The organism is Mesorhizobium sp. YC-39 (assembly GCF_025753795.1).
GTDB lineage: Bacteria > Pseudomonadota > Alphaproteobacteria > Rhizobiales > Rhizobiaceae > Mesorhizobium.
In genome coordinates this window covers 1,887,041-1,944,711 of sequence record NZ_JAOWPS010000001.1, presented here as the reverse complement: position 1 = coordinate 1,944,711, position 57,671 = coordinate 1,887,041, and the positions used below count along the sequence as shown (strand labels likewise).

Sequence of the window (57,671 nt, the reverse complement as noted above, 5' to 3'; positions counted from 1 at the left end):
GCAGGACCTCAACTACAACACGATGGTCAGCCAGCGCGGCGTCATCAACCTTTATCATTCCGACGCGCAGCGCGATGCCTATGCGCGGCGCGGCAACACCATGCGCATCAACGGCATCGACGCCGAACTGCTCGATCTTGCCGCGGTCAAGAAGATGATGCCGTTCCTGAATTTCGACAATGCGCGTTTTCCGGTGCAAGGCGGGCTCTTACAGCGGCGCGGTGGCACGGCGCGACATGATGCCGTCGTCTGGGGCTATGCCCATGCGGCGAGCGCACTCGGCGTCGACATCATCCAAAACTGCGAGGTCACCGGTTTTGTCAGAGATGCCAACGGCAAGGTGACCGGTGTCGAGACCTCGCGCGGCAGGATCGGCGCCGGCAAGGTCGGCATGGCGGTCGCCGGCAGTTCCTCGCGCGTCGCCTCGATGGCGGGGCTGCGCCTGCCGATCGAAAGCCATGTGCTGCAGGCCTTCGTCTCCGAGGCGATCAAGCCGCTACTGCCCAATGTGATGACCTTCGGCGCGGGCCATTTCTATGTCAGCCAGTCCGACAAGGGCGGGCTGGTCTTCGGCGGCGACATAGATGGCTACAATTCCTATGCCCAGCGCGGCAACATGCCTGTGATGGAAGATGTCTGCGAGGGCGGCATGGCGCTGATCCCGATGATCGGCCGCGTTCGGCTGCTGCGCCAATGGGGCGGTATCATGGACATGTCGATGGACGGCACGCCGATCATCGACAAGACGCCTGTCGACGGGCTCTATCTCAACGCCGGCTGGTGCTATGGCGGCTTCAAGGCAACCCCAGGATCAGGCTTTGTCTTTGCCCATCTTCTGGCGCGCGATGAATCGCACGAGGAAGCGGCAAGGTTCCGCCTCGACAGGTTCCGGCGCGGCGCGATGATCGATGAAAAGGGCGTCGGCGCCCAACCGAACCTGCACTGAGGACGGGCCAGGAAATCATGCGTATTGTCTGTCCTTTCTGCGGCGAACGCGAACTCGGCGAGTTCACCTATCTCGGCGATGCCAAGCCGCAACGACCGGCGGCGGATGCCGGCGAAGACGCCGTCTATGATTATGTCTATCTGCGCGACAACATCGCCGGGGTGATGAGCGAGCACTGGTATCATGGCGGCGGCTGCCGAAGCTGGCTGAAGATCACCCGCAACACGCTGACACATGAGATTTCGGCGGTAGAGCCGGCGGCGGGCGCCGGTGCCGCGAAGGTGGGCGCGTGATGGCCGGCGTGCAGGCAAACCGGCTGGCCAATGGCGGTCTCATCGACCGCTCGGATCCGCTGAATTTCCGTTTCGACGGCAAAAGCTTTGCCGGCTTCCAGGGTGACACGCTCGCCTCGGCGCTGATCGCCAATGGCGTCAAGCTGGTCGGCCGCTCGTTCAAATACCATCGGCCGCGCGGTATCCTCAGCGCAGGTTCGGAAGAGCCCAACGCGCTGGTCGAATTGCGCAGCGGCGCGCGGCGCGAACCGAACACCAAGGCGACCACGGCGGAGCTCTATGAGGGGCTCGAAGCCGCCAGCCAGAACCGCTGGCCGTCGCTGCGCCACGATCTGATGGCGGTGAACCAGCTGTTCGCGCCGATCTTCGTCGCCGGCTTCTACTACAAGACCTTCATGTGGCCGGCGAAATTCTGGGAAGCGATCTATGAGCCGACGATCCGCCGCGCCGCCGGCCTCGGTCGCGCCGCCGGCATTCCTGACCCCGATCACTACGACAAGGCCTGGGCACATTGCGACGTGCTCATCGCCGGCTCCGGCCCGGCAGGACTGGCGGCGGCGCTCGCAGCCGGCCGAAGCGGCGCACGCGTCATCCTGTGCGAGGAGGATTTTGCGCTTGGCGGACGGCTGCTGTCGGATGGCGGCACCATCGACAGCATGCCGGCGGCCGAATGGCTTTCGCGCGCGCTGGCGGAACTCGCGGCACTCCCCGATGTCCGCATCATGACCCGCACGACGCTGTTCGGTGTCTATGATGGCGGCACCTATGGCGCGATCGAACGGGTCAACGACCATCTGCCCTCGCCGCCCGAGCACCAGGTGCGGCAGCGGCTGTGGCGGATCGTGGCCAAGCGCTGCGTGGTCGCGGCCGGCGCCATCGAACGGCCGATCGTCTTTGCCGGCAACGATACGCCCGGCGTGATGATGGCGTCGGCAATGCGGACCTATGTCGCGCGCTATGCGGCGACACCGGCAAAACGCGTCGCGCTGTTCACCAACAATGAGGATGGCTGGCGCACGGTCGAGACCGCGCTCGGCGCGGGATTGCAGATCGCGGCAGTCGTCGACGCACGGCCTGATGTATCGGCTGCTCATCGCTCGCTTGCCTCGAAAGGCGGCTTTCCGGTGCTGAACGGTTCGGTCGCCGCAGTCGATGGCGGCAGGGACGGTGTCAGGAAGATCTCGGTGTCGTTGACGGGCGGCGCCCGCGCCGAAGTTGAGGCCGACGGGCTCGCCGTCTCCGGCGGCTGGAACCCGGCGGTCGCTCTGACCTCCTACCATCGCGGCCGGCCGAAATGGCAGGACGATATCGCAGCCTTCGTGCCGGATGGCGCTCCGCCGGGCATGGTGGCAGTGGGTGCTGCCAACGGCGTTTTCGGTCTCGGCGCCTGCCTGAGCCAGGGCTTTGCGGCAGGCGCGCAAGCCGCACGGGATGCCGGGCGCAGCGGCAAGGCTGGTCTGACACCGGTCGCCGAGGATGAGGCGTTCTCGCTGAACCCGCTCTGGCACGTCGCCGGCAAGGGCAAGGCCTTTGTCGACCAACAGCACGACGTCACTGCTTCAGACATCGAGCTGGCGCAGCGCGAGGGCTTTGAATCGGTCGAGCATCTGAAGCGCTACACGACGCTCGGCATGGCCACCGACCAGGGCAAGACCTCGAATGTCGCCGGCCTCGCCATCATGGCTGCCGTGTCAGGCAAGTCCATTCCCGAGACCGGCACGACGATCTATCGGCCTCCTTACGTGCCGGTCGCCATCGGCGCCTTCGCCGGCCATCATCGCGACGAAAATTTCCATGCGACCCGGCTGACGCCGTCGCACCACTGGGCGGCTGAACAGGGTGCGATCTTTGTCGATACGGGCCTGTGGAAGCGCGCGCAATGGTATCCGCGCGCCGGCGAGAAGGACTGGCTGGACTCCGTCACCCGCGAAGTCAAGGCGGTGCGTGGCGGCGTCGGCTTCTGCGATGTCTCGACGCTCGGCAAGATCGATGTGCATGGCCCCGATGCCGGCGCCTTCCTCGACCGCGTCTACATCAACACGTTCTCAAATCTTGCCGTCGGCAAGGCGCGCTACGGGCTGATGCTGCGCGAGGACGGCATGGTCTATGACGACGGCACCACATCGCGGCTGGCCGAGGACCATTATTTCCTGACCACCACCACCGCCAAGGCCGGGCCGGTGATGCAGCATCTCGAATTCTGCCGGCAGGTGCTCTTTCCCGAGTTCGACGTGCAGTTGACATCGGTCTCCGACCAATGGGCGCAGTTCTCGATCGCCGGACCCAAGACGCGCGACCTGCTCCGAGAGATCGTCGATCCGGGCGAGGATCTGTCGAACGAAGGCTTTCCCTTCATGGGCGCGCGCGAAGTGGCGCTACGCGGCGGCATCAAGGCGCGGCTGTTCCGCATCTCGTTTTCCGGCGAGATGGCGTTCGAGATTTCCGTGCCGGCGCGCTATGGCGACGCGCTGGTGCGCAATCTGATGCAGGCCGGCGCGCCATTCGGGGTGACGCCTTACGGCACCGAAGCGCTTGGCGTCATGCGCATCGAAAAGGGCCATGTCGCCGGGCCGGAACTGAGCGGCACGACGACCGCCGCCGATCTGGGCTTGGGCAAGATGATGTCGACCAAGAAGGATTTCGTCGGCCGCATCATGGCTGGGCGCGAAGCCCTCGTCGCGCCGAACCGGCAGGTCGTCGTCGGCATCAAGCCGACGGACAAGGCAAGCCGCCTGCGTTCGGGCGCGCATATCATTCCGAAGGGCGAGATCCCTGGCCCGGGCAACGACCAGGGTTACGTCACCTCGGTCTGTTTCTCGCCGACGCTCGATCAGTGGATCGGGCTCGGCCTGGTCGAACGCGGCCGCGAACGCATCGGCGAGATCGTCCATGCTCATGATCCGCTGCGCGGCGAAGGCTACGATGTCGAGCTCTGCAATCCCGTCTTCTACGATCCGGAAGGAGGGCGCCAGCGTGGTTGAGTTTTCCTGGGTTGTCCGCAGTCCGCTGGAGCACGCTCTTGTCGCCGGGCCTTATGGCGCGTCTGGTGAAGCCGGCGTGTCGCTGACAGAGATCCGCAATTTCGACCTCATCCAAGTGATGGCACGGCGCGGCAAGGCGACCGAGGTGGCCACGGCAGCGAAGGCACGCCTTGGTGTCGCGGCTCCGGAAACGCCAAAGGCGGTGCAGACTTCCGATGCCGCGTTGATCTGGTCCGGACCGGACCAGTTCCTCGTGCTGTCGAAAGGCGGCAAGCATGCGATCAACCAGCTCAGCCAAGCCTTTGCATCTTCCGCCTCACTGTCCGACCAGTCGCACGCGCGGGCGCTGATCAGCATTTCCGGTGCCAAGGCGCGCGCGGTGCTCGCCAAGTTGTCGTCGATCGATCTTCACCCTGATGCGTTCCCGGTTGGCGCCGCCGCCGCAACCTCGATGGACCATACCAGCGTCACGCTCTGGCGTGGTGATGACGGCCTGAACGGACAGGCTGTGTTCAACGTTCTGGTGTTCGCGACTTTCGCCGAGAGCCTCTGGCATACGATGCTGGACTCGGCCGCTGAATATGGCGTTGCTATCAGCCATTCGGAGGAATTTTAGCTCGCCAGTTGTCGATCTTGGCGCCGCCCCTCATTGCCCTGCCGGGCATTTCTCCCGTAAACGGGGAGAAAGAAGCTGGCCGTTACGCCGCGCCATCTCCGCAGCGCTGATGATTGGCGAAAGCGGCGATGGGAGCGTCCTTCGCCCCGTTTACGGGGCGAAGATGGCGGCAGCCAGATGAGGGGCAGCGCCGACGTCGGAAGACAAGACCGAGCGGCGAATTCAAACCCAAGTGCTTGCGCGAAGACAGTTGCTCCACCTTGCCAAATCCAACCTCGCTGCTATTCTTGCTGCTAAAATAATTTTACACACAGGCAAACTTGTTTCTCGAAACATAGGGTCGCAATGAGCCAGTCGCCCTACCCCGCTGTTGCAGCCGGACCACCCCGGCCAAGCATCATCCTGCGGCCCGGCCAGATCGCATTGCCGCCCGGCATGGAGCGCTACACGATCCAGGGCAATGGCGCGGTGCTCATCGAGGTCGAGGCCGGCGACACGGTCACGGTGCGCAATGTCGAGGGCGGGCAGGCCTGCGAGCTGTTGGCCTGGGACAAGACCGGCGTGACCGATCCCGGCATCTTCGGTGAAAAATCGAACAGCAATGCCGCCGGCATCAAGGCGCTGCTGGCGGAGGGCGACGACAGTCTCGCTTCCCTGCGCCGCGGGCTCGATCGGCGGCACGTGCAGCTCGATCAGGCCAAGGCGGTGCGCGTGTTCGGCGGCACGACGCCGGCCGGAACCGAACAGGGTTTTACCGTCGCGCGAGATGGGTCGCTGATCATTGCTGCCCCGGGCGGTCCGATGCTGGTCGACGGCCACGACACGGCGACACCGCTCAGCGTCATCGTGCGGCGCGCTGTTATCCGCCCGGCGACGAAGTCGCAGCTTGGCGACCCACTCGCCGATCCGGTGCTCGACCTTCGCGTCCATTCAGCGACGGCGGAATCCTATTTCGTCAAGGCGGGCGACTATTTGCAGATCATCGATGTCGACGGGCGCCAGTGCACCGACTTCCAGTGCTTTTCGGCGCGCAAGCTGGACAAGGGCCGCGACCATCCGCTCGATGTGACAACGACCCGCACGCTGATGGGCGCGAGCTATCCGATGCCCGGGCTGCATTCGAAATACTATGACCAGGACATGGAACCGCTGGTCGAGGTGGTGCAGGACACGTGCGGCCGGCACGATGCCTTCGCGCTCGCCTGCGCCGCCAAGTACTACGACGACATCGGCTATCCCGGACACACCAACTGCTCGGAGAATTTCAACCGCGCGCTGGCCGACAAGGGCGTCACGCCCCGCGCCGGCTGGATGGCGATCAACTTCTTCTTCAACACGGCAATCGACGCGCATGGCGTGATGGTGTCCGATGAGCCGTGGTCGCGGCCGGGCGACTATGTGCTGCTGCGCGCGCTCACCGACATCGTCTGCGTTTCCTCCGCCTGCCCCGACGACACGACGCCGGCCAATGGCTGGAACCTGACCGACATCCATGTGCGCACCTATTCCGGCCAGCACAAATTCTCGCGAGCGATCGCCAGACGCATGACGCCCGATTCGGAACCGAAAATGACCCGCGAGACCGCCTTTCATTCGAGCTTTGCCAAGCACACCCGCAATTTCGTCGAGTACAGGGGCTACTGGCTGGCCAACTCCTTCGCCAAGCAAGGTCCCATCGACGAATACTGGGCCTGCCGGCAGGATGCCGTGATCATGGACCTGTCGCCGCTGCGCAAATTCGAGGTCACCGGGCCGGATTCGGAAGCATTGCTGCAATACACGTTGACCCGTGATGTCAAGAAGCTCGGCGTCGGCCAGGTCGTCTATTCGGCCATGTGCTACGAGCATGGCGGCATGATCGACGACGGCACGCTGCTCAGACTCGGCAAGGACAATTTCCGCTGGGTCGGCGGCGACGATCTGTCCGGCGAATGGCTGCGCGAGACAGCGACAAAACTTGGCCTCAACGTGCTGGTGCGTTCATCGACCGACCAGATGCACAATGTCGCCGTGCAAGGGCCGAAGAGCCGCGACATATTGAGGGACGTTATCTGGACCTCGCCACTGCAGCCCTCGATCGACGAGCTCGAATGGTTCCGCTTCGCGGTTGCCCGCATCGGCGGCGGCAACGGCATTCCGGTCGTCGTCTCGCGCACCGGCTATACCGGTGAGCTCGGCTACGAGATCTGGTGCCATCCGCGCGACGCCGAAAAAGTGTTCGACGCCATCTGGGAGGCCGGCCAGCCGCATGGGTTGAAGCCGATGGGGCTGCAGGCGCTCGACATGGTGCGTATCGAGGCCGGGCTGATCTTCGCCGGATACGAATTCTCCGACCAGACCGACCCGTTCGAGGCCGGCATCGGCTTCACCGTGCCGCTGAAGACCAAGACCGACGATTTCATCGGCCGCGAGGCGCTGATAAGGCGCAAGGAGCACCCCCAGACAAAGCTGGTGGGCCTCGATATCGATGCCAATGCGGCCGTCGGCCATGGCGATTGCGTGCATGTCGGCCGCGCCCAGATCGGCGTCGTCACCTCGGGCATGCGCTCGCCGGTGCTGAACAAGAACATCGCGCTGGCAAGGCTCGACGTGACCCATGCGGCCATCGGCACGCAAGTCGAGATCGGCAAACTCGACGGGCATGCCAAGCGGCTGCCGGCGCGAGTCGTGGCCTTTGCGCATTACGATCCGCAGAAGACCAGGCCACGCTCCTGACGGCAGCACCCCAAGCGTGCAATTGGCTTGTCGGCGGTGCCCGCTGGCCGGTTCGCAAGCGTGATGTGTACAAGCTCACAAAACGCTTGACGTGAAAGCGCGGCGGATCAATCTTTACTGTTAAGAAAAAAATACGACTGAGCGGAAACACACGCGGTCGTTGAAATGACGATTGAGCTCCGTGCAGCCGGGGCCGTCGCCACGGGAATAACCAATGGGGAAGCCAAACACATGAGCACGATAACGACTGCCCTGGAGCAGCCTGTCGAAGGCAAGCTGCTCAGGCACATTGACTGGCGTGGCGCCTTCTGGGTGGCAAGCGGCGTTCCCGCCCTTGTCCTGTTTTCGATCGGCGGCATTGCCGGCACCACCGGCACGCTGGCCTTCCTGATCTGGACCGTGTCCATGATCATGGGCTTCCTGCAGTCCTTCACCTATGCGGAGATCGCCGGGCTGTTTCCGAACAAGTCCGGCGGCGCCTCGATCTACGGCGCCACCGCCTGGCTGCGCTATTCCAAGTTCATCGCGCCGCTTTCGGTGTGGTGCAACTGGTTCGCCTGGTCGCCGGTGCTGTCGCTCGGCTGTTCGATCGCCGCCGCCTATATCCTCAACGCGCTGGCGCCGCTGCCAATCTTCACCGACACCTCGCCGGAAGTGGTGGCCTATATCGCGGCGCATGCCGGAACGAGCGCTGCCGACGCGATTGCGGCGGTGACCGCCGCCGCCACGCCGGCGATCCGCAGCTGGACACTCTACGGTCACACGCTAGGGCCGGTCTCCTTCACCTTCAACGCCACCTTCTTCATCGGCGCGCTGCTGATGCTGATCATCTTCTCCATCCAGCATCGCGGCATCCTGGGCACGGCCAATGTGCAGAAATATATCGGCCTGCTGGTTATCATCCCGATGCTGATCGTCGGCCTGGTGCCGATCTTCACCGGCCAGATCAATTGGGCGAATTTCTCGCCACTGGTGCCGCTGGCGGCGGCCTACGCGCCAGAGCCCGGCGCGTGGAACATCGCCGGCTGGACACTCGTGCTTGGCGGCATGTTCATCGCGGCGTGGTCGACCTACGGTTTCGAGACCGCCGTCTGCTACACGTCCGAGTTCAAGAACCCCGGCACCGACACGTTCAAGGCCATCTTCTACTCCGGCCTGCTCTGCATGCTGCTGTTCATCCTGGTGCCGTTCACCTTCCAGGGCGTGCTCGGCCTCAACGGCATGCTGGCGACGCCGATCGTCGACGGCTCGGGCGTTGCCGATGCCTTGGCCGGCATGGTGGGTGGCGGAAATCTGATCCACAGCCTGCTGGTGATGCTGATGATCCTGGCGCTGGTGCTGTGCATCATGACGGCGATGGCCGGCTCCTCGCGCACGCTCTACCAGGGCTCGGTCGATGGCTGGCTGCCGCGCTACCTCAGCCATGTCAACGAGCATGGCGCGCCGACGCGGGCGATGTGGACCGACCTGATCTTCAACCTGATCGTGCTGGCCATCGCCTCCGCCGACGCGACCAGCTTCTTCTTTATCCTCGCCGTGTCGAATTGCGGCTACATCATCTTCAACTTCCTCAACCTCAATGCCGGCTGGATCCACCGCATCGACAATGGTCATATCGAGCGGCCATGGCGCGCGCCGAGTTGGCTGCTCGGCGTCGGTGCGATCTTCGCCTATGTCAATGCGATCTTCATGGGCGCCGGCGCCAAGGTCTGGAACCCGATGGCGCTGTGGGCCGGTCTGATCACCGCCGCCCTGATCATCCCGGTGTTCTGCTTCCGGCACTACGTCCAGGACAAGGGTAAATTCCCTGACCATATGCTGGCCGACCTTGGCATGAAGTCGTCGGACCTCAGGGTCAAGAAGGCGGGCATCCTGCCCTATCTGACGCTGGTTGCCGGCGTGGTGGTGATGCTGCTGGCCAACTGGTTTTTCGTCATCTGACGGCAGGCTGAATGGATCGGGCGCATAGCGACGCGCTCGATCCTCTCGCTTCCGAACCATCCCGACAGAGCCTGAACCATCCCGGATGGTTCAGGCTCTGCCTCTTTGTTCGACGATGCGCTTTTCCGCACCGACGGTCAGCTCAGGCTATGCGACACAGATGCCCGGCACCGCGACCTTCTGGAACAAATGCGGGGAAGCGACTGCCGAGGACGGATAGGCGGAGATTTTGGCCCTGAATTCCGGATGCGTGAACGCGGCCCGGAAGGCGGCAGTCGATTCCCACACGGCAGAATTCAGGTAAGTGGGGCTTTCGCCGATCGCTCGGTGAAGCTGGGTCGAGATGAAGCCCGGCTGCTGCTTCATGAATGCAGCATCGTCCTGCCACACCCGGAGGAAGGTCTGCTCGTCTGCCTCATCGAGCGTGAAAAGGTTGACCAGCACGACGGCGGTTGCATCGATCGCGACCTGACGGTCAATGGGAAAGGCAGGGTCCATTGGGCGCATCTGCGTCATGATAAGGCTCCATCTAATTGGTGTTATGATGTCACTCTGTTATGATGCATACATACCAACTTGACATCACGATGTCAATATCGATATAGGATGACAAATGAACGATACCGATCGAACCCCGGCCGCCAATGCCTTGAACGACCTCATTCTCGACCTATTCAGACTCAACAGCCGGATGCAAACCGCAGGAGACAGGCTGGTCGCCGGCCTTGGCCTGACGAGCGCCCGTTGGCAGGTTCTCGGCGCCATCGTCATCGCCGAACGGCCGCAGCCGGTCGCCTGGCTGGCACGTGATCTTGGCGCCAACCGCCAGAACGTGCAGCGGATCGTCAACGACCTGCATAGAGAAGGGCTCGTCGCATTCGAGGCCAATCCGCATCACCAGCGAGCGCAACTGGTTGTTCTGACCGGCAAGGGAAGACAGGCCTTCGACGCCGCGATGCGCTTGCAGGCGCCCTGGATCAACAACCTCGCGGACGGGCTCTCGGTCAGGGACATCAACACGATGCACAGGGTCATGATGACGCTGCGCCGGAAACTTGAGAGAGACGTGGATGCAGATGAGCAGGCCTGACCGCTACGGCACCGTAGCGGTCTCCATTCACTGGCTGAGCGCCATCCTGATCCTGGCCCTGCTCGGCTCTGGCTTCCGCGCCGCCAACGCCATGGATGCGGCCACCAAAGCTGGTGTCCTGCGTTTCCACATTCCAATCGCGATCATGATTCTGTTTCTTACGGCATTCCGCATTGTCTGGTGGTGGCGCTTCGATCTGAGGCCGCGCCCCGTGGCGGGACTGCCCGCCTGGCAGGAACGGATCGCACGCAGCGTCCATGTGGCCTTCTATGTCGTCATTTTCGGCATGATCGCCAGCGGTGCCGGGATGGTGATCCTGAGTGGCGCGGCCTCCGCAATCTTCGGCCTGCCTGACGCCAGATTGCCGAACTTCACTGATTATGCGCCGCGCGCACCTCATGGCCTGGGTGGATTCTTGCTTGTCGCGCTGCTGGTGTTTCATGCCGGAGCGGCTCTCTACCACCAGTTCGTTCGCCGCGATCGCCTGCTGCGGCGGATGTGGTTCGGCGGCTGATCAAACAAGTCGAAAAAGCTCAATCTTCCAAGATTGCGAGCCGGCGCCGCTAGGCCATTGCGTTATTCCACGCGCGAGAATATGCTTGTTGTACGATCGTTCAACAACCATATTCTCGAAGCCCAGATGCAGTGCAATCCCCGCTACGAGATCCTGTTCGAACCGGTGCGCATCGGGCCTGTCACGGCGCCGAACCGCTTCTACCAGGTGCCGCACGCCAGCGGCATGACCAATGCGCTGCCGCGGGTTCGCGCGGCCTTTCGTGAGGCCAAGGCCGAGGGTGGATGGGGCGTGATCTGCACCGGCGCCTGTTCGATCGACCCCAGCTCCGACGATGCACCGCTGCCTTTCGCGACCCTGTGGGACGGCAACGATATCCGCGCGCATGCGCTGATGACGGAGGCGGCGCACCGCCACGGCGCGCTTGCCGGCGTGGAGCTATGGCATGGCGGCGCATCGGTGATGAACAAGACAAGCCGCCTGCCGCCGCTGTCACCGTCCGGAATTCCATGGATGGCCACGCATGTCGGCTTCATGGGCAATCTCAGGCCGAAGACGATGGACAAGGCCGATATACGCGAGGTGCTGAGATGCCAGGCGGAAGCGGCGCGCAAGGCGCGCACGGCCGGCTTTGACATCGTCTATGTCTATGCCGGCATGGGCTATCTCGGCTACGAGTTCCTGCTGCCGGAATACAATCATCGCTCCGACTGTTATGGCGGCTCTATCGAGAACCGGGTGCGCTTCGTGCGCGAGATGATCGAAGTCACAAAGGATGCCGTCGGCAAGGACTGCGGCGTCGCCTTGCGGGTAAGTCTTGAGGAATTGCGCGGCAGGCCCGGCCGCAACCAGCCCTCCGAGGCGCACGAACTGGTCGAACTGCTGGCGGATGTGCCGGACCTGTTCGACGTCAAGATGGATTCCAGTCCGACGGACTGCTCGGCGTCGCGCTTCACCGGCGAAGGCAGCCACGAGCCGGTGATCGATTTCGTCAAATCGCTGACCAGGAAGCCGGTGGTCGGAGTCGGGCGCTTCACCTCGCCCGACACCATGGTCTCGCAGATCAGGCGTGGCGTTTTGGACTTCATCGGCGGCGCGCGGCCATCGATCGCCGACCCCTTCCTGCCCAACAAGATCCGCGAGGGCCGCGAGGCCGAGATCCGCGAGTGCATCGGCTGCAACATCTGTATTTCGAGCTGGCACGACGGCGTGCCGGTACGCTGCACCCAGAACCCGACCGCGGGCGAAGAGTGGCGGCGCGGCTGGCACCCCGAACGCGCCGATCGCGCTGACAGGCCTGAACGCATTCTCATTGTCGGCGGCGGTCCGGCCGGGCTCGAATGCGCGCTGACGCTCGGCCGTCGCGGCCATGAGGTCACGCTCGCCGACAGCAGCCGGACTTTCGGTGGGCGTCTGACCTTCGAGAAGACGCTGCCCGGCCTCTCGGCCTGGAACCGCGTGGTCGACTACCGGCTGGGGCGTCTCAACGAGATGAGCAATGTATCGCTCTATGCCGAGAGTGTTCTCGGCGCGGACGAGATTGTCGACCTGGCCCCGGATCGGGTGGTGCTGGCCACCGGCGCGCGCTGGACTGACATGCTCTATTCCTCGCTGGAGATTCCGGTCGGCCGGCTCGACCATCCCGATGTTTTCACCCCGGACGACATCGCCAGCGGCCGGCTTCCAAAGGGGCCAACCCTCGTCTTCGATTTCGATAATTATTACATGGGCGGCGTTCTCACCGAGCATCTGGCCGCACAGGGCATACCGGTCAGCTACGTGACGCCGGCAGGCCAGGCCTCGGCATGGACGATCATGACCAACGAATTGCCCCTGGTGCATCGGGCGCTGGCGCGACGCAAGGTGGCGGTGACCACACTGCATCTGCTGAAGTCCTTCGATGGCGAGACAGCGACGCTGGCGCATCTGTTCACCGCCGAGGAGACAAGCGTGGCCTGCCGCTCGGTGGTGATCGTCGGGCTGAGATTGCCGCGCGGCGAACTCTTCGAGACGCTGACGGAACGCGCGGGCGCGCTTGTGGCCGCCGGCATCCGCAGCGTCGATCGCATCGGCGACGCACTGGCCCCGGGCGCCATCGTCCATGCAGTCCACAGCGGTCACAAGCTCGCTCGCGAGATCGGCGCTAACGTCCGCTGGCAGCCCTACCGCCGCGACACGCCCATCGTCGATGCGGTGGCGGATTTCGACATGCGAACGGCAGCCGAATAGAGCAATTTCAGGAAAAGCGCGTTGCGCTTTCCCTAGGGAATTGCGTCAAACAAGGAGTTCTAGGACGCCATGGAACGCATCACGGCACGTCGCAGACCCGGCCGCCCGCAACGCGAAGTCGGCGGCATCGCACAGCGGCCGTGGAAGCAACTGACGCGGCCCTACGCACCGATCGAGATCCTGTCAGCCGACCAGGTGCAGACGATCCACGAGATGGGTCTCACCATCCTAGAGGAAATCGGCATGCGAGTGCTGCAGCCGCAGGCGCGCCAACTCTATCGCTCGGCCGGCTGCGATGTCGACGAAGGCGAGATGCGGGTGCGCTTCGACCGCGCCATGGTCATGGAGCGCATTGCCATGGTGCCGTCATCCTTCGAATTGCGCGCCCGCAATCCGGCGAAGAACGTCAAGGTGGGCGGACGGCACTGCATCCTGTCGTCGGTCGGCGGACCGGCCTATGTCATGGACAATGATCGCGGCCGCCGTCCCGGCACCTATGCCGAGATGTGCGACTACCTGAAGCTGATCCAGTCGTTCAACGTGCTGCACCAGGAAGGCGGCGGGCCGTTCGAGCCGCTCGACCTGCACCAGAATACGCGCCACCTCGATCTTTACTATGCCGAGATCACGCTGCTCGACAAGAACTGGCAGCCGCAGGCGCTCGGCCGCGGACGGGCTATCGATGCGCTGGAGATGGTGGCGATATCGCTCGGCACGACGCGCGAAAATCTTGCCCAAGAGATGCCTGTCTTCACCGGCATCATCAACACCAACTCGCCGTTGCAGCTCGACGAGCCGATGGCCGAAGGGCTGATCGCGCTGGCCGAGCATGGCCAGGTCAATGTCATCACGCCGTTCACGCTGGCCGGCGCGATGAGCCCGGTGACGCTGGCAGGCGCGCTGTCGCAGCAGCATGCCGAAGCGCTGGCCGGCATCGTGCTGACCCAGATCGTGCGCCCCGGCGTGCCGGTGATGTATGGCGGCTTCACCTCCAATGTCGACATGAAGACCGGCGCGCCGGCCTTCGGTACGCCCGAATACACGCAGGCCGCACAGATCACCGGCCAGCTCTGCCGGCTGATCGGCGTGCCGTTCCGCTCAAGCAACGTCACCGCCGCCAACTCGGTCGACGCGCAAGCCGCCTATGAGAGCGCGATGTCGCTATGGGGCTGCCTGATGGGCGGCGCCAATCTGGTGCTGCATGCGGCCGGCTGGCTCGGCGGCGGCTTGACGGCATCGTTCGAGAAACTGGTGATCGACGCCGAGATGCTGCAGATGATGTGCGCCTATTTCGACCCGCCGGTGGTCGATATCGACACGCTGGCGCTGGAAGCGGTGCGCGAGGTCGGCCCTGCCGGGCATTTCTTCGGCGCCGCGCACACGATGCAGCGCTATGAGCGGGCGTTCTATTCGCCGCTGGTGTCGAACTGGGACAATTACGACACCTGGATGGAGCGTGGCCAGGTGACGGCGCGCGAGCGGGCCAACGTCGTCTGGAAACGCATGGTCGCCGAATACGAGCAGCCGCCGATCGATCCCGGCATCGACGAGGCGCTGCGCGACTATATGGAGCGCCGCAAGCGCGAGGGCGGTTCGCCGCTGAATTGAACCTCAGATGCCGCGCAGCGGGCCGACCTGCGCTTCGAGCATCTCGAAGCCGGCGGCTTCGGCAGCTTGCGGCGTCACTACGCTTTCGTCGAGGCACCATTCCAGCCAGAGCCCGTCTACCAGAGCGATGAAATTGCGGGCCAGCGCAGGCGCGTCGACATCCCTGCCGCGTGGCACGGCGACCGCCGCGATGTCCTCGGCGAGTTCGGCGCGATAGGCGTCGTAGAGTTCGCGATGCGCCGCCTTGAGCCGCGGATTGACGGCGATCTCACCCCATAGAGACAGCCAGATCAGCAGATTGTCGCGGCTGAAATAGTCGGGCGAGAAATTGGACTGCACCAAAGCGGCGAGCGACGCCTCGGGTGGCCAGTCGGATTTCTCGGCGCGACGCCGTTTTGCCTCGGCGATCTGGTTGTTGACGCTGGCGTAGAGCGAGGATTTGTAGACCTCGACCAGAAGTCCGTCGCGGCCTTCGAAATGGTGGTTGATCAGGCCGCGCGAGACGCCCGCCTCCTTGCAGATGCGGTCGACGGTGAAGGCGCCGATGCCACCGACCGACAGGCATCTTGTCGCCGCCTCGATCAGCATGGCGCGGCGCACATCCGGCTGCTCGCGGCTGAAGCGCGGTGGCGATTTCTTCGCGCCGCCGCGCTTGCGTTTGGCAGTTGCTGGTTCTGCTTCCGTCATGGACCTCAGCTAATCGATTGCCGTGAACCTGTCCACGTCCTGCCGTCAAAGCGCTGCCTTGCCACCACGAAGCGTCAGTCCTGCGGCAGATAGTCGTTGGAGATGTAGCTCGCAAAATCCGGCTTGGCGGTCAGCGCAGCACCGTTGCCGTCCTTGAGAATACCGTTGGCGAAAAGGTATTCGCCGATGCTGGCGTTCTTGGCGGGATCGATCGTGCCGATCGCGCCATCCTCCCCACGAAGATAGTGTCCGTCGACAAGTGCCTTCAGTGAGGCATGGACAAGATCCTTGTCGGTTAGCGCGTCCGGGTTGGCGGCAATCAGAAGATCGGCGGCCTCGTCGGCATGGTCTACGGCATAGGCATAGCCTTTTTGCGTCGCGGCGAGGAACGCCCTGGCGGCATCAGGCGATTGCTTGAGATAGGCGTCGCTGGAAACCAGAAGCGTCGTGTGCTGGTCGGGCACGCCGTAGTCGGCGTATTTGAACGCCTTCTGCTTCTCGCCGATCAGCTGAGCCTTGACGCCTTCCCATGTCACGACCTCGAGCGTGAAGTCCACCGAGCCGTTGGCCAGCGCCTCATAGGCGGAGGTGCCCAGCGTGACGGTCTTGATGTCGCCTTTGCCACCATCGTGCCTGATGATGCTGCCGATCAGCGCGGTCTCCCAGGCGCTGCCGAACCCGCCATAGGTCTTGCCGTCGAGATCCCTCGGCGATTTGATGTCGGCGCGATCGGCATTGAAGACGACACGCCCGGTCTCGTGCTGGACGACCGCGTAGACCGCCTTGAGGTCGGCGCCAGCCGCGTGCTGGGTATAGAAGCCGACGCCGGCGACGCCGAAGTCGGCAAGGTGATTGCTGACCAGCGTGCCGGCGGCGGTGTCGGAATAGGGCAGGATTTCCACATCGAGGCCCGCCTCTTTGTAGAAGCCTTTCTCGCGCGCGACGTAGAGACCGATATGGTTGGTGTTCGGCGTCCAGTCGAGGGCGACAGTGACCTTCTTCGCCTCCTGCGCATAGGCGGGGGCTGTCAGGACCATCGCCCCGGCCAATGCGGTGGCGACAAGTTTGATTGCGTTGCGGCGATCGATCAATTCAGTCTCCTTTGTTTGAATTCAGGCAAGTTCGGGCGAAGCGCTGCCAAGCAGCGCGTCGAGAAGTTCGGCTTCGATCCGCGTCGCTTCTGGAGCGGAAAGGTCGCGTACCGTGCGCGGACGGCCGAGCGGCACGGCGATCTCGCGGATCACCCGGGCCGGGCGCGCCGAGAGCACATAGATCCGGTCGGACAGAAAGACGGCCTCCCGCACATCATGGGTGATGAGCAACGCGGTCCAGCGATGACGCTCCCACATCCGTTCGAGCCATTGCTGCATGGATGTGCGCGTCAGCGCGTCGAGCGCGCCGAACGGCTCGTCGAGCAGCAGCATCTGCCGGTCCTGGACGACGGTCCGCAACAGCGCGACGCGCTGGCGCATGCCGCCCGACAATTGGCTGGGATAGTGCTGCTCGAAGCCCGCGAGCCCGAACTGCTCCAGCAGCGGGGCGACACGCCGGTGTGCTTCGCGGCGCGGCACGCCCTGCACTTCAAGGCCGAGCACGGCATTGTCGATGACGCGCCGCCACGGCATCAGCGCGTCGCGTTGCGGCATGAAGGCGAATTTGCCGGCAGGGTCGGTCAGCTCCGCCCCGTCGAAGGCGATGGTTCCCGCGCCGGGCGTGGTGGCGCCGGTCAGGATCTGGAACAGGGTCGACTTGCCGGATCCCGACGGGCCGAGAATGGAGACGAACTCGCCGGGCGCGACATCGAGGTTGATGCCGCCCAGCACGTCGAGCGCGCCGAAGCGTTTGGCGACATGACGCAAAGAAAGCCTGGAGGCGCTCATTTGCGGTCGTCCTTGCGCACTTGTTCCCAGGGCATGGAGAGGCGCTCGATCAGCACCGTGCAGCCGAAAAGGACAAGCGTGATGAGCGCGCTGCAGAACACCGCCGCCAGCACCAGGTCGGGGCGAAAGTTGTTCTTGGCGCTGAGCATGTAGATGCCGAGCCCCTTCGCCGCGCCCGAATATTCGGCAAAGATCGCGCCCACCACCGCATATGTGATCGAAATGCGCAGTCCGGTGAAGAAGAAGGGGATGGCCGATGGCAGCCGCGCCTTGAGGAACACTTGCGCGCGCGTTGCGCCCATGGAGCGCAGCAGCCACTCCATGTCCTTGTCGGTCGAATCATAGCCCTGGACCAGCGCCACCATCATGGGAAAGAAGGTGACCAGCGCGACCAGCAATATCTTGGGCAGCAGGCCGAAGCCGAACCAGAGAACCACGAGCGGCGCGATCGCCACCAGCGGCAGCGTCTGGCTGATGATGAACACCGGGAACAGCGCGCGGCGCAGCGGCCGCACGAAATCGACTAGAATCGAGGAGATGAAGGCGGACGCCACCGAAAGCGCAAAGCCGCTCAACGTCGCGGCGATCGTGGGAAGCGCATTGTCGATCAGCGCCTGACGGTTCTCGATAATCTGCTGAAGGACGCGCGACGGCGCCGGCAGCGTGGTCGGTTTGATACCGGAATGCCGCGTATAGAACTCCCAGACGAGGATTATCGCTACAACGAGAACCGTCGCTGGCCATGCCGCGCCGATAGCGACGCCAAGGCGCTTTCCAGGGCCGGTCAGCCGCCCCACGATCCTCGAAACAGGCGAATAGTCGACAAGCATGACGATCTCACTTGCATCATGCCCCCCGGCCGATCGCTCTACCGGGAGTTCATATGCTTCGTTGGATCGTCGCGCCAGCTCTGCCGTAGTCACTTGAAGGCGTCCTTGGAGGGGCTGTTGGCGACCAGTGTTGCCTGCAGCACAACGTGCCCGGCCGGGTGGCCAAAATGCGTCAGTATGGTCGAAAAGGCTGCCAGCACATGCGCGGCATCGCCGTCGATGCGGGTGCCGAAATCCTTGGAGGTGGTGCGCAGGCCGACGGCCTGGAGAAAGACCAGCGTCTTGGCAATCGTCTCGATGTAGTCCGATGCGGCGAGAGGCAGGAGTGCAAACTGCGCGGCAACCTGTATCCCCGATGCGGCTGGGTTTCCGAACCGGGCCACGGCCGCAGGTACCGGGTCGGCACCCGCCTCATGGCTGGAAATCGGTACGAACGTTCCTTCCGAGCCTGGGCAGCCGCGCGAAGTAAGCACGGTCTGGACGATATGCGCGCCGCTTGCGGCCGCGCGCACGAAGGTCGTCGTCAGCGCGCCGAACACAATTTCGGCCCGGCCGGCGAGATGGCTCGATATGATGTCGGTGGAGACCTTCAATCCCTCGATTTCGTCCAGTCCGGCGTCCAATATGATCGGGACAAAGCGGTCGGACGCGGGAACCAGCGAGAAATGCGCGCCGAGGTCACCTTTGAATATGGTGGCGCCAGACAGGCGATCGGCTTGGACGATGTCGTTCATGCCGTTTTCCTGACGTCATTGGAGGACGGATCGACAAGATTCCGGTAGGCGCTGGCGGGATGGTCGTCCGGCGCCCGTTGCTGTCCGGCGCCGTAGAAGCTCTCGCGATAGGTTGCGCCTTCATAGCGCTCGCGCACGCGGCCGCGCCGGTGCAGCTCGGGCAGAACATGGCGATTGAAATCAGGGTAGGTCTTGAGCGGCATCGGATCGGTGATGTTGAAGCCGTCGATGCCAGCCTCGTCGAACCAGCTTTCGAGCTGGTCGGCTGCCCGCACCGGGCCACCGACAATCTCCGCGCCGCCGCCCGAGAACCCCAGGAACTCGCCGATGGCGCGCGGCGTCCAGCGGCGGGTCGGATCAAGCCTGGTGTAGATCTCCAGCACGCTGCGGATGCCCTCCGTCTCGACATGCTCGAGCGGCTTATCGGGATCGAGCCGCGACAAGTCGATCTGCAGGATTGCACTCAGCCGCGCCAGATGTCCTTCGGTGCTGATGACGCCGCGGTAGGCATCGAATGTCGCCTGCGCCTCGGCGTCGTCGGCGCCGGTCACCACCGTTGCCATGGCGAAGAACTTCAGGCTTTGCGGATCACGTCCACACCGCGCGGCACGAGCGCGAATGTCGTCGACGATCTTGCGGGCGAGATCGGGCCGGTGCACCGCCAGGAACACGCCCTCGGCATGGTGGGCGGCAAACTCGCGTCCCGCTTCCGAGATGCCGGCCTGGAAGAGCACGGGCGTGCGCTGCGGCGACGGCTCGGCCAAAAAGGCGTCGGGCACGCTAAAATAGCGCCCCTTATGGCCGAACGCATGGACCTTGGTCGGATCGGCGAAGACGCCGGCCGCGCGGTCCATGATGACGGCGTCGTCCTGCCAGCTGCCTTCCCAGAGCTTGTAGACGACTTCGAGGAATTCCTCGGCGATCGCATAGCGTTCGTCATGCGGGATCTGCGTGTCGTGGCCGAGATTGCGGGCAGCGCTTTCCAGCGCCGAGGTGACGATGTTCCAGCCGATACGGCCGCCGGTGAGATGGTCGAGCGTCGTCATCTTGCGGGCGAAGGCATAGGGCTGCTCGTAGGTGGTCGAGACGGTGACGGCGAAGCCGAGATGCTTCGTCACCGCCGCCATGGCAGACACGACCAGCAGCGGATCGGTGGATGGCGTCTGCACGCCCTGTTTCAGCGTGCCGGCGATGCTGCCGCCATGGGTGTCCAGAACGCCGAGCACGTCGGCGATGAACAGACCGTCGAACAGCCCCTCCTCCAGCGTTCGCGCCGTCTCGGTCCAGTAGTCGAGCTCGCGGTAGCGGTGCGACTGGTTTTCGGGATGCCGCCAGGCGCCGACGGCCGCATGGCTCACGGTCGACTGTTTGAAGCCGTTCAGGCGGATCAGCTTTTGCATGGCTGTCAGCCCGCGACCGCGAGCGGTCGGGACGGGTTGGCGTTCCACTCCTCGAGCGAACCGTCATAGACGTTCACATCCTCGCGGTCGATCAGGCCGAGCGCGAAGGCGACGACCGTGGCGGAAATGCCGCCGCCGCAATAGAGCGTGGTCGAGGATGCGCCGTCGAGGCGCGCAAGGTGGGCGCGCAACGCATCCGCCGCCAGGAACCTGCCTTCGGCGTCCAGCAGCGAGGCGGCCGGAATGTTGATGCTGCCGGGGATATGCCCGCCGCGGCCGCCGACCTTGTCCTGACCGGTGAAATAGCTTTCCGGCAGCGCGCAGACCAATGCCTCGTCCTGACGCTGTCCTGCGACATGCGCCTGCACAGCTTCGATATCGACAAAAGACGGAACCGGATGCACCGACAAGGGCTGGCGCGTGGGCGCCGGCGTCCCCTCCCCGGCCTCGGCCGGTTCACCCGCCGCAACCCAGGCTTTCCAGCCACCATCGAGCACCGCGGCATTGGTGAAGCCGATGGCGCGCAGCATCCACCACAGGCGCGTCGCCCACATGTTCAGGAAATCGTCGTAGATGACGACGGCCGCGCCGTCGTGGACGCCGAGGGCCTGCAAGGCAGGCACAAGTTTTTCGGCTGCCGGAAAGGCGAAGGAGAAAGGCGCGTCGGCATCCGAAAGCGAGCCCTGCAGATCCGCGTAGCGGGAGGCCGGGATATGCGCGTCCCGCCAGCGGGCGCGGCCCAGGGCCCCATCGGCGCCAGCGGGGCCGTAAGGCACGGTGGCGTCGAGCACCACGAGATCGCGCGCATGAAGATGGTTTTTCAACCAGTCGACATCGACCAGACGACCGGGAACATCAAGGGATGTTCCGGGAACAGCAAGGGACGACTGAGAATGGGACACGACCCTACCTTACAAAGCTTGGGCGGAGACATCGGCCCCGCCTATTCGGCGGCAACCCTTGCACGCGTGCGGCCGCCAAGCGCTGTCCCGACATCATCCACAGCCAACCCGACCCGCACCTTGATGGCCTCGGAGACCAGAATGCCGTCGACGAAATCCTTGTCCGAGGCGTAGACGGCGGTCGGCAGCGCAAAGGCCTCGAAGAAGCCGAATAGCGGCCGCAGCTGATGCTCGACGATCAGCGCATGCCGCTCGCCGCCGCCGGTTGCCGCCAGCACCACCGGCTTGCCCTTGAGGGCCGCGGGATCGACGAGATCGAAGAAGTGCTTGAACAGGCCGGTATAGCTGCCCTTGTAGGTGGGCGAGCCGACGACGAGCACGTCCGCCGCGACAATGCGTTTGAGGATCAAGCTAGCCTGCGCGTCGAGGTCGCGCGCCCATTTCGCATTGCCGAGGCTGGGACCAAGGTCGACGACGTCGTGGGTGCTGGCCGCCAGCCCATATCTGCCCGCTATCTCCGTCACGATGTGATCGACGAAGCCACGGGTCTTGGACGGCCGCGTGAAATTACCGGAGAAACCGACGACGGCCGGATTGGTCATGGCGCAAAAGCCTCACAATGATTTTGGGCTGCCAGCCCGACTGCAATGTCCATAATTTTTATAGACATTGCGATTGAGTGAAAGGAATGGATGCTCGCCACGATGGAAAATCGTGGATAATTTTTCTGTTTGCGGCGGCGTCGAAAAAAGAGAGCCGCCGCCTGCTTGCGCAGGAGTGACCGGTATCTCCATGCAGTCGACGCCATCCGGGGTGTTCGAGCAGAGCATTTCCTCCGGTCTCATCCCGCCTTGCGGATCGCGCCCTCCCCGCCCTCGAAGAAGCGGTTCGGTGGCCGCTTGAGGCCGAGATTCTCGCGCAGCGTCGATCCCTCATACTGCCGCCTGAAAATGCCACGACGCTGCAATTCAGGCACCACTTTCTCGGCAAAGTCGTCGAGGCCGGCGGGAAGAAAGGGAAACATGACGTTGAAGCCGTCGGAGCCTTCCGTGGCGAGCCATTCCTCCATCCCGTCGGCGATTGTCTTTGGCGTGCCGACGAAGGCAAGGCCGGAATAGCCGCCCAGCCGCTGCGCAAGCTGCCTGACGGTCAGATTTTCCTGGCGCGCCAGTTCGATGACGCGTTCGCGGCCGCTCTTGCTGGCGTTGGTTTCGGGAATGTCGGGCAAGGCCGCGTCCGGGTCAAAGCGAGATGCGTCATGGCCGAGCGCGATCGACAGCGAGGCGACGCCGCTTTCGTAATAGACGAGACTGTCGAGCCTGGCCCGCTTGGCCTGTGCTTCCTCGACGCTGTCGCCGACAATAACGAAGGCGCCGGGCAGGATCTTGATGTCGTCGCGCGAGCGGCCGAGCCTTTGCGCACGGCCTTTCACATCGGCGAAGAAACGCTGCCCGGCGGCGAGATCGGCATGGGCGGCGAAGATGACCTCCGCCGTTTCGGCTGCGAGTTGCCGTCCCGCCTCCGAGGCTCCGGCCTGCACGATGACCGGCCAGCCCTGCACCGGCCGCGCGATGTTGAGTGGCCCCTTGACCGACAGATGCTCACCCTTGTGAGCCAGCACATGCAGCCTGGCCGGATCGAAATACAGCCCGCTTTCGGCGTCGCGGATGAAGGCATCGTCGGCAAAGCTGTCCCACAGGCCGGTGACGACATCGTAGAATTCGCGTGCGCGCCGGTAGCGCTCGTCGTGCTCGACATGCTCGTCGAGACCGAAATTCAGCGCCGCATCGGGATTGGACGTCGTCACGATGTTCCAGCCGGCGCGGCCACCGCTGATATGGTCCAGCGAGGCGAAGCGGCGGGCAATGTGGTAGGGCGCGTCGAAGGTCGTCGATGCGGTGGCCACCAGCCCGATGTGATCGGTGACGGCGGCAAGCGCCGACAGCAGCGTGAACGGCTCGAAGGACGTGACCGTGTGACTGCGCCGCAGCGCTTCGATGGGCATGTTGAGCACGGCCAAATGGTCGGCCATGAAGAAGGCGTCGAACTTCGCCGCCTCCAATGTCTGCGCAAAACGTTTGAGATGCGCGAAATTGAAATTGGCGTCGGGATAGGCGCCGGGGTAGCGCCAGGCGCCCGTATGAAGGCTGACGGGCCGCATGAAGGCGCCGAGCCGCAATTGCCTGATATCTGCCATGGGAAGACACACCAAACAGTGACGAGCGTTGCCGCTCCGGTTTCAGCGCAGGATCGGACGGCTTTGCGGCCATGGGAAGGAATTCTGTTTTGCAAAACCGGCGCTGCGGAGCATTTTCGTATGGGTGGCCGTTCAATCTATTTTGATGAACACGCCCTTGATGTTGAGATATTCGTCCAGGTGCTCGGCGCCACCCTCGCGGCCGTAGCCGCTCATCTTGTAGCCGCCGAAGGGCACGGCCGGGTCGATGGCGTGGTAGGTGTTTACCCAGACCGACCCGGCGCGGATCTTCCGGGAAAGTTGATGGGCCGTAGCGACATTCCGGGTGAAAACGCCAGCAGCAAGGCCGTAGGGCGTATTGTTGGCCCGCTCGACTGCCTCGTCCAGCGTATCGAAGGGTAGCGCTGAAATGACTGGCCCGAAGATTTCCTCGCGCGCGATCCTCATATCGTCCGAAACGCCGGCAAAGACGGTCGGCGCAACGAAATTGCCGGCGGCGAGCGCACCTTCCGTCAGCCGTGTGCCGCCAGTGACGAGGGTCGCCCCCTCCGCCGTACCGGCATCGAGATATGAGGCGACCCGTTGCAGCTGCTTCTCGGAGACGAGCGGACCGATCTCGGTTGCCGGGTCGATGCCGTCGCCGATCCTGAGACCCTTGGCATAGCCGGCCAGCCGCTCGACGAACTCATCATGAATGGAGCGCTCGACGAACAGGCGCGAGCCGGCGATGCAGATCTGGCCGGAATTGGCGAACACCGACATCGCCGCCACCGGCACCGCTCTGTCGAGATCGGCATCGGCGCAGACGATGACCGGCGACTTGCCGCCGAGCTCCAGCGAAACGCGCTTGAGATTGCCGGCCGAGGCGCGGACGATCGACTGTCCGGTCGCCGTCGAACCGGTAAAGACGATCTTGTCGACGCCCATATGCTCGGCCAGCGCGGCGCCTGCCTCGGCGCCGATGCCAGTGACGATGTTGACAACACCCGCTGGCACGCCGGCCTCGTTCATGATGTCGGCGATCAAGAGTGGCGTCAGCGGGGCTTCTTCAGACGGTTTCAGAACGATGGTGCAGCCTGTCGCCAGCGCCGGTCCGATCTTCCAGACCGAGGCGGCGGTCGGCGCATTCCACGGAATGATAGCGCCGACGACGCCAGCCGGTTCCTTGCGGGTGAAGGACACGATTTCGCCCGGCAGCGAGTTGTCGATGGTCTCGCCATGCAGCGCCGTCGCCATGCCGGCATAATAGCGCAGCATACCGATGACGCGGTTGCGGTTGGCGCGGGTGCGCACGATTGGCATGCCCATGTCGGTCGTGTCCGACCGGCTGATCTCTTCCCAGTGCTTTTCGAAAAGGTCGGCGATCCTGAGGAGCAGCACCTGCCGCTCATAGGGCTTGAACCGGCTCCATGGCCCGTCGAAGGCCTTGCGCGCCGCGGTAACAGCAAGGTCGATGTCCTGGCGGTCGCCGCACGGCACCGTGGCGATGATGGCGCCGGTCGCCGGATTGCGGGTCTCCATGGTCCGGCCCGAGCGGGCTTCGACCCACGCGCCATCGATGAACATCTGGCGATGGCGTCCGTCGATCGGTTGCCGCAGCGCGGCCGGCGTCTGAGCTATGGTCATGACCGTCCTCCTCCAGCGCCTTTGCCGGTGGGCGGATTTAACCCCTGGATGTCACATCTGCCAACAGCTCTATTCGGCGGCCAGAGGAAGTCGCGGTCTGTCGTCGTTATCTGCCAGCTCCGGCTCGGCTACCTGCTCCGCCTCCCCGGCCTTCTTGGGCTCCCTGCCGAAGAACAGGGCATAGCCTGCCGGAAGGACGAGAATAGTGAGCACGGTGGCAACCAGGATACCGCCCATCATCGCATAGGCGAGCGGACCCCAGAAGACGGCGCGCGAGATCGGGATCAGCGCCAGCACCGCCGTCATCGCTGTCAGCACGATCGGCCGGAAACGGCGGACGGCCGAGCCGATGATGGCCTCAGAGCGCTCCATGCCTCTCGCGATATCCTGATCGATCTGATCGACCAGGATGATCGAGTTGCGCATGATGATGCCGAGCAGCGCAATCACGCCAAGGATGGCGACGAAGCCGAACGGCGCGCCACTGATCAGCAGTGCGGCGGCGGCACCAATGATGCCGAGCGGGCCGGTCGCCAGTACCAGCATCGCCTTGCCGAAATGCTGCAGCTGGATCATCAACAGCACGACGATGACGGCCAGCATGATCGGCGCCTTGGCGGCGATCGAAGCCTGGCTTTCGGCCGAATCCTCGGCACCGCCCTGGATCTCGATATTGTAGCCGGGCGCCAGGCCGTCACGCAAGCCCTTGATATCATTGTACATCTTGGTGACAACATCGTTCGACTGCACGCCGTCCGGCAGCGTGGCGCGCACGCTGATGGTCGGCAGGCGGTCGCGCCGCCATTCGACGCCCTGCTCCAGCACCGGTACGACCTTGGCCACCTGCGACAGCGGTACGAAGGCGCCGAAATCGGTCGGGATGTAGACCGAATCGACCGACGACAGCAGCTTGCGGCTCGCCTCCGGCTCGCGGGCGACGATGGAGACCGTCTCCTCGCCGTCGCGGAAATCGTCGAGCGGCGCGCCAGACATGGTCGCCTGCAGCATCTGGCGGATACGCTGCGAGGTGACACCGAGCGCACGGGCGCGATCCTGGTCGATGACCAGCTTCATCGCCGGCACCGGCTCCAGCCAGTCGTCGTGGACGGCGCCGAGGAGCGGATTTGCCTGGAACTTCGCCTTCACCTCGTCGGCGATTCGGCGCACCTCCTGGCGGTCCGGGCCCATGACGCGCATCTGCACCGGCCAGCCGGTCGGCGGGCCGAGGAACAAGCGGTCGACCTTGGCGCGGATCGACGGGAAGTCCTGCGCCAGGATGGTGCGCATCTTGATGATCAGCCGTTCGCGGGCCGGCTCGTCCTTGGCCATCACCAGGAGCTGGGCAAAGTTCGGATTGCGGAGCTGCTGGTCGAGCGGCAGGAAGAAGCGCGGTGCACCTTCGCCGATATAGGTGGCGATGAAGCGCTTGTCCGGGTCGTCCATCATCCGTGATTCGAGCGCCTTGGCCTGCGTCTCGACTTCCTTGATGCTGGTGCCTTCCGGCAGCCACAGGTCGACAAGGATTTCCGGGCGCGACGACTGCGGGAAGAAGTTCTGCGGGATGAACTGGAATGCCCAGAGACTGGTGGCGAAAGTCATCAGCGTCATGGCCAGCACGATGATGCGGTGGCGCACGGCCCAGCCAACGGTGGCACGAAGCCGGCGGTAGAAGCTTGTGTCGAAGGCATCGTGATGGCTGCCGGCATGCTTGCGCTGCTTGAGGATCATGTGGCCGAGCCATGGCGTGAAATAGACCGCCACGAACCAGGACACGACCAGCGCGATGCCGACGACGTAGAACAGGGTACGCACATATTCGCCGGCGGTCGAGGCGGCGAAGCCGACCGGGATGAAGCCGGCGGTGGTGATCAGCGTGCCGGTCAGCATCGGGAAGGCTGTCGAGGTGTAGGCAAAGCTCGCCGCCTCGATCTTGACCAATCCTTCCTCGAGCTTTCGTTCCATCATCTCGACGACGATCATGGCGTCGTCGACCAGGAGGCCGAGCGCAATGATCAGCGCGCCGAGCGAGATGCGCTGCAGATCGATGCCGAGTTCGTACATGATGGCGAAGGTGGCGGCCAGAACGAGCGGAATGGTGATCGCGATCACCAGGCCCGAACGCCAGCCGATCGTCAGGAACGAGACGACAAGCACGATCAGCAGCGCCTCGCCAAGCGCCTCCATGAATTCGTTGACGGCGTCCTTGACGACCTCAGGCTGGTCGGAAATCTGGTCGACCGCAACACCATAGGGCAGCCCTTCCTCGAAGCGCTGATAGGTAGCCTCGACATCCTTGCCGACGTCTCTGACGTTGAAGCCCTTGGCCATGACGACGCCGAGCTGAACGCTGTCGTGGCCGTTGTAGCGATACTTGCGCTGATAAGGGTCTTCGAGGCCGGAGGTCACGGTCGCAATGTCGCCCAGTCGCGTCACCTGGTTGCCGGCACGCAGGCGAAGTTCGCGGATGTCGGCAGCCTTGGTTACGTCGCCCTCGACCGAGATGCGCACCGAGTTCGTGCCGGTATCGACCGAGCCCGCTGGATCGACATTGTTCTGCCCCCTGATCGCATTCTGCAGATCGGTGAGCGTCAGGCCGCGTTCGGCAAGCGTCTTCGATGAAACATCGATGTAGAGCTTCTCGGGCTGGTCGCCGATGATGACGGCCTTTTCGACACCGGGCGTCGTCAACAGCATGTCGCGCGCCTGGATGGCGAATTTCTTCAGCTCGGGATAGCTGTAGCCTTCGCCGCTGATTGAATGCAGCGTGATGAATGTGTCGCCGAACTCGTCGTTGAAATACGGGCCGAGCAGACCTTGCGGCAAATCGCCTGATATGTCGCCGACCTTCTTGCGCACCTGGTAGAAGGCGTCCGCCACCTGCGCCGGATTGGTGTCACCCTTGATCTGAACGGTGATGATGGCGCTGCCGGCGCGCGTGTAGGAGCGGACGAAATCGAGATGCGGCGTTTCCTGCAGCTTGCGCTCGATCTTGTTGACGACCTGGTCTTCCATCTCCTTGATCGAGGAGCCCGGCCAGACGGCCTGCACGACCATGACGCGGAAGGTGAAATCCGGATCCTCCTTCTGGCCCATGCGCATCAGGCCGAGCGCGCCGGCAATGATGATCAGCCCGAACAGAAACCGCGCAATGCTCGGGTGGCCGATTGCCCAGCGCGAAAGATTGAAGGGCCGCTTTTCGGTGCTCTCGGTGGTCATGACGCCAGTCCTGTCCAATTGATCGGCAGCGCATGCGCTTGCTGCTCATGAATTTTCGATCTGGCTTCCGGGCGGCGAGGCTTTCCGAGCGGAGAGACACTCGTCGTGGTGGGGCACGAGGATCGATGTGGGGGGTACATCGACCTCGCGTCTCGACAATCGGGCGCTCACCGCCCGGAAACCATGACCCACTCAACCCGTGGCTTGCGCCCGGATGATTACAAGTGGGCCTTTATTTGGCCTGCGCTTCAGCGCAGGCTGCTGGTGGTATCGTCGTCATTCTCGGCCGATGCGGACTGCTGCGCTGCATCGCCGGAAAGCTTTACTTTCAGATTCTCGGTCATGAACTGCGTCCCGGCGGCGACGACGACATCGCCGGGCTTCAGCCCTTCGGCAACACGCACGCCGTCGGGAGCGAATTCGGCGACCTTGACCGGCCGTGCATGGACGGTGTCGCCGTTGCGGTCCACGGTCCAGACGATCTTTTGGCCATCCTTTTGCGCCAGCGCGCTCAACGGAATCGCAACACTTTGCTGGCTGTTGGACACCGAGGCTTCGATGGTCGCGGTCATGCCGAGAAGCACGCGCGGATCGTTCGGCAGGCTGACACGAACGGCAAAGGTACGCGACTGCTGATCGGCGCTGCCGGCGACCTCACGAACTTTGCCGTCGAGCGTCAGCGCATCGTCGGACCAGAAGCCTGCCTTGACATCCTTGCCCGGCTTGAACTGGGCGATATCCATTTCCGGCACGGCGATCAGCACTTCCTTTTCGCCATCGATCGCAACGGTCACAACCGGACTGCCGGAGCCAACCACCTGGCCGACATCGGCGGCAACCGATGTGACGATGCCGTTCCTGTCCGCCTTGAGGTCGGTGTAGAGAACCTGGTTTTTCGCCTGATCCAGCGATGACCGAGCGGAATCCCGGGTGGCGACCGCCTGATCATAGCTAAGGGTTGCCTGCTCAAGCTGCGATTTCGACGAGACGTTCCTGGCGAACAGCTGTTCGGCACGACGGCGGGTAAGGCCGGCGTTCTCGACTGCCCTTTCGGCGGCATCGAGTGCCGCCTTGGCGCTGCTGACTGAAAGCGCGTAGTCGGCGGGATCGATGCGGGCAAGGACATCGCCGGGCTTCACCCTGTCGCCGATATCGACCAGGCGCTCGGTGATCTTGCCGTTGATACGGAAGCCAAGATTCATCTCGGTGCGGGCATGCACCGAGCCGGAGTAGGAGAGCTCGCGGGTGTCGTTCGCCTTGGCGATCTCGACAACCTTGACTGGTCGAATGATCTCCTTGACCTCAGCTTTCTCCTGCGAGCAGCCGGCGAGCCCGAGCGTGGCGAAAACAAGGCCAGCGATTGGCAGCCTGCGGATGATGGAACTGGACAAAGACACTTTCGCACTCCTGTTGGAGATGAATTGTCGACACCGACGCCCGGCGGGCGGCGGCTATTTCTTCAGGGCTTTGATCGCATAGTCGATGAGGTCGTCGGGCATTGCCCGGTTGGTCTTGGCAAGACACTGGGCGACCATCTGCGGGTGGCACAAAATGACGGTGGCGGCGCCGAAGCAGCGCGACGCGATCACTGGATCCTGGTCGGCAAACTCGCCCGCTTCGATGCCCTCGCGGATCACCTCCGCGAACAGATCGTGGATGCTGTCGACATGCTTGTCGATGACGCCCCAGTCACGCTCGAGGGCGACGATGACCATCTCATGGACCTTCTGGTCGTCGAGCATGACCTCCATCGTCATCTTGTACTGCGCGTGCACGTAGCGCCGCAGCCGCTCCTCGGCGCTGATCGGCAGGCGGGAGATCTCGTAGGCCATTTTGTAGCTTGCGCCGAGCATCCGGCCACACACGGCCTGGTGGATTTCGACCTTGGAGGCAAAGAAACGATAGATGTTGGCCGGCGACATGCCGAGTTCGCGGGCGATGTCGGCAACGTTGGTCTTGCCATAACCGTAGTGACGGAACAGGCGTTCGGCGCAATCGAGAATGCGCGTCACATTCTCCTGGCGGGCGGGGTCGGCCACGATGTGGGCGGCTTCAGACATGGCTCTCTGTCAATTTATGAGTGACGAATTTCAACTTTCATCATTCGTAAATCGAAAGCGGCAGGATGTCAACGCAGATTCGACGTACGTGTACGAATGGTGACATATGGTGACAAATGGCAGGATGGTTAGCCGCCACGTGCTTCGTCATCCTAGGGCGAAGCAAGGAGCGTAGCGACGCAGCGCAGACCCCTAGGATCCATGCCGTGAAGCCGGCCAAAGAATGTGACGGATCAAGAACTTACACAGTCAGTGGCAAGCCATTCTCGACCGCCGGAGCACGACCGCTAGGTCACGGCATGGATCCTAGGGTTTCCGCGACGTCGCTTCGCGACTGCTCCACCCTAGGATGACGAAGTTAGGTACCTTTGGCCATCTCTCTTAGCCGGAACTTCTGGATCTTCCCCGTCGAGGTCTTGGGGATTTCGGCGAAGATCACCGCTTTCGGCACCTTGAAGCGGGCAAGAAGTGAGCGGCAGTGCTCGATGATCTCGGCCTCGGTCGCCGTCCTGCCTGGCTTCAGCTCGACATAGGCGACCGGCACCTCGCCCCATTTGTCGTCGGCTTTGGCGACCACGCCGCATGAGGCGACGGCTGGATGCTTGTAGAGCGCCTCCTCGACCTCGATCGAGGAGATGTTCTCGCCGCCGGAAATGATGATGTCCTTGGAGCGGTCCTTGAGCTGGATATAGCCATCGGGATGCATGACGCCGAGGTCGCCGGAATGGAACCAGCCGCCGGCGAAGGCTTCGTCGCTGGCTTTGCGGTTCTTCAGATAGCCCTTCATGACGATGTTGCCGCGGAACATGACCTCGCCGATCGTCTCGCCATCGGCCGGGGTGTTTTCCATCGTCGCGGGATCCATCACGGTCAGGCCTTCGAGCGCGGCATAGCGCACGCCTTGCCTGGCCTTCTTTGCCGCCCTCGGACCCTTATCCAGCCCGTCCCACTCGCCATGCCATTCATTGACGACCGCCGGACCATAAGTCTCGGTCAGGCCGTAGAGATGGGTGACGACAAAGCCCGCATCGGCCATACCCGACAGCACGGCTTCCGGCGGAGGTGCCGCGGCCGTGTTGAAGGTGACGGTTTGCGGGAATTCCCGCTTGTCCTCGTCCCTGGCGTTGATCAACACCGACATGACGATTGGCGCGCCGCAAAGATGGGTGACGCGGTGGTCGGCAATCGCATCGTAGATCGGCTTTGGCCGCACCCAGCGCAAGCAGACATGGATGCCGGCTTGGATGGCCAGCGTCCAGGGAAAGCACCAGCCGTTGCAATGGAACATCGGCAGTGTCCAGAGATAGACTGTGTGCTTGGCCATGCCGGCATGGATGGTGTTGGTGTAGGCCATCAGCGCCGCGCCGCGATGGTGGTAGACGACACCCTTGGGATTGCCTGTGGTGCCGGAGGTGTAGTTGAGCGATATCGCGTCCCATTCGTCGTCGGGCATCGACCAGGCGAAATCCTCATCGCCGCCGGCGACAAACTCCTCGTAGTCGAGCGTGCCGATGCGCTCTCCCTTGGGATAGGGCGCGTCTGCCGCGTATTCGGGGTCGTCATAGTCGATGACCAGCGGCTTGACCTTGGCCATGGCCAGCGCCTGCCTGACGACTCCGGCGAATTCGCGGTCGACGATCAGCACTTTCGTCTCGGCGTGGTCGAACTGGAAGGCGATGACCGCGGCATCGAGGCGGGTGTTGAGCGAGTGCAGCACCGCCTTCGTCATCGGCACGCCAAAATGTGCTTCGAGCATCGGCGGCGTGTTGGAAAGCATGACGGTGACGGTGTCGCCCTTGCTGATGCCGCGTTTTGAGAGCGCCGAGGCGAGCCTGAGGGAGCGCCGCCAGAAATCGCGATAGGTGATTTGCTGGCGGCCATGAATGATGGCGACATGATCGGGAAAGGTCCTTGCCGCCCGCTCCAGATAGGTCAGCGGCGTCAGCGGCTGGTGATTGGCCGCGTTCCTGTCGAGATCCTGTTCATAGGGATTGCCCATCCCGTCCTCCCCAATGTTTATTATCGACTTCTAATCACAGGCTCCGCGTCTCGTCACCACCAACGATGTTACGACAGGGGGCATTTCGAACAATGGTGATCTAGATTCAGTAGGCGAAAGGGAAACGCATATCTCCGCTCAATTTGACTTTTGTCGAGAGCCGTGAATAATGTCAGAGAGGGAGACGGTATGGCGATCCGACCGGCAGAACAGCTTATCCACAAGGCCGCCTGGCTCTACTATGCCCATGGCCTGCGCCAGGACCAGGTGGCCAGCCAGCTCAAGATTTCCCGGGCATCGGTCGCCATGTATCTGCGCAAGGCGCGCGAGACCGGCATCGTCAACATCTCGACCTCGACACAACTTTTCACCGACGACGTGCTGGCGCGCAAGCTGGAAGACGCGCTGAAACTCGATGCGGTCTGGATCGCGCCGGAGAACGGCCATGTCGCCGATCCGTCGACCGATATCGCGGTGCTGGCGGCAAGCGTCTTTCTCGAACTGGTCAAGAAGGGCGACCGCATCGGCGTCGCCTGGGGACGCACCGTCTATATGATCGCCGACATCATGTCCTATGCCGATCTGCAGGATGTCACGGTGGTGCAGCTCTGCGGCAATCTGGGAGCCCCCTATTCGTACCGGCCCGACCAATGCACCATGGAGATCGCGCGCCGGCTCAACGCCAAGGGGCTCAATTTCTATGCGCCGCTGGTGCTGACGACGGAAGAGCTGGCGCGCGGCCTGCGTGCCGAGCCGGTGATCCGCGAGCAACTGTCCGGCATTGGCGACTGCGACCTGGCGCTCTATTCGGTCGGCACCGTGGATGCCGACAGCCATGTCGTCAAATGCGGCGCCCTGACGGCCGAGGAGATGGCGGCATTGCGAAAAGCGGGGGCGGCCGGCGTCATCGCCGGGCAGATCATCGACGCAGAAGGCAAGGCGCTCGACTGCAGCTACAACCGCCGGGTCATTTCAGCCGATCTTTCCTCGCTGCGCGCCATCGCCAGGCGCCTCATGGTCGTGCAGGAGGCCAGCAAGTTCGAACCGCTGATCGCGGCGCTTGCGGGCGGGCTTTGCACGCATCTGGTCGTCGGCGCCGACATGGCGCGACGGCTGCTGGACCATGCCGCGCCTTCGGTGGAAAAGGCCTCATAGCAAACACATCTCTTGCCGCACACGCATTGTCATCAAAGCGTCGCGGCATTCCTGTTCACAACGACAAAAGACAACAATCGGACCAAGCAAAGATGAAGAACCTATGGAATGACGGCGACGCGGAAAAGCTGGTTGCTGACTATGCGAAGAAGGGTGTCAGCCGGGATCTGGCGCTGCGCGTCTATACGACACGGCTTCTGGGCGGTGAGCCGCGGCTGGTCCTGCATGGCGGAGGCAACACCTCCTGCAAGACGAAGGCGACCGACCTCGTCGGCGACGAATGGGACGTGCTTTGCGTCAAAGGCAGCGGCTGGGACATGGGTGTCATCGAGCCGCAAGGCCTGCCGGCGGTCAAGCTCGGTGCGCTGCTGAAGGCGCGGTCGCTGAAAAAACTCTCCGACGAGGACATGGTTGCCCTGCAACGGGCTAACCTCATCGACCCATCCTCGCCGAATCCTTCGGTCGAGACGCTGCTGCATGCCTTCCTGCCGCACAAATTCGTCGATCACACGCATTCGACCGCCATTCTGGCCATCGTCGACCAGGACGACAGCGAGGCGCTGAGCGAGAAGGTTTTCGGCAGCAAGATGGGCTACGTTCCCTACATCATGCCGGGCTTCGACCTGGCGAAGGCGGCGGCCGATGTCTTCGAGGCTGACCCGACCGTTGAAGGCCTGATCCTCGACAAGCATGGCATCTTCACCTTCGGCGACGATGCCAAACAGGCCTATGACCGGATGATCCATTATGTGAACCTCGCCGAGAATTTCATCGCCAGGCATGGCAAGCCGCGCACCGAAAAAGTCACCTTGCCAGCGAGACTGGCGACGGCCGCGGATATCGCGCCGATGCTGCGCGGCGCCGTGGCGGTGGCGCGCGGCGACGGCCGCTTCGACCGCATGATCAGCGATTTCCGCACCTCGGACGCGATTGTCGATTTCATCAATTCGGCAAAAATTGCCGACTACGCCGGACGCGGCGTGTCGACGCCCGACCTGTCAATCCGCATCAAGACTGGGCCGATGGCGCTGCCGGCGCCCGATGCGGCGAAAATCGGCGACTACAAATCCGTCATCCGCAGCCATGTCGAGACATTCGCCAAGGATTATCGCGCGTACTTCGAAAGCAACGACGGGCTCGACGATGTAAAGCGCACGATGCTCGACCCGATGCCGCGCCTGACGCTGGTGCCGGGCCTCGGCATGTTCGGCCATGGCCGCACGCTGAAGGATGCCAAGATCGCATCCGATGTCGGCGAGATGTGGATCGAGGCGGTGCGCGGCGCCGAAGCGGTCGGCGACTTCCGACCGCTGTCGAAAGCCGACCTGTTCCCGCTCGAATATTGGTCGCTGGAACAGGCCAAGCTGGCCTCCAACAAGCCGAAGCCGCTGACCGGCCAGGTGGTGCTGGTCACCGGCGGCGCCGGCGCGATCGGCGCCGCCACCGCAAAGCTGTTCGCCGACAATGGGGCGCACGCCGTCATTGTCGATCTCGACGCGACGAAGGCTGCCGAAGCGGCAAAGAAGGCCGGCAACAATTCGATCGGCATCGGCACCGACATCACCGATCCAGCCCAGATGCGCGCTGCCTTCGACAAGGCCGTCGCCGTCTTCGGCGGCGTCGACATCCTGGTTTCCAATGCCGGTGCGGCATGGGAGGGCCGGATCGGCGAGCTCGACGACGCCACTTTGCGCAAGAGCTTCGAGCTCAATTTCTTTGCCCACCAGTCAGCGGCGCAGAACGCGGTGCGCATCATGCTCGAACAGGGCACGGGCGGCGTGCTCCTGTTCAACACCTCCAAGCAGGCCGTCAATCCAGGCCCGAAGTTCGGCGCCTATGGCATACCGAAGGCGGCGACGCTGTTTTTGTCCCGGCAGTATGCGCTCGACTACGGCGCGCATGGCATCCGTTCCAACGCCGTCAACGCCGACCGCATCCGCTCCGGGCTGTTGACCGACGCCATGATCGCCAGCCGTTCGGGTGCGCGCGGCGTGTCGGAAAAGGAATACATGTCCGGCAATCTGCTCGGCCAGGAAGTGACGGCGGAAGACGTGGCCCAGGCCTTCCTGCATCATGCGCTGGCTGAGCGGACCACCGCCGATGTGACGACGGTGGACGGTGGCAACATAGCGGCGGCGATGCGATAACGGATGCACATCCAACCTGAAAAGAGCGGCCCGAGAGCCGCTCTTTTCATCTGCCTGAGATCGAAAGCTACTTAGCGTTCGGGTTCGGCATCCAGGCCGGCATCGCGACATCGGCATGGGCGAATTGCGGCAGCTTGGCCGACAGGTCTTCCATGTTCTTGATGTCCTTGTCGACCAGGTCCTTCTGGGTGATCAGCGTCGGCGGCACGATGACGCTGCGGCCGGGGTCTTCGCCGGCGAGCAACTGCGCCAGAGCGCGCACGGAAACCTGGCCGACGACGGCCGGGTTGGTGGCGGCGGTCGCTGCCCAGGCGCTGTCGGGCTCGCGCATCGCTGATATGTCGGACGTCGAGATGTCAGCCGAATAGATCTTGATGTCCTTGCTCAGCCCGGCCTCGTCGACGGCGATCTTCACGCCCTTGGCGAATTCGTCATAGGGGGCGAACATCACCTTGATGTCGGGATGGGCCGACAGCACCGAGCGGGCCTGGTTGGCAACCGAATTGGCAATCGGATTGTCGAGCGTTCCGAACATGGCGACTTCGTTGATGCCGGCATACTTCTTCTTGACGTCGACCCAGGTCTCGTTGCGGCGGTCGAGCGGCGCGATGCCGGCGACATAGACATAGCCGGCCTTCCAGCTCTCGCCATTGTCCTTGACCGCCTGTTCAAGTGCGAGGCGCGCAAGGTCGCGATCGGACTGCTCGATCTGCGGGATCTTCGGGTTTTCGACATTGACGTCGAAGGCGACGACCTTGATGCCGGCATCGACGGCGCGCTGGGCGGCTTCCTTCATCGATTCCGTCAGCCCATGCTGGATGATGATGCCCTGAACGCCGAGCGCGATCGCCTGGTCGACCATGTCAGCCTGGAGCGCCGCGTCCTGGCGGCTGTCGAGCACGCGCAAATCGACGCCGAGCGCCTTCGACTGCGCTTCGACGCCGGAGAGATAGGCCTGAAAGAAGTCGCCGGTCGAGAGGTAGCGGACCAGCGCAATCTTGACGCCCGGCTTGTCGAAGGGCGCCGGCTTGTCCGCGGCAAGAGCCGGGAACTGCATCAGCATAGTTGCGCCGGCCAGCCCGAGTGCCGCCTTGCCCAAAAGTCTTCTTGTGATCTTCACGCTGTTTCCTCCATCTGTTGAACTCAAAATCGGATCCGGCCGAAAGCTATCTCCTGCCCCTGCCGGAAAGGGCGAAGGTGAAGACAAGAGCGACCACGAGCACCACGCCCTTGACGAAATCCTGCGTGTAGTAAGGCGCGTTCATCATGGTCAGGCCTTGCAGCAAGATGCCGACGAACAGCGCGCCGACGGCTGTGCCGAAGGCGTTCGGCTTGGCGGCGCCAAGCACCGCGTAGCCGATCAGCGCCGCAGCGACAGCGTCGAGCAAGAGATTATTACCCGAGGCGATGTCGCCGCGTCCAAGCCGGGCGGCGAGCAAAATGCCGCCGATCGAGGCAAAAACTCCTGAAATAATGTAGGCCCAGATTTTGTATGCCTTGACAGGCGCGCCGGCGAGTTCGGCAGCCCGTTCATTGCTGCCGACCGCATACATCATGCGTCCGAAACGGGTGTATTCGAGAAAGAACCAGATCAGCGCCGCCAGCACGAGCAGCACGACGACCGATACCGGAATGAGGTTCGGGATGAAGAAATCGAAGCGGTGGCGGCCGAGCGCCAGGAAGGCGTCAGAGAATTTGCCGTTGGCGACCGAGCCATCGGGCATCGTCATACCGGTGGCGATCGAGCGGCCCTCGGTCGGGATGCGCTGCAAGCCGACCAGCAGGAACATCATGCCAAGGGTGGCCAGCAGGTCGGGCACGCGCATATAGACGATCAGCCAGCCATTGATGAGACCGACGGCGGCGCCGATAAAAAGACAGGCGACAACAGCGACGACGGCATTCTGCTCCAGCACCACCATCACATAGGCGGCCGCCATCATGGCGCTGGTGGCGACGGAGCCGATCGACAGGTCGAAGCCGCCAACAACCAGGGTGGCGGTGACGCCAAGCGCCAGCACGCCGGTGATGGCAACCGACTGGAAGATGAAGACGGCGCTCTGCGGCGAGACAAAACCATCGGCGGCGATGGCGAAATAGGCGATCAGCCCGAACAGCAGAACGATGAAGCCGTAGCGAATGGCATGGTCGCGCAGCGTCATTCAGCGCTCCCGCGCGCTGATGCCATTTCTACCCAAACTGAACTCATGCGGTCTCCGTTCCACATCTCGGCTTGTGATCTCATGCTGCGCTGTGCAGCGGCCCGCCCGCCACTTCCGCGAGCAGGCGGTCCATATCGATGTCGGCATTGCGGTGTTCGCCAACGATCGTCTGCTCCGACATGACCAGGATGCGGTCGGCCGTCTCCAGCGCCTCGTCGAGTTCGGTGACGAACAGCAGCGTTGCCCGACCGTTGGCGCTTGCCCTGAGCTTGGCTGCGATGTCTCGCCTGGCGGAGATGTCGACGCCCTGAAACGGCTCGTCGAGGATGAACAGTTTTGCATCTTGAGCCATCCAGCGGGCGACCATCACCTTCTGCTGGTTGCCACCCGAAAGCGTGGGCATTTCGTCCTTCTCCGAGCGGCAGACGATGCCCAGCTCCTCGATCTGCCGGCGTGCGGTGGCGCGTTCGAGGCGACGCTTGAGAACACCGAAATGCGACATCCGCCTGTGGAACGGCAGGCTGATGTTTTCCTGGATGTTGAAGCCGCCGACGATGCCATTTTCCCCGCGATCCTTGGCGACGAGGAACACGCCGGCGGCGATCGCCTCGCCCGTGGATCCTGGTGTGTACGGCTTGCCGTTCAGCATCATGGTGCCGGCGAGCGGCTTGCGCACGCCAAACAGCGTCTCTGCGAGCGCGGTCTTGCCGACGCCGACGAGACCGGTAACGGCAACGACCTCGCCGTCGCCGAGCGTCAGCGAGAATGGCCTGGCGCCTTCCGCAATGCGCAATCCATCGACCTTCAGGATGGCCTTGGCCGAGTTCCTCGCGACGATACGGTCGAGATGGATCTTGCGGCCGAGCATGGCGTTGATCGCGCCTTCATAGTCGAGTGGCTTCTTGTCGAAGGCGCCCGAGATGACACCGTCGCGCATCGAGACGATACGGTCGGCAAGCCGCCTGATGTCGGACATGCGGTGCGAGATATAGAGGATCGCCACCTGATGCTCGCGCAGCCGGTCGAGCAGCGCGAACAGCCGGTCGGCCTCGGCGCTGGACAGAGAAGAGGTCGGCTCGTCGAGGATCAACACTTTCGGCTGGTGCGCCATGGCACGCGCAATTGCCACCATCTGACGGTCGGCCAGTGAAAGATCGCTGATGCGGGCCTTGAGGTCGATGACCAGCCCCATGCGGTCGGCAACGGCCTTGGCCTCACGGCGCACCCGGCCCGGATTGAACAGGAACGGCGCACTGCTGCCGCTCAGCCGGTCCAGCGTCAAATTGGTGGCAACGTCGAGATCGGCGACGACACCGTCATTGATGTTCTGGTGAACGGTGACGACGCCAGCGCGGATCGCCTCCGCCGGCGTGCTTGGCGCAAAGTCGTGACCGGCGAGATTCATCGTGCCGCCGGCATGGTCGTAGACGCCGCTGATGATCTTGACGAGGGTGGATTTGCCGGCACCATTGGCGCCCATCAACACCGTCACTTCGCCGGCATGCAATTCGAGCGAGACGCCGCCAAGCACCTCGATATGGCCGAAGGATTTCCTCAGGCCGTCCACGCGGAACACGGCATCATTGCCCATTCGTTCCTCCCTGACCGTGACGCTATGGGCTCTACCGGCAATTGTCAACACGATTGACAATTGCCAGAGTGCTACCTAGCTTGGCCCAACCGCCATGCCTCCGTTATGTTCGAAGCGCATATGTGGGAGGATCACGATGACTGGGAAATTGCCGTTCGAAGCACTATCGGTCGAGACGCTTTCAACGCGCCTTGGCACAAACGATGCGCTGCGCGCGCGGATCGGCAAGGACACCAGAAGCTGGAAGGTGCGCGAAGTCGGCGACGGCAATCTGAACCTGGTGTTTATCGTCGAGGGCGCGACGGGTGCCGCCGTCGTCAAGCAGGCCCTGCCCTATGTCCGCTTGGTCGGCGACAGCTGGCCGCTGCCTTTGAAGCGCTCCTTCTTCGAATATCATGCGCTGACACGGCAAGAGGCCCGCGCGCCCGGTTCGGTGCCAGCCATCTATCACTTCGACGAAAGCCAGGCGCTAATCATCATGGAGTATCTGGCACCGCCGCACATCATCCTGCGGCGCGCGCTGATCGAGGGCCGGCAGTTGCCGAACATCGCCAGGGACATCGGCCTGTTCATGGCCCGCACGCTGTTCCGCGGTTCGGATCTCTCGATGCTGACCAAGGACCGCAAGGCCGATCTGGCGCTGTTCGCCGACAATGTCGAGCTCTGCGGCATCACTGAGGACCTGGTGTTTTCCGACCCCTATTTCGACGCCAAGTTGAACCGGCATACATCGCCGCAGCTTGACGGCCTGGTCGCCGAACTGCGCGCCGACCGCGACCTCAAGGTCGAGGCGCAGCGGCTGAAGCATCTGTTTGCCGCCAATGCCGAGACGCTGCTGCACGGCGATTTGCATTCCGGCTCGATCATGGTCACCGACACCGAAACCAGGATGATCGATCCGGAATTCGCCTTTTACGGACCGATGGCTTTCGACGTCGGCATGCTGCTCGCCAATTTCTGGATGTCCTTCTTCTCGCAGCGCGGCCACGAACAAAAGGAAAAGCGCGACGCCATGCGCGCCTATCTGCTGCAAGTCACGAACGAGACATGGTCGGTGTTCCGCAACGAGTTCTCGCAGCTGTGGCGAACAGAGCGCACCGGCATGCTCTACCAGAAGAGCCTGTTCGAGGATCAGGGCGACAGGCTCGGCGCCGAGCAGGCGCTCGACCATGTGTTGCATCAGATCTGGGACGATCTGCTGGGCTTCGCCGGTATCGAGATCCACCGGCGCATCCTGGGTCTCGCGCACAACGCCGATTTCGAGACCATTGCCGACGAGGATTTGCGCGCCACATGCGAGGCCAAGGCGCTGAAATTCGGCCGCCACATCGCCGTCAACCGGCGCCAGATCCATAGCATCGACGAGGTCAACAATCTGGCCGCGCTGATCGAACAGGAGAGCAGGATTTGAACGTCGGCGATCGCCACTATCGCACCATCTGGCTGAGTGACGACAAGCGCTCGGTCGAGATCATCGACCAGCGCTGGCTGCCGCATGATTTCCGCATCGAAAAGATCGGCACCGTTGCCGGCATCGCCACGGCGATCCGCGACATGTGGGTGCGCGGCGCGCCGCTGATCGGCGTCACCGCGGCTTACGGCGTCGCCATGCAGATGACCGACGACCCCTCGGACGTGGCGCTCGACGCGGTCTGGGAGACCTTGCACGAAACCCGGCCGACCGCGATCAATCTGCGCTGGGCGCTGGATGAAATGCGGCGCTTTCTCAAGCCGCTGCCGCCCGAACAGCGCGCCGAAGCCGCCTACCGGCGTGCCGGCGAAATCGCCGACGAGGATGTCGGCCTCAACCGCGCCATCGGCGCCAACGGGCTTGAAATCATCAAGGCGATCGCGGCGCGCAAGCAGAAGGGCGAGCCGGTCAATATCCTGACCCATTGCAATGCCGGCTGGCTGGCCACCGTCGACTATGGCACCGCCACGGCGCCGATCTATCTCGCAACCGAAGCCGGCATTCCGGTCCACGTCTATGTCGACGAGACGCGCCCGCGCAACCAGGGCGCCCAGTTGACCGCGTGGGAAATGGCCGGGCACGGCGTGCCGCACACGCTGATCGTCGACAATGCCGGCGGCCATCTGATGCAGCGCGGCGAGATCGACATGGTCATTGTCGGCACCGACCGCACCACAGCCGACGGCGATGTCTGCAACAAGATCGGCACCTATCTCAAGGCGCTCGCCGCCGCCGACAATGACGTGCCGTTCTATGTCGCGCTGCCCTCGCCGACCATCGACTGGACGGTGGGCGACGGGCTTGCCGAAATCCCGATCGAGCAGCGCTCGCCCGACGAGGTTTCGCTGGTCTGGGGCAAGACCGCTTCCGGCGAGATCGCCCAGGTCCGGGTGTCGCCCGAGGCGACGCCGGCGGCTAACCCGGCCTTCGACGTGACCCCGGCGCGGCTGGTGACCGGCCTGATCACCGAACGCGGTGTCGCCAAGGCATCGCGCGAAGGCCTGAAGGCGATGTTTCCCGAACGCGGCTGATAGAACGCCGTCAAGCCCTTCCCTGGCCCTCGAAGACCTTCGGCCTGTAGGCGCCCAGACCGAGATTGCAGTTGGGCGCGCCAGGCATTCGGTGCCGTCACCCTCCAATGACCTAAGCAACGCCATCAGCAGGGTTTCTGCCGTGTAGTTAAGTCGCTCGCCCACGGACTGAGTCAACGTCCCTACTACGCAATTGCCAAATCTTGGTAATCTGATTATACCAGTTAACAAGATGACGATTGGCGAAAGCCATCGTTCGAGATCAGGAGTAACGGTTAGATGACAACGATTGCGCTGTTTGGTGCCGGCGGCAAAATGGGTTACCGCCTGTCGACCAATTTTCGCGGCTCACCCTACACAGTACGCCATGTCGAGGTCAGCGACGCCGGCCGAGAGCGGCTGAAGAGCGGACTGGGTTTCGACACGGTCAGTGCCGACGAAGCGCTCAAGGGCGCCGATGTGGTGATCCTGGCCGTTCCCGACACGCATATCGGCAAGGTAGCAACCAGCATCGAGAGCAAGCTTGCGCCGGGAACAATGGTGGTGGTGCTCGATGCCGCCGCCCCTTTCGCCGGCCATTTGCCGAAGCGGCCGGACCTGACCTATTTCGTCACCCATCCCTGTCATCCGCCGATCTTCAACGATGAAACCGACATGGCGGCCAAGAAGGACTATTTCGGCGGCGTCAAGGCCAAGCAGCACATGGTCAGTGCGCTGATGCAGGGGCCGGAAGAAGACTACGCCAAGGGCGAAGCGATCGCCAAGATCATCTGGGCCCCGGTCATGCGGTCGCATCGTGTGACGGTCGAACAGATGGCGTTGCTGGAGCCGGGCCTTTCGGAAACCGTTTGCGCCTCGCTGCTCGTCGTCATGAAGGAAGCCGTCGACGAGGTCGTGGCGCGCGGCGTCGAGAAGCAAGCCGCGCTCGACTTCCTGCTCGGCCATATGAACGTGCTCGGCGCCGTCATCTTCGGCGAGACCAAGGGCGTGTTTTCCGACGCCTGCAACAAAGCCATCGAGTTCGGCAAGCCGGTGCTGATGCGCGACGACTGGAAGCGGGTGTTCGAGCCGGAAGAGATCGCGGCGAGCATTCAGCGCATCACCTGAGGCTGCCAATTCCGACGTAGAACGGCTTATCAGGTACATGTCATCTGAAATTGTCATTGACTCATCATACCAGTTGGCTTAGCTATTTGGTGGCTCGGACCAGTCCGGCTTCGCAACAAATTCAGGCCTGAAGGGTGGAGGACGGCTGGGGAGCGACGTTCCGTTGAGATGAAGCCGGCAAATGGCTTCCGAACTTTGGCCATCCGTGCCGTGCCTTCTGACGAAATTGAATGCAGACAGCAGCCTTGGGTTGATCAAGGGACAGTTTTTCAAACGGGAGGACTTCATGAAACTCACTCGCAGAATGACACTTGCGGCTTTTGCCGGCATGCTGGCGCTTGGCACAGCCGCACCCGCCTATGCGGCGGATCTCATCGCCATCATCACGCCTTCGCACGACAATCCGTTCTTCAAGGCGGAAGCCGTCGGCGCCGAAGCCAAGGCCAAGGAACTCGGCTACGAGGCGCTGGTGCTCGTCCATGATGACGACGCCAACAAGCAGTCCGAACTGATCGACACGGCGATCGGCCGCGGTGCCAAGGCCATCATTCTCGACAATGCCGGCGCCGACGCCACCGTTGCCGCGGTGCAGAAGGCCAAGGACGCCGGCGTTCCTTCCTTCCTGATCGACCGCGAGATCAACGCCACCGGCGTCGCCATCGCGCAGATCGTCTCCAACAACTACCAGGGCGCCCAGCTCGGCGCGCAGGAATTCGTCAAGCTGATGGGCGAGAAGGGCAATTATGTCGAATTGGTCGGCAAGGAATCCGACACCAATGCCGGCATCCGCTCGAAGGGCTATCACGACGTGATCGACGATTATCCGGACCTGAAAATGGTGGCGCAGCAATCGGCCAACTGGAGCCAGACCGAAGCCTATTCCAAGATGGAATCGATCCTCCAGGCCAATCCCGACATCAAGGGCGTCATCTCCGGCAACGACACGATGGCGATGGGCGCCTATGCGGCATTGGCGGCGGCGAACCGCAAGGACGTCATCGTCGTCGGCTTCGACGGATCGAATGACGTGCGCGATTCCATCACCTCCGGCGGCATCAAGGCGACCGTCCTGCAGCCGGCCTATGCGCAGGCGCAGATGGCGGTCGAACAGGCCAACGACTTCATCAAGAACAAGAAGTCTCCCGCCGAGGAAAAGCAGTTGATGGACTGCGTCCTGGTCAATGGCGACAATGCCGCCAAGCTGGAGACTTTCGCGCTCACCAACTGAGCCGGCTGGCATCAATAGCAAGGGACGGGCCCTCAGGCTCGTCCCTTGCCTTCATTTTCTTTGGGTACTGCTGACCGCCATGATGAACAAGCCGACATGTTGAACAAGTTGACTTGGCCGATCCTTGCCGTGCCGATCCTTGCCATGAGTGTCGGCCTCAGCCTGACCGCCTGCAAGATTCTGCCGACACCGTCAGCGGAAAACGGTGGCAATGCACCGGCCTTCAACCCCGACAAGATGGTCGAGGAGATCTGGGCGGCGAAGGTCATCCCCTATTTGCAGCAGAAGGCCGGGCCGTTTGCCGAGGTCCACGCCCTGGCGAAAACCGATCCGGCCGCCGCCGGCGCCAAATATGGCAATCCGAAGAAACAGGCGAATTCGCCGTGGACCTTCGCGGTTCGCCTGGAGGGCAAGATCGTCGCCGCCAACACCCAGTCACGCGCCGCGACCATCGACATCGATGCCGATGGTGACGGCAAGGCGGATGCGCGGGTGCAGATCGGACCGGCGGTGCGCGGCACCGCACTGCGCGACAGCCTCGACTTCATCCAGTTCAACGACTTCACCAACCAGATCGACTTCGCCCAGTTCGGCAAGTCGTTCAACATCTATGTCGACAAGACCGTGCTGTCCAAGTTGCCGCGCGAGACGTTGGAAGGACGGACCGCCAAAGTGCTCGGCGCCTACACGCCGGGCAGCGGCCAGGACCTGCCGCTGGTGACCCCGGCGGAGGCAGAGATCGGGCCGAAGCCATGACTTCTGAGCGAGAGATGGGGGCGACCGGTCATGACGTCATCCTGAAGCTGGAAGACGTTTCGAAGGTCTATTCGGGCACCGTCGCGGTCAAGCGCGCCAATTTCGAGGTGCGCAAGGGCGCGGTCAACGTGCTGGTCGGCGAGAATGGCGCCGGCAAGTCGACGCTGATGAAGATCATCGCCGGCGTCGAGCAGCCGACGGCCGGACGCATCCTGCTCGAGGGCGAAGAGGTTTCGTTCGCATCGTCCGGAGACGCGGTGAACCGCGGCATCGGCATGGTGTTCCAGGAGCTGAACCTGTTCGGCAATATGAGCGTCGCCGAGAACATCTTCGCCACTCGCGAGATCACCAACCGCTTCCGCAAGATCGACCGCAAGGCGCAGGAGCGCCGCGCGGCGGAATTCCTGGAGCGGCTGCAAGCCGGCATACGTCCGGACATGCTGGTCGAGGATCTGCGCATCGGCCAGCAGCAGCTGGTCGAGATCGCCAAGGCGGTTTCGCTCGATGCGCGCATCCTGATCATGGATGAGCCGACCTCGGCGCTGAGCGCGGCCGAAGTCGAGATCCTGTTCAAGGTGATCGCCGACCTCAAGGCGCGCGGTGTCGCGATCGTCTACATCTCGCACCGGCTGGAAGAGCTGATCCGCATCGGCGATTACATCACCGTGCTGCGCGACGGCCGCATCACCGGCCAGGAGGAGATGAAAAACGTCGACACGCAATGGATCGTGCGACAGATGATTGGCTCGGACGCCAAGGACTTCGCCAAGGCCGACGGCCATGTTCCGGGCGAAGAGATCTTCCGCGCCGAGGCGATCTGCCTGCCGCGCGCGACCGGCGGGCTTGCCGTCGACCATGTCTCGCTGTCGCTGCGCGCCGGTGAGATCCTCGGCATATACGGGCTGATGGGCGCAGGGCGCAGCGAGCTGTTCGACTGTATCATGGGGCGCCACGGCCAGGCGACCGGCGAGATCTTCATCGCCGGCAGACACGTGCGCGAGCGCGACACGACGCGGCGCATCCGGCGCGGGCTGGCGCTGATCCCAGAAGACCGCCAGCGCGAAGGGCTGGTGTCGATCCTGTCCGTCGCCAGCAATCTGACGCTGGCCAGCCTGTCGCGCTTTGTCCGGCTGTTCCACATTCGCGGAGCGGCAGAAAGGCAGGCGGTGGTGCAGATGGTGCGGGAGTTGGCAATCAAGGTCGCCGACCCGATGCAGGAGGTGTCATCGCTGTCCGGCGGCAACCAGCAGAAGGTGGTGATCGGCAAGGCGTTGCTCACCGGACCGAAGGTGCTTTTGATGGACGAGCCCAGCCGCGGCATCGATGTCGGCGCCAAGGCCGACGTCTTCCGCACCATGCGCAAGCTTTCGCGAGACGGGCTTGGCATCCTTTTCGCCACCTCCGATCTCGACGAGGTGATGGCGCTGTCCGACCGGATCGCCGTGATGAGCAATGGAAAACTGACCGGCATGTTCGATCGCGCCGAAGCGACGGAAGCGGCGATCGTCGCCGCCTCGGCGCTCGGCCACGGACCGGTCGCGCATACGGAGAACAAGGCCCATGACTGACATCCCGGCCAAGGCGGCTGTCTCCTCCGCTTCCAGCGGCTCGGTGCTGCTGACGCTGATGAAGGCAAGGACCTTCATTGCGCTGATTGCCGTGCTGGTGTTCTTCTCGATCGCGGCGCCCAATTTCCTGTCGACCGCAAACCTGATCCTGATGTCGAAGCACGTGGCGCTGAACGCCTTCCTGGCGATGGGCATGACCTTCGTCATCGTCACCGGCGGCATCGATCTTTCGGTCGGCTCGATCGTTGGACTGTGCGGCATGGTGGCCGGCTACCTCGTGCTCAACGGCATCGACCTGCAATTCGGCTATACGATCTATTTCAACGTCTTCGAGATCGCATTGATCACGCTGGCGGTCGGCATATTGATCGGCGCCGTCAATGGATTGCTGATCACCAGGCTGAATGTGGCGCCATTCATCGCCACGCTCGGTGTGCTCTATGTCGCGCGCGGCCTGGCGCTGCTGTCGTCGGATGGCCGCACATTCCCCAACCTCGTCGGCAAGGCCGAACTCGGCACCACCGGCTTCGGCTTCCTAGGCGCCGGCCGGCTGCTCGGCCTGCCGGTCGCGCTGTGGATCCTGCTCGTCGTGGCGCTTGGGGCGGCCTATCTCGCCAAATACACGCCGCTCGGACGCCACATCTTTGCCGTCGGCGGCAACGAACGGGCGGCGCGGATTTCGGGCGTCAGGGTCAACATGGTGAAGATGTTCGTCTACATGTTCTCCGGTTTCTGCGCGGCCATCGTCGGCCTGATCATCTCGTCCGAACTGATGGCCTCGCATCCGGCAACCGGCGAAAGTTTCGAGCTCAACGCCATCGCCGCGGCGGTGCTCGGCGGCACTTCGATGTCGGGCGGGCGCGGCACGATCGGCGGCACCATTGTCGGCGCCTTCGTCATCGGCATCCTTTCCGACGGGCTGGTGATGATGGGGGTGAGCTCGTTCTGGCAGATGGTGATCAAGGGGCTCGTGATTATCGTCGCCGTCGTCGTCGACCAGGCGCAGCGCCGGCTGCAAAGCCGTGTAACATTGATGCAGATGGCAAAGGCAGGCTGAGCATGGCGGAGCTGCGGGGAGCGCTGATCGGTTGCGGTTTCTTCGCCGTCAACCAGATGCATGGCTGGCGCGACATCACTGGTGCCTCGATCGTCGCCATCTGTGACCGCGACCCGGAGCGGCTGAAGATCGTTGGGGACCAGTTCGGCATTGCGAAGCGCTACGCCGACGCGACGGAAATGTTCGCTGGCGAGACGCTCGATTTCGTCGACATCGCCACCACCGCGCCGAGCCATCGGCCGCTGGTCGAGATGGCGGCTCGGCATCGCGTACCGGCAATTTGCCAGAAACCGTTCGCGCCGACGCTCGCCGATGCCAAGGCCATGGTGAAAGCCTGCGCTGACGCCGGCGTGCCACTGATGGTGCACGAGAATTTTCGCTGGCAATCACCGATCCAGGCGGTGCGCGCCGTACTCGACAGCGGCGAGGTCGGCACGCCGTTCTTCGGCCGCATCTCCTTCCGCTCGGCTTATGATGTGTTCTCCGGCCAGCCCTATCTGGCGACGGGCAAGCGCTTCATCATCGAGGATCTCGGCATCCACATCCTCGACATCGCCCGTTTTCTGCTCGGCGACGTCTCAACCATCACCACGCGGACAGCGCGCATCAATCCCGCTATCGCCGGAGAGGATGTCGCGACCATGCTGATGGACCATGTCAGCGGTGCCACCTCGGTGGTCGACTGCAGCTATGCGACCAGGCTCGCCAGCGAGCCGTTCCCGGAGACACTGATCGAAATCGATGGCAGCGAGGGCACGATCCGGCTGGCGCAGGACTACCGGCTCACCGTCACCGGCAAGAGCGGCACAGTGGTCCGCGACGTCTCGCCGCCATTGCTGCCCTGGGCTTCGCGTCCCTGGCACAACATCCAGGAAAGCGTCGTCGCCATTCAACAGCATTGGGTCGACTGCCTGGCGACGGGGATCGAGCCGGCGACCTCGGGCGCCGACAATCTCAGGACATTCGCGCTGGTCGAGGCCGCTTATGCCGGTGCCGGGAGCCGCGAACCGGTGCAACTCGAGAGCTTGCTCAGATGACGGCCGATGCCTTTCTCCTCTATGGCACGCGCGCCGTCGAAGCCGAGCCGGTCAGGCTGAAGGCCGGTGCGCTCAGCGCCGACTTCGTCAACGGCAATCTGCGCACCATCCGCCATGGCGGCACCGAGGTGCTGCGCGCCATCGCCTATATCGTGCGCGATCGCGACTGGGGCACCTACGAGCCAGAGCTGACCGACCTTGTCATCGACCAGGGCACCGATGCCTTCTCCGTCAGCTACTCTGCGAGCTGTATGGAGCCTGGGGGGAGCAGGCTCGACTTTCAAGCCGCCATCAAAGGCTCCGCCGACGGCACGCTGGTGTTCGACGTCAGCGCATTGCCCGAAAGCGATTTCGAGACCAACCGTTGCGGCTTCTGCATCCTGCATCCGATCGCCGGCCTTGCCGGCAGCGCGGTCACGGTCGAGCATACCGACGGCAGCGCGGTGGCGACCAAACTTCCCGAGCTGATCGACCCCTGGCAGCCTTTCAAGGATTTGCGCGCCATCACCCATGAAGTCCGGCCAGGTGTGGCCGCCGAATGCCGGATGGAGGGCGACACTTTCGAGATGGAGGACCAGCGCAACTGGTCGGACGCGTCCTACAAGACCTATGTCCGGCCGCTGGCGCTGCCATGGCCTTATGTGCTGCCTGCCGGACAAGCCAACAAGCAGACGGTCAGCCTGCGCATCACCGGTGGCGATAGCGCCCCGCCCGCCTCGGCGGCCGCCGCGCCGGTCCGCGTCACTCTTGGCGAGACCGGCGTGAGGCTGCCGGATATCGGCGTGATCATCTATCCCGATGAGGTCGAGACAGCGCTTGCCAACCTGCCAACGCTGTCCGAACTCGGCCCGCAGCAGCTGATCTTCCACTACGACCCGACACGCGGCCACGGGCTCGCCGCCTTGCAATCCTTTGCGCGGCTTGCCGCCGCCCACCCGGCCGGGACAACGCTCGAATGCGTCGTTGCCTGCACTGGCGATCTCGATGCGGAACTCTCCGATGTCGCCGGCATGGCGCGCCAGGCCGAACTGAGGCTTTCGGCCATCGCTGTCTCGCCTTCGGTCGACCGGCAGTCGACGCCACCGGGCAGCGCCTGGCCCGAGTGTCCGCCACTCGAAGACGTCTATGCCGCGGCGCGGCGCGCCTTCCCCGATATCCGTCTCGGCGGCGGCATGTTCAGCTATTTCACCGAGCTGAACCGCAAGCGCGTCCCGGCTGGCCAGCTCGACTTCATCACCCACTGTACCTGCCCGATCGTGCACGCCGCCGACGATCTCAGCGTCATGCAGTCGCTGGAGGCGCTGCCATTCATCACCCAATCGGCGCGGGCGATCTTCGGGACGAAACCCTACCGCATTGGCCCGTCGACGATTGCCATGCGGCAGAACCCCTATGGCGGCGCGACCAAGGATAATCCCGGAGGACAGCGCATAGCCATGGCTGATCGCGATCCGCGCCATGCCGGCCAATTCGCGGCGGCATGGACGATCGGCTACGCCGCGCGCGTGGCGCCGGCCGGACTGGAACAGCTCACGCTGTCCGCCTTCACTGGGCCGTTCGGCGTGCTGGCAGCGTCGGGCGAACCGGTCGCGGAAGGCCAACCCCGGCCGATCTTCGGGGCTATCAAGGGGCTATGCGACCTGGCCGGCCTTGCGCATGTGGCGACAAGCACGAGCGATGAGACCAAGGTGCTGGCGCTGGCCGGGCGCTCTGCTTCAGGCGAGACCATCGCGTGGCTGGCGAACCTGACAGCGGACGAGGTGCGGGTCGATGTTTCCGTGCTTGGCCAGGACCAGCTTGTGATGGCGCCTTACGCGATCGCCCGGATCGGTTGAACCGTCACTTGTCGGCATTCATGACATAGAGCGCGCGGGAGCGTTCGAGGTGCTTGATCATCGCCTTCTCGGCACCGTCCGCATCCCTCTTCTCGATGCGGTCGATGATCTCTTCGTGCTCGGTCAGCGTAAACTTTTCCTTGCCGGTCCAGATCAGCATTTCGGTGTGATATTCCTTCAGCCAGCCCAGCATCGCCTCGCTGACGGCGACATAGATCGGGTTGCCTGAAATGGCAGCGATCTGGGTGTGGAATTTCATGTCGGCGGAGATGAAGGCCTCGGAATCCCCCCGCGCGCTGTGCTGTTCTGCGACCGTGAACTTGAGCCGCTGCACATCCTCTGCCGTGGCCTTTTCGGCGGCCTCCTTGACCATGCCGCGCTCGAAGAAGATGCGCGCGCTTTTGAGGTGCTCCAGCGTGTCCTTCGACGACGACAGGATGATCTTGGCCGCGCCGTCGACCTGCTTGATGATCGACTTGGCAGTCAATTGCAGCACCTTGGCGCGCTCGCCGTGCGAGATCGCCACCAGCCCCATATTGCTCAGCGCCTGCATCGCCTCGCGGATTGCCGGCCGACCTACCTCGAAACGCTCCATCAGCTCGCGCTCCGACGGCATGTCGTCGCCCGGCTGCAATTCGCCACTGGTGATCAGGCGCTTCAGCCTGACAAAGACTTCGTCGGAAAGCTTGCGCCGGACGATCGGCTCCGAACGGTTCATCGTCGCGAATCACTCCTTTGACCGGTGTCTATTTAGCATTGCCGCCATGGTTCCCGGAATGCCCGCCGGGCAGGATATCGCTTGCAATACTTATGTACTCATTATACCAGATTTCGAAGATCAGGGAACCTTTTTCGAACTCCTCACGACCTGAGACGACGGATCATGATCACCCTCACCTATCGCATCGAGACCTCAGGCAGCATCGAGGCGCTAGCGGCCAAGATCGCCAGTGACCAGTCGACCGGCACCTTCGTCGCGCTGCCGGGCGAGACCGAGGAACTCAAGGCACGCGTGGCGGCGCGCGTGCTGGCGATCCGGCACCTGCCCGAGGCCGAGCAGCCATCCATTCCCGAGGCCGGCCCCGGCCCGTTCAAGCGCGCCGATGTCGACATCGCCTTTCCCTTCGATGCCATCGGCACCGACCTTTCGGCGCTGATGACGATTGCCATCGGCGGCACCTATTCGATCAGGGGCCTGTCCGGCATCCGCATCGTCGACATGAAGCTGCCTGACGAATATCGCGGCGCGCATCCCGGCCCGCAGTTCGGCGTTGCCGGCAGCCGCAGGCTGACCGGTGTCGCGGGCCGTCCGATCATCGGCACCATCGTCAAGCCGGCGCTGGGTCTGAGGCCGCATGAGACGGCCGAGATGGTGGGCGAGCTGATCGCCGCCGGCGTCGATTTCATCAAGGACGACGAGAAGCTAATGAGCCCGGCCTATTCGCCACTGGGGGAGCGGGTGAAGGCGATCATGCCGCTGATCCTCAACCACGAGCAGAAGACCGGCAAGAAGGTGATGTATGCCTTCGGCATCTCGCATGCCGATCCGGACGAGATGATGCGCAACCATGATCTGGTGGCAAAGGCCGGCGGCAATTGCGCTGTGGTCAACATCAATTCGATCGGGTTCGGCGGCATGGCGTTCCTGAGGAAGCGCTCCAGCCTGGTGCTGCACGCCCATCGCAACGGCTGGGATATCCTGACCCGCCACCCCGGCCTCGGCATGGATTTCAAGGTCTGGCAGCAATTCTGGCGGCTGCTCGGCGTCGACCAGTTCCAGATCAACGGCATCGCCTCGAAATACTGGGAGCCGGACGACTCCTTCGTCCGCTCCTTCGAGGCGGTGACGACGCCGCTGTTCTCGCCGACAGATTGCGCCCTGCCAGTGGCGGGGTCGGGCCAGTGGGGCGGACAGGCGCCGGAAACCTATCAGAGAACCGGTCGGACGGTCGATCTGCTCTATCTCTGCGGCGGCGGCATCGTCAGCCATCCGGACGGGCCGGGTGCCGGTGTGCGCGCCGTGCAGCAGGCCTGGCAGGCGGCGGTCGAGGACATCCCGCTCGAGGATTTCTCCAAGAGCCATGTCGAGCTGGCACGCTCGATCGAGAAGTTCGGCGACAGCAAGGCGGCCTGACACCATGCAAAACCTGCTGCTCAGCTATTATGGCGACGACCTCACCGGCTCGACCGATGTGATGGAGGCGCTGGAGCTCGGCGGTGTGCCGACCGTGCTGTTCATGCGTCAGCCGGACGAGGCGCAGCTTGCGCGGTTCGCGCATTGCCGCGCCGTGGGTCTGGCCGGCACCAGCCGCAGCGAGACGCCGCAATGGATGGACACGCATCTCAAGCATGCCTTCGGCTGGCTGAAGACGCTCAACGCCGAAATCTGCCACTACAAGGTCTGCTCGACCTTCGATTCCAGCCCGACGATCGGCAGCATCGGACGGGCGATCGAGATCGGCCGCGAGGTCTTCAGGCAGGACAGCGTGCCGCTGCTGGTCGGCGCACCACAGCTCAAGCGCTACACCGCCTTCGGCCATCTCTTCGCCGCCTATCGCGACCAATATTTCCGCATCGACCGCCATCCGGTGATGAGCCGCCACCCGACGACGCCGATGGATGAATCCGACCTTTTGGTGCATCTGTCGCGGCAGACCGGGCTCGCCTCGGGATTGCTTGATCTGGCGACGCTGCAGTCCGCCTCGCGATCGCAGGCGTTTGATCGCCTGGTCGAGAATGGCGCGGCCATCGTGCTTGTCGACGTCGACAGCCGGGAGACCCAGGCACTGGCCGGCAAGGAGATCTGGCGCGCCCGCAGGGCTGGCGGCTCCTTCGTCGTCGGATCGTCCGGGATCGAGTATGCATTGCTCGCCGAATGGGCGTCGAATGAGACCGTGAGCACCGGATCAGGATTCTCACCACCGGGCGCCGCCGATCGCATCGCGGTGGTGTCGGGCAGTTGTTCGCCGACCACCGAAAGACAGATCCGCCATGCCCTGACCGATGGTTTCGACGGCATCGAGGTCGATCCGGTCGAACTGGTCTCCGAGACTTCCGAACAGGCGATCGCGCTCGCGGCAGCAAGCGGCCGCGCCAGCCTGCAGGCCGGGCGCAGCGTCGTCCTCTATACGGCGCTTGGCCCGACCGCCGACCGAGGCGGCGAGATCGACCAGCAGGAAGGCGCGCGCCACAAGCTTGGCCGCGGCCTCGGCGCGCTGCTGCGCGAACTGACGATCGAACAGAGCTTGAAGCGCGTGGTCATCGCCGGCGGCGATACGTCGAGCCACGCGCTCGGCCAGCTGGGCGTCGATGCGCTGACGGTCAGGATGCCGCTGCCGGCATCGCCGGGCTCGCCGCTGTGCGTCGCGTATTCTCGCATCAAGGCGATCGACGGGCTGGAGGTCGCGCTGAAGGGCGGGCAGGTCGGAACCGACCGCTATTTCTCGGCCATCCGCGACGGCCTCGGCGGTTGACAGCAGCGCCCTGCCCTTCCATACAACGCCGTTAATGTTCTCAGGGCGGGGTGAAAGTCCCCACCGGCGGTAAGGGTCTCGATCCAAGCCCGCGAGCGCTTCTCAGTCCACGCATCAATGCGTGGATTCTTAAGTGCTAGAGCGTCCTTTACGCGTCCAAAAGGACGCGTGGCGCTCTAGTGAGAAGGTCAGCAGATCCGGTGTGATTCCGGAGCCGACGGTTAAAGTCCGGATGGAAGAGAACGAGCGAAAGACGGACCGTCTCGACGGGCCGGATTCCGTATCGTGCGTCCTGATTCTGGTTCGAAACGGAAGGATGGACCCATGAATCAGCATTCCCACAAAAACTATGAAACTCTCCGCGTCGCCGTTGTTCGCGCGCGCTGGCATGCCGACATCGTCGACCAGTGCGTGCAAGCCTTCGAGGCGGAGCTTGCCGTGCTCGGGGAGAACCGCTTTGCCGTCGACGTCTTCGACGTGCCGGGCGCCTACGAAATCCCGCTGCATGCCAAGACGCTGGCCGGAACCGGGCGCTATGCCGCGATCCTCGGCACGGCCTTCGTCGTTAATGGCGGCATCTATCGGCACGAATTCGTGGCGAGCGCCGTCATCGACGGCATGATGAATGTGCAGCTGTCGACCGGCGTGCCGGTGCTTTCGGCGGTGCTGACACCGCACAATTATCATGACAGCGCCGAGCACCATCGCTTCTTCTTCGAGCACTTCACGGTGAAGGGAAAGGAAGCAGCCAATGCCTGCGTGCAGATCCTGGCCGCGCGTGAAAAACTTGCGGCGTGAAATGTCCCCAGCCGGGTGGCAATCGCGATAACACACGGTAGTATTTGCGAAAATGCCGAGTTCGGGAGGATGCCGGTGCAGACCAAGAAGATCATCAACGACGGCAACCGTTCCGTCGACGAGATGTTGGAAGGGATTCTCGCCGCGCATCCCCGCCACCTCAAGAGCGTGGACGGCAGCCCGCGCTCTATCATCGCCCGCGACGGCCGGCGCCCCGGCAAGGTCGGCCTCGTCATCGGCGGTGGTTCGGGTCACGAACCGACCTTTCTCGGCTTTGTCGGCAAGGGACTGGCGGACGCGGCGGCAATAGGCAACGTCTTTGCCTCGCCGCCGCCGGACCCGATCCTCGAATGCGCCAAGGCGGTGAGCGCCGGTGCTGGCGTGCTGTTCATGTATGGCAACTATGCCGGCGACGTTATGAATTTCGACATGGCGGCCGAGATGGCAGCAATGGACGACATCGAGGTGCGCACGGTGCTGAGCACCGACGATGTCGCCTCGGCACCGCGCGACCAGCGGCAGAAGCGGCGTGGCGTCGCCGGCAATTTCTTCATCTTCAAGGCGGCCGGTGCAGCCTGCGACCGGATGCTGTCCTTCGACGAATGCGAGCGCATCGCCAAAAAAGCCAACGACCACACTTTCACCATGGGCGTGGCGCTGTCGCCCTGCTCGCTGCCGCAGACCCGCCGACCGAATTTCGAGATCGGCGAAGACGAAATGGAGATCGGCATGGGCATCCATGGCGAACCCGGCATCGCGCGCGGCAAGCTCAAGACCGCCGACGAGATCACCGACGAGATGCTGGACAACATCCTCGACGAGATGGCGCCGGCACGCGGCGACAAGGTCGCGGTGCTCGTCAACTCGCTCGGTTCGACACCGCTGATGGAGCTCTACATCGTGAACCGGCGCGTCAAGCAGAGGCTCGACGACATCGGCGTTTCCATCCATGCGACCTGGGTCGGCAACTACTGCACTTCGCTGGAGATGGCCGGCGCTTCGGTGACGCTGATGCATCTCGACGGCGAATTGCAGACCATGCTCGACCACCCTTGCGACTGCGCCATGTTCCGCGCCGGCTGAGAGCAGTTCCATGACTGTGATAGACACGGCTCGCCTGAAAACAATGTTCGATGAAATCGCGGTGGCGATCGAGGCCGACAAGGACCGGCTTTGTCAGCTCGACGGCGTCATCGGCGACGCCGACCACGGCATCGCCATGGCGCTCGGCTTCGGTGCTGTGCGTGATGCGCTGGCCGCACTCGACCTTTCGGCGATCGAACCGACGGCATTGCTCAACACGGCGGCGAAATCGTTCCTCAATGCCGTCGGTGCCTCGTCAGGCCCGCTCTACGCGACAGCGTTCATGCGCGGCGCTGCCGCCGTCAAGGGCAAGGCGGTGCTGACGGACGCTGATGTGGTCGCCATGGTCCAGGCGATGGCGCAAGGCATCAGGGATCGCGGCAAGGCTGAGATCGGCGAAAAGACGATGGTCGACGCCTGGCAGCCAGCGGCCGAAGCGGCGGCCGCCGCGCATACCGCCGGCAAGACGCTAGCCGAGAGCTTTAGTGCGGCACTCGAAGCGGCTGAGCGCGGCGCCGAGGCGACCAAGAACATGATCGCTTCGAAGGGGCGCTCGTCGCGGCTCGGCGAGCGGTCGCTTGGGCATATGGATCCAGGCGCGGCGTCGGCCGTCACCGTCATCGGTGCGATGCGGAACAGCCTTGGTTAGAGCGAAGAATCAGCCTGCCGCTCTAACTTATTGTTTGAAAGTCAGAATTTCCCAAAATCATTACCCGGCTTTGGGTCCGATGCTCTAGCCTGCTTTCGCCGCATCAAGCTTATTGATTGCCTGGACGTTGCCGGCCGAAGGCCCCTTTTCGTCGAACTCCGAGGCCAGCCAGGTGTCGACGATCGCCTTGGCCAGTTCCGGACCGATGACGCGGGCGCCCATGGTGATGATCTGCGCATTGTTGGATTTCGCCGCGCGTTCGGCCGAATAGGTGTCGTGGGTGAGTGCTGCGCGGATGCCCGGCACCTTGTTGGCCGAAATCGAGACACCGATGCCGGTGCCGCAAAACAGGATGCCGCGATCGTTCTCGCCATCGACGATCGTCTGGGCGAGCTTCTGCGACAGGTCGGCATAGTAGCCGGCCTGGCTGAGATCGCTGACGGTGAGGCCGGGCTTGGTGGCGAGATGGGCGGCGATGATGTCGAGCAGCGGCTTGCCGGCGCTGTCGGCTCCAATGGCTATTTTCATGGTCGTGTCCTTCCTTGAATGAGATTTCGATTGATTCAGATCGCCGCCGAGGCGCGTTGGAGGATGTCGATGTAACCTTCCGCCTGCCAGGCGGAGCGGCCGATGAACAGGCCGTCGACATGCGGCTGGCCGATCAGTTCGGCGGCATTGCCTGGATTGACGCTGCCGCCATAGAGCACCGGCGGTGTGGCGGGGAGCAGATCAGCGGCGACCTGCTTGATCAGCGCCTGCTGCCTGTCGGCATAGTCGGAACTGGCCGGAATGCCCTTGTCGCCGATCGCCCAGACCGGCTCATAGGCGAACAGGATTTTTTCTCCCTTTGCCACGCCTTCGAGGAATTGCAGCGCGCCTTGCACCTGCGCGATCAGCACGGCTTCAGCCTTGCCGCTCTCGCGTTCGGCCAGCGTCTCGCCGACGCAGATCAACGGTATCAAACCATGCTTTACCGCCGCCGCGGTTTTCAGGCCGACGGCATGGTCGGTCTCGCCGAAATGCTCGCGCCGTTCGCTGTGGCCAAGTTCGACGAGGTCG

48 protein-coding genes and 1 riboswitch (2 of these 49 running past the window's edge) are annotated in these 57,671 nt (G+C 63.5%); of the genes, 26 read left to right on the top strand and 22 right to left on the bottom strand.

The annotated features are described in order from the left end of the window. The 6 genes from OHD62_RS09080 to OHD62_RS09055 form a co-directional block, all read left to right on the top strand. Positions 1–946: the 3' portion of a sarcosine oxidase subunit beta family protein gene (locus OHD62_RS09080; RefSeq protein ID WP_263782174.1), read on the top strand. The gene continues 308 nt to the left of window position 1, outside the view; only the last 946 of its 1,254 coding nucleotides appear in the window; the start codon falls outside the window, past its left edge; its stop codon occupies positions 944–946. 17 nt (positions 947–963) lie between these two features. Next, on the top strand, positions 964–1,239 hold the full coding sequence (locus tag OHD62_RS09075; RefSeq protein WP_263782173.1) for a sarcosine oxidase subunit delta: 276 nt from the start codon (positions 964–966) through the stop codon (positions 1,237–1,239). After that, positions 1,239–4,220 (top strand): sarcosine oxidase subunit alpha, encoded by a 2,982-nt coding sequence (locus tag OHD62_RS09070; RefSeq protein WP_263782172.1) that lies wholly within the window; start codon positions 1,239–1,241, stop codon positions 4,218–4,220. The genes OHD62_RS09075 and OHD62_RS09070 overlap by 1 nt, the downstream gene beginning before the upstream one ends. Beyond that, positions 4,213–4,836, top strand: coding sequence for a sarcosine oxidase subunit gamma (locus OHD62_RS09065; protein WP_263782171.1), 624 nt, complete (start codon positions 4,213–4,215; stop codon positions 4,834–4,836). The genes OHD62_RS09070 and OHD62_RS09065 overlap by 8 nt, the downstream gene beginning before the upstream one ends. A 345-nt stretch (positions 4,837–5,181) precedes the next feature. Continuing rightward, on the top strand, positions 5,182–7,551 hold the full coding sequence (locus OHD62_RS09060; protein ID WP_263782170.1) for a DUF1989 domain-containing protein: 2,370 nt from the start codon (positions 5,182–5,184) through the stop codon (positions 7,549–7,551). 231 nt (positions 7,552–7,782) lie between these two features. Next, complete coding sequence (locus OHD62_RS09055) at positions 7,783–9,492, top strand: APC family permease (RefSeq protein ID WP_263782169.1); 1,710 nt, start codon at positions 7,783–7,785, stop codon at positions 9,490–9,492. A 147-nt stretch (positions 9,493–9,639) separates the two neighbouring features. On the opposite strand, the gene OHD62_RS09050 is transcribed toward OHD62_RS09055, so the two are convergent. Then, on the bottom strand, positions 9,640–10,008 hold the full coding sequence (locus OHD62_RS09050) for an antibiotic biosynthesis monooxygenase family protein (RefSeq protein ID WP_263782168.1): 369 nt from the start codon (positions 10,006–10,008) through the stop codon (positions 9,640–9,642). A 97-nt stretch (positions 10,009–10,105) separates the two neighbouring features. Between OHD62_RS09050 and OHD62_RS09045 the strand changes: the two genes are divergently transcribed. The 4 genes from OHD62_RS09045 to OHD62_RS09030 all read left to right on the top strand — a co-directional run bounded on the left by OHD62_RS09045 (position 10,106) and on the right by OHD62_RS09030 (position 14,933). After that, the gene (locus OHD62_RS09045; protein ID WP_263782167.1) at positions 10,106–10,582 is read left to right on the top strand and encodes a MarR family winged helix-turn-helix transcriptional regulator; all 477 of its coding nucleotides are present in this window, start codon (positions 10,106–10,108) and stop codon (positions 10,580–10,582) included. Then, positions 10,563–11,096 (top strand): cytochrome b, encoded by a 534-nt coding sequence (locus tag OHD62_RS09040; protein ID WP_263782166.1) that lies wholly within the window; start codon positions 10,563–10,565, stop codon positions 11,094–11,096. The genes OHD62_RS09045 and OHD62_RS09040 overlap by 20 nt, the downstream gene beginning before the upstream one ends. An 81-nt stretch (positions 11,097–11,177) precedes the next feature. Beyond that, on the top strand, positions 11,178–13,325 hold the full coding sequence (locus OHD62_RS09035) for an FAD-dependent oxidoreductase (protein ID WP_263782165.1): 2,148 nt from the start codon (positions 11,178–11,180) through the stop codon (positions 13,323–13,325). Positions 13,326–13,394: 69 nt separating this feature from the next. Further along, positions 13,395–14,933 carry a trimethylamine methyltransferase family protein gene (locus tag OHD62_RS09030; RefSeq protein ID WP_263782164.1) on the top strand — a complete coding sequence of 513 codons (1,539 nt, stop codon included), beginning with the start codon at positions 13,395–13,397 and terminating at the stop codon, positions 14,931–14,933. 3 nt (positions 14,934–14,936) lie between these two features. Here OHD62_RS09030 and OHD62_RS09025 read toward each other — a convergent pair whose 3' ends face one another. From OHD62_RS09025 to OHD62_RS08955, 15 genes are all read right to left on the bottom strand, one after another. Next, the gene (locus tag OHD62_RS09025) at positions 14,937–15,620 is read right to left on the bottom strand and encodes a TetR/AcrR family transcriptional regulator (protein ID WP_263782162.1); all 684 of its coding nucleotides are present in this window, start codon (positions 15,618–15,620) and stop codon (positions 14,937–14,939) included. Between the two features lie 74 nt (positions 15,621–15,694). Further along, the gene (locus OHD62_RS09020; RefSeq protein ID WP_263782335.1) at positions 15,695–16,657 is read right to left on the bottom strand and encodes an ABC transporter substrate-binding protein; all 963 of its coding nucleotides are present in this window, start codon (positions 16,655–16,657) and stop codon (positions 15,695–15,697) included. A 75-nt stretch (positions 16,658–16,732) separates the two neighbouring features. Beyond that, the gene (locus tag OHD62_RS09015; protein ID WP_263782161.1) at positions 16,733–17,500 is read right to left on the bottom strand and encodes an ABC transporter ATP-binding protein; all 768 of its coding nucleotides are present in this window, start codon (positions 17,498–17,500) and stop codon (positions 16,733–16,735) included. Then, positions 17,497–18,330, bottom strand: a complete 834-nt coding sequence (locus OHD62_RS09010) for an ABC transporter permease (protein WP_263782160.1) — start codon at positions 18,328–18,330, stop codon at positions 17,497–17,499. Before OHD62_RS09010 ends, OHD62_RS09015 begins: the two co-directional genes overlap by 4 nt. Positions 18,331–18,419: 89 nt before the next feature. Then, positions 18,420–19,064 (bottom strand): Ykof family thiamine-binding protein, encoded by a 645-nt coding sequence (locus tag OHD62_RS09005; protein ID WP_263782158.1) that lies wholly within the window; start codon positions 19,062–19,064, stop codon positions 18,420–18,422. Beyond that, entirely contained in the window at positions 19,061–20,464 is a 1,404-nt protein-coding gene (locus OHD62_RS09000) for an LLM class flavin-dependent oxidoreductase (protein ID WP_263782157.1), read from the bottom strand. Before OHD62_RS09000 ends, OHD62_RS09005 begins: the two co-directional genes overlap by 4 nt. A 5-nt stretch (positions 20,465–20,469) precedes the next feature. Then, positions 20,470–21,288 carry a sulfurtransferase gene (locus OHD62_RS08995; RefSeq protein WP_263782156.1) on the bottom strand — a complete coding sequence of 273 codons (819 nt, stop codon included), beginning with the start codon at positions 21,286–21,288 and terminating at the stop codon, positions 20,470–20,472. A gap of 119 nt (positions 21,289–21,407) precedes the next feature. Further along, the gene (gene msuE / locus OHD62_RS08990) at positions 21,408–21,968 is read right to left on the bottom strand and encodes an FMN reductase (RefSeq protein WP_263782155.1); all 561 of its coding nucleotides are present in this window, start codon (positions 21,966–21,968) and stop codon (positions 21,408–21,410) included. 12 nt (positions 21,969–21,980) lie between these two features. Further along, entirely contained in the window at positions 21,981–22,160 is a 180-nt protein-coding gene (locus OHD62_RS08985; protein WP_263782154.1) for a hypothetical protein, read from the bottom strand. Positions 22,161–22,207: 47 nt separating this feature from the next. Continuing rightward, positions 22,208–23,563 (bottom strand): LLM class flavin-dependent oxidoreductase, encoded by a 1,356-nt coding sequence (locus OHD62_RS08980; RefSeq protein ID WP_263782153.1) that lies wholly within the window; start codon positions 23,561–23,563, stop codon positions 22,208–22,210. A 132-nt stretch (positions 23,564–23,695) separates the two neighbouring features. Then, complete coding sequence (locus OHD62_RS08975; RefSeq protein ID WP_263782152.1) at positions 23,696–25,189, bottom strand: aldehyde dehydrogenase family protein; 1,494 nt, start codon at positions 25,187–25,189, stop codon at positions 23,696–23,698. A 69-nt stretch (positions 25,190–25,258) separates the two neighbouring features. Then, complete coding sequence (locus OHD62_RS08970) at positions 25,259–28,405, bottom strand: efflux RND transporter permease subunit (RefSeq protein WP_263782151.1); 3,147 nt, start codon at positions 28,403–28,405, stop codon at positions 25,259–25,261. Between the two features lie 248 nt (positions 28,406–28,653). Further along, complete coding sequence (locus OHD62_RS08965) at positions 28,654–29,802, bottom strand: efflux RND transporter periplasmic adaptor subunit (protein ID WP_263782150.1); 1,149 nt, start codon at positions 29,800–29,802, stop codon at positions 28,654–28,656. A gap of 54 nt (positions 29,803–29,856) precedes the next feature. Further along, positions 29,857–30,465 (bottom strand): TetR family transcriptional regulator, encoded by a 609-nt coding sequence (locus tag OHD62_RS08960; RefSeq protein ID WP_263782149.1) that lies wholly within the window; start codon positions 30,463–30,465, stop codon positions 29,857–29,859. A 358-nt stretch (positions 30,466–30,823) separates the two neighbouring features. Then, positions 30,824–32,464 (bottom strand): acyl-CoA synthetase, encoded by a 1,641-nt coding sequence (locus OHD62_RS08955; RefSeq protein ID WP_263782148.1) that lies wholly within the window; start codon positions 32,462–32,464, stop codon positions 30,824–30,826. A gap of 189 nt (positions 32,465–32,653) precedes the next feature. On the opposite strand from OHD62_RS08955, the gene OHD62_RS08950 reads away from it, so the two are divergent. Both OHD62_RS08950 and OHD62_RS08945 read left to right on the top strand, forming a co-directional pair. Beyond that, positions 32,654–33,619, top strand: a complete 966-nt coding sequence (locus tag OHD62_RS08950) for a sugar-binding transcriptional regulator (RefSeq protein ID WP_263782147.1) — start codon at positions 32,654–32,656, stop codon at positions 33,617–33,619. Between the two features lie 92 nt (positions 33,620–33,711). Continuing rightward, the gene (locus OHD62_RS08945; RefSeq protein ID WP_263782146.1) at positions 33,712–35,766 is read left to right on the top strand and encodes a bifunctional aldolase/short-chain dehydrogenase; all 2,055 of its coding nucleotides are present in this window, start codon (positions 33,712–33,714) and stop codon (positions 35,764–35,766) included. 67 nt (positions 35,767–35,833) lie between these two features. Here the strand turns inward: OHD62_RS08945 and OHD62_RS08940 are convergent, their stop codons facing one another. The 3 genes from OHD62_RS08940 to OHD62_RS08930 all read right to left on the bottom strand — a co-directional run bounded on the left by OHD62_RS08940 (position 35,834) and on the right by OHD62_RS08930 (position 39,519). Next, positions 35,834–36,886, bottom strand: coding sequence for a substrate-binding domain-containing protein (locus tag OHD62_RS08940; protein WP_263782145.1), 1,053 nt, complete (start codon positions 36,884–36,886; stop codon positions 35,834–35,836). Between the two features lie 46 nt (positions 36,887–36,932). Then, the gene (locus tag OHD62_RS08935; RefSeq protein WP_263782144.1) at positions 36,933–37,928 is read right to left on the bottom strand and encodes an ABC transporter permease; all 996 of its coding nucleotides are present in this window, start codon (positions 37,926–37,928) and stop codon (positions 36,933–36,935) included. A 79-nt stretch (positions 37,929–38,007) separates the two neighbouring features. Next, positions 38,008–39,519 carry a sugar ABC transporter ATP-binding protein gene (locus OHD62_RS08930; RefSeq protein WP_263782143.1) on the bottom strand — a complete coding sequence of 504 codons (1,512 nt, stop codon included), beginning with the start codon at positions 39,517–39,519 and terminating at the stop codon, positions 38,008–38,010. A gap of 136 nt (positions 39,520–39,655) precedes the next feature. Between OHD62_RS08930 and mtnK the strand changes: the two genes are divergently transcribed. The 9 genes from mtnK to OHD62_RS08885 all read left to right on the top strand — a co-directional run bounded on the left by mtnK (position 39,656) and on the right by OHD62_RS08885 (position 50,609). Then, on the top strand, positions 39,656–40,930 hold the full coding sequence (gene mtnK, locus OHD62_RS08925; protein WP_263782142.1) for an S-methyl-5-thioribose kinase: 1,275 nt from the start codon (positions 39,656–39,658) through the stop codon (positions 40,928–40,930). Beyond that, the gene (gene mtnA, locus OHD62_RS08920; protein ID WP_263782141.1) at positions 40,927–42,021 is read left to right on the top strand and encodes an S-methyl-5-thioribose-1-phosphate isomerase; all 1,095 of its coding nucleotides are present in this window, start codon (positions 40,927–40,929) and stop codon (positions 42,019–42,021) included. Before mtnK ends, mtnA begins: the two co-directional genes overlap by 4 nt. A 279-nt stretch (positions 42,022–42,300) precedes the next feature. Next, a complete protein-coding gene (locus OHD62_RS08915; RefSeq protein ID WP_263782140.1) occupies positions 42,301–43,128 on the top strand; it encodes a phosphogluconate dehydrogenase C-terminal domain-containing protein in 828 nt (275 codons plus the stop codon). A gap of 286 nt (positions 43,129–43,414) precedes the next feature. After that, positions 43,415–44,356 (top strand): D-ribose ABC transporter substrate-binding protein, encoded by a 942-nt coding sequence (locus OHD62_RS08910; RefSeq protein WP_263782139.1) that lies wholly within the window; start codon positions 43,415–43,417, stop codon positions 44,354–44,356. Between the two features lie 96 nt (positions 44,357–44,452). After that, positions 44,453–45,112 (top strand): DUF2291 family protein, encoded by a 660-nt coding sequence (locus OHD62_RS08905; RefSeq protein ID WP_263782137.1) that lies wholly within the window; start codon positions 44,453–44,455, stop codon positions 45,110–45,112. Positions 45,113–45,126: 14 nt separating this feature from the next. Beyond that, positions 45,127–46,680, top strand: a complete 1,554-nt coding sequence (locus OHD62_RS08900; RefSeq protein ID WP_412177361.1) for a sugar ABC transporter ATP-binding protein — start codon at positions 45,127–45,129, stop codon at positions 46,678–46,680. Continuing rightward, a complete protein-coding gene (locus OHD62_RS08895; protein WP_263782135.1) occupies positions 46,673–47,737 on the top strand; it encodes an ABC transporter permease in 1,065 nt (354 codons plus the stop codon). The genes OHD62_RS08900 and OHD62_RS08895 overlap by 8 nt, the downstream gene beginning before the upstream one ends. Positions 47,738–47,739: 2 nt before the next feature. Continuing rightward, the gene (locus tag OHD62_RS08890) at positions 47,740–48,774 is read left to right on the top strand and encodes a Gfo/Idh/MocA family protein (RefSeq protein WP_263782134.1); all 1,035 of its coding nucleotides are present in this window, start codon (positions 47,740–47,742) and stop codon (positions 48,772–48,774) included. Then, positions 48,771–50,609 carry a hypothetical protein gene (locus tag OHD62_RS08885; RefSeq protein WP_263782133.1) on the top strand — a complete coding sequence of 613 codons (1,839 nt, stop codon included), beginning with the start codon at positions 48,771–48,773 and terminating at the stop codon, positions 50,607–50,609. The genes OHD62_RS08890 and OHD62_RS08885 overlap by 4 nt, the downstream gene beginning before the upstream one ends. A 4-nt stretch (positions 50,610–50,613) precedes the next feature. Here OHD62_RS08885 and OHD62_RS08880 read toward each other — a convergent pair whose 3' ends face one another. Then, entirely contained in the window at positions 50,614–51,327 is a 714-nt protein-coding gene (locus OHD62_RS08880) for a transcriptional regulator NanR (protein WP_263782132.1), read from the bottom strand. A gap of 165 nt (positions 51,328–51,492) precedes the next feature. On the opposite strand from OHD62_RS08880, the gene oiaX reads away from it, so the two are divergent. The 5 genes from oiaX (at position 51,493) to dhaL (ending at position 56,612) form a co-directional block, all read left to right on the top strand. Then, the gene (gene oiaX, locus OHD62_RS08875) at positions 51,493–52,743 is read left to right on the top strand and encodes a 3-oxo-isoapionate-4-phosphate decarboxylase OiaX (protein WP_263782130.1); all 1,251 of its coding nucleotides are present in this window, start codon (positions 51,493–51,495) and stop codon (positions 52,741–52,743) included. A gap of 4 nt (positions 52,744–52,747) precedes the next feature. After that, positions 52,748–54,082, top strand: a complete 1,335-nt coding sequence (locus OHD62_RS08870; RefSeq protein WP_263782129.1) for a four-carbon acid sugar kinase family protein — start codon at positions 52,748–52,750, stop codon at positions 54,080–54,082. A 32-nt stretch (positions 54,083–54,114) separates the two neighbouring features. Further along, a riboswitch (FMN riboswitch) is annotated at positions 54,115–54,330 on the top strand. A gap of 76 nt (positions 54,331–54,406) precedes the next feature. After that, complete coding sequence (locus tag OHD62_RS08865; RefSeq protein WP_263782128.1) at positions 54,407–54,880, top strand: 6,7-dimethyl-8-ribityllumazine synthase; 474 nt, start codon at positions 54,407–54,409, stop codon at positions 54,878–54,880. Between the two features lie 69 nt (positions 54,881–54,949). Next, positions 54,950–55,963 carry a dihydroxyacetone kinase subunit DhaK gene (locus tag OHD62_RS08860; protein WP_263782127.1) on the top strand — a complete coding sequence of 338 codons (1,014 nt, stop codon included), beginning with the start codon at positions 54,950–54,952 and terminating at the stop codon, positions 55,961–55,963. A 10-nt stretch (positions 55,964–55,973) separates the two neighbouring features. Next, positions 55,974–56,612: a dihydroxyacetone kinase subunit DhaL gene (dhaL, locus tag OHD62_RS08855; RefSeq protein WP_263782126.1), complete on the top strand. Its 639-nt coding sequence runs from the start codon at positions 55,974–55,976 to the stop codon at positions 56,610–56,612. Between the two features lie 84 nt (positions 56,613–56,696). On the opposite strand, the gene OHD62_RS08850 is transcribed toward dhaL, so the two are convergent. Further along, positions 56,697–57,140 carry an RpiB/LacA/LacB family sugar-phosphate isomerase gene (locus OHD62_RS08850; RefSeq protein ID WP_263782124.1) on the bottom strand — a complete coding sequence of 148 codons (444 nt, stop codon included), beginning with the start codon at positions 57,138–57,140 and terminating at the stop codon, positions 56,697–56,699. Positions 57,141–57,175: 35 nt separating this feature from the next. Further along, positions 57,176–57,671 carry the 3' portion of a triose-phosphate isomerase gene (locus OHD62_RS08845; protein WP_263782123.1) on the bottom strand. The gene runs 263 nt beyond the window's last position, so 496 of the gene's 759 nt are visible here — the last part of the coding sequence; its start codon lies off the right edge, out of view; the stop codon is at positions 57,176–57,178.

Coding starts and splice junctions, on each gene's coding strand:
- OHD62_RS08865 (WP_263782128.1), top strand. CDS start 54,407: ATGAATCAGCATTCCCACAAAAACTATGAAACTCTCCGCGTCGCCGTT.
- OHD62_RS08880 (WP_263782132.1), bottom strand. CDS start 51,327: ATGAACCGTTCGGAGCCGATCGTCCGGCGCAAGCTTTCCGACGAAGTC.
- OHD62_RS08860 (WP_263782127.1), top strand. CDS start 54,950: ATGCCGGTGCAGACCAAGAAGATCATCAACGACGGCAACCGTTCCGTC.
- OHD62_RS09025 (WP_263782162.1), bottom strand. CDS start 15,620: ATGACGGAAGCAGAACCAGCAACTGCCAAACGCAAGCGCGGCGGCGCG.
- OHD62_RS08910 (WP_263782139.1), top strand. CDS start 43,415: ATGAAACTCACTCGCAGAATGACACTTGCGGCTTTTGCCGGCATGCTG.
- OHD62_RS09015 (WP_263782161.1), bottom strand. CDS start 17,500: ATGAGCGCCTCCAGGCTTTCTTTGCGTCATGTCGCCAAACGCTTCGGC.
- OHD62_RS08905 (WP_263782137.1), top strand. CDS start 44,453: ATGTTGAACAAGTTGACTTGGCCGATCCTTGCCGTGCCGATCCTTGCC.
- OHD62_RS08895 (WP_263782135.1), top strand. CDS start 46,673: ATGACTGACATCCCGGCCAAGGCGGCTGTCTCCTCCGCTTCCAGCGGC.
- oiaX (WP_263782130.1), top strand. CDS start 51,493: ATGATCACCCTCACCTATCGCATCGAGACCTCAGGCAGCATCGAGGCG.
- OHD62_RS08970 (WP_263782151.1), bottom strand. CDS start 28,405: ATGACCACCGAGAGCACCGAAAAGCGGCCCTTCAATCTTTCGCGCTGG.
- OHD62_RS08975 (WP_263782152.1), bottom strand. CDS start 25,189: ATGACCATAGCTCAGACGCCGGCCGCGCTGCGGCAACCGATCGACGGA.
- dhaL (WP_263782126.1), top strand. CDS start 55,974: ATGACTGTGATAGACACGGCTCGCCTGAAAACAATGTTCGATGAAATC.
- mtnK (WP_263782142.1), top strand. CDS start 39,656: ATGACTGGGAAATTGCCGTTCGAAGCACTATCGGTCGAGACGCTTTCA.
- OHD62_RS08870 (WP_263782129.1), top strand. CDS start 52,748: ATGCAAAACCTGCTGCTCAGCTATTATGGCGACGACCTCACCGGCTCG.
- OHD62_RS08900 (WP_412177361.1), top strand. CDS start 45,127: ATGGGGGCGACCGGTCATGACGTCATCCTGAAGCTGGAAGACGTTTCG.
- OHD62_RS08850 (WP_263782124.1), bottom strand. CDS start 57,140: ATGAAAATAGCCATTGGAGCCGACAGCGCCGGCAAGCCGCTGCTCGAC.
- OHD62_RS09075 (WP_263782173.1), top strand. CDS start 964: ATGCGTATTGTCTGTCCTTTCTGCGGCGAACGCGAACTCGGCGAGTTC.
- OHD62_RS09020 (WP_263782335.1), bottom strand. CDS start 16,657: ATGGTCCTGACAGCCCCCGCCTATGCGCAGGAGGCGAAGAAGGTCACT.
- OHD62_RS09035 (WP_263782165.1), top strand. CDS start 11,178: ATGCTTGTTGTACGATCGTTCAACAACCATATTCTCGAAGCCCAGATG.
- OHD62_RS08885 (WP_263782133.1), top strand. CDS start 48,771: ATGACGGCCGATGCCTTTCTCCTCTATGGCACGCGCGCCGTCGAAGCC.
- OHD62_RS08945 (WP_263782146.1), top strand. CDS start 33,712: ATGAAGAACCTATGGAATGACGGCGACGCGGAAAAGCTGGTTGCTGAC.
- OHD62_RS09040 (WP_263782166.1), top strand. CDS start 10,563: ATGCAGATGAGCAGGCCTGACCGCTACGGCACCGTAGCGGTCTCCATT.
- OHD62_RS08915 (WP_263782140.1), top strand. CDS start 42,301: ATGACAACGATTGCGCTGTTTGGTGCCGGCGGCAAAATGGGTTACCGC.
- OHD62_RS09070 (WP_263782172.1), top strand. CDS start 1,239: ATGGCCGGCGTGCAGGCAAACCGGCTGGCCAATGGCGGTCTCATCGAC.
- OHD62_RS08935 (WP_263782144.1), bottom strand. CDS start 37,928: ATGACGCTGCGCGACCATGCCATTCGCTACGGCTTCATCGTTCTGCTG.
- OHD62_RS08950 (WP_263782147.1), top strand. CDS start 32,654: ATGGCGATCCGACCGGCAGAACAGCTTATCCACAAGGCCGCCTGGCTC.
- OHD62_RS08930 (WP_263782143.1), bottom strand. CDS start 39,519: ATGGGCAATGATGCCGTGTTCCGCGTGGACGGCCTGAGGAAATCCTTC.
- OHD62_RS08985 (WP_263782154.1), bottom strand. CDS start 22,160: ATGGAGATACCGGTCACTCCTGCGCAAGCAGGCGGCGGCTCTCTTTTT.
- OHD62_RS08955 (WP_263782148.1), bottom strand. CDS start 32,464: ATGGGCAATCCCTATGAACAGGATCTCGACAGGAACGCGGCCAATCAC.
- msuE (WP_263782155.1), bottom strand. CDS start 21,968: ATGACCAATCCGGCCGTCGTCGGTTTCTCCGGTAATTTCACGCGGCCG.
- OHD62_RS09045 (WP_263782167.1), top strand. CDS start 10,106: ATGAACGATACCGATCGAACCCCGGCCGCCAATGCCTTGAACGACCTC.
- OHD62_RS09050 (WP_263782168.1), bottom strand. CDS start 10,008: ATGACGCAGATGCGCCCAATGGACCCTGCCTTTCCCATTGACCGTCAG.
- OHD62_RS09055 (WP_263782169.1), top strand. CDS start 7,783: ATGAGCACGATAACGACTGCCCTGGAGCAGCCTGTCGAAGGCAAGCTG.
- OHD62_RS09060 (WP_263782170.1), top strand. CDS start 5,182: ATGAGCCAGTCGCCCTACCCCGCTGTTGCAGCCGGACCACCCCGGCCA.
- OHD62_RS09000 (WP_263782157.1), bottom strand. CDS start 20,464: ATGCAAAAGCTGATCCGCCTGAACGGCTTCAAACAGTCGACCGTGAGC.
- OHD62_RS08980 (WP_263782153.1), bottom strand. CDS start 23,563: ATGGCAGATATCAGGCAATTGCGGCTCGGCGCCTTCATGCGGCCCGTC.
- OHD62_RS09030 (WP_263782164.1), top strand. CDS start 13,395: ATGGAACGCATCACGGCACGTCGCAGACCCGGCCGCCCGCAACGCGAA.
- OHD62_RS08890 (WP_263782134.1), top strand. CDS start 47,740: ATGGCGGAGCTGCGGGGAGCGCTGATCGGTTGCGGTTTCTTCGCCGTC.
- OHD62_RS08960 (WP_263782149.1), bottom strand. CDS start 30,465: ATGTCTGAAGCCGCCCACATCGTGGCCGACCCCGCCCGCCAGGAGAAT.
- OHD62_RS09010 (WP_263782160.1), bottom strand. CDS start 18,330: ATGCTTGTCGACTATTCGCCTGTTTCGAGGATCGTGGGGCGGCTGACC.
- OHD62_RS09005 (WP_263782158.1), bottom strand. CDS start 19,064: ATGAACGACATCGTCCAAGCCGATCGCCTGTCTGGCGCCACCATATTC.